The 57671-nt window shown below is 43.9% G+C and carries 47 protein-coding genes and 1 riboswitch (1 of these 48 running past the window's edge); of the genes, 25 read left to right on the forward strand and 22 right to left on the reverse strand.

All coding sequences use genetic code 11. From position 1 onward, the window contains the following. Nucleotides 1–425, forward strand: a 425-nt coding sequence (locus AWH66_RS25985) for a hypothetical protein (protein ID WP_167360969.1), incomplete at its 5' end; no start/stop codon positions are given. A 65-nt stretch (nt 426–490) separates the two neighbouring features. Here the strand turns inward: AWH66_RS25985 and AWH66_RS18490 are convergent. From AWH66_RS18490 to AWH66_RS18500, 3 genes are read right to left on the reverse strand one after another with little or no spacing between them, the layout of a single operon-like run. Further along, complete coding sequence (locus tag AWH66_RS18490; protein WP_063606779.1) at nt 491–1786, reverse strand: HlyD family type I secretion periplasmic adaptor subunit; 1296 nt, start codon at nt 1784–1786, stop codon at nt 491–493. Beyond that, entirely contained in the window at nt 1779–3845 is a 2067-nt protein-coding gene (locus AWH66_RS18495) for an ABC transporter transmembrane domain-containing protein (RefSeq protein ID WP_063606778.1), read from the reverse strand. The genes AWH66_RS18490 and AWH66_RS18495 overlap by 8 nt, the downstream gene beginning before the upstream one ends. Then, complete coding sequence (locus AWH66_RS18500; protein WP_063606777.1) at nt 3838–5460, reverse strand: ABC transporter transmembrane domain-containing protein; 1623 nt, start codon at nt 5458–5460, stop codon at nt 3838–3840. Before AWH66_RS18500 ends, AWH66_RS18495 begins: the two co-directional genes overlap by 8 nt. 410 nt (nt 5461–5870) lie before the next feature. Here AWH66_RS18500 and AWH66_RS18505 point away from each other — a divergent pair, with 410 nt between their 5' ends. After that, nucleotides 5871–7691, forward strand: coding sequence for a PhoX family protein (locus tag AWH66_RS18505; RefSeq protein WP_206360061.1), 1821 nt, complete (start codon nt 5871–5873; stop codon nt 7689–7691). Nucleotides 7692–7737: 46 nt separating this feature from the next. On the opposite strand, the gene AWH66_RS18510 is transcribed toward AWH66_RS18505, so the two are convergent. Together AWH66_RS18510 and AWH66_RS18515 are read right to left on the reverse strand one after the other, a co-directional pair. After that, entirely contained in the window at nt 7738–8100 is a 363-nt protein-coding gene (locus AWH66_RS18510) for a DUF805 domain-containing protein (RefSeq protein ID WP_083400070.1), read from the reverse strand. 14 nt (nt 8101–8114) lie between these two features. Then, on the reverse strand, nt 8115–10538 hold the full coding sequence (locus AWH66_RS18515) for a hybrid sensor histidine kinase/response regulator (protein WP_063606775.1): 2424 nt from the start codon (nt 10536–10538) through the stop codon (nt 8115–8117). Between the two features lie 404 nt (nt 10539–10942). Between AWH66_RS18515 and AWH66_RS18520 the strand changes: the two genes are divergently transcribed. From AWH66_RS18520 to AWH66_RS18550, 7 genes are all read left to right on the forward strand, one after another. Then, nucleotides 10943–14158: a S41 family peptidase gene (locus tag AWH66_RS18520; protein WP_063606774.1), complete on the forward strand. Its 3216-nt coding sequence runs from the start codon at nt 10943–10945 to the stop codon at nt 14156–14158. Between the two features lie 709 nt (nt 14159–14867). Continuing rightward, nucleotides 14868–15608 (forward strand): SDR family oxidoreductase, encoded by a 741-nt coding sequence (locus AWH66_RS18525; RefSeq protein ID WP_063606773.1) that lies wholly within the window; start codon nt 14868–14870, stop codon nt 15606–15608. Nucleotides 15609–15623: 15 nt separating this feature from the next. Next, nucleotides 15624–16835: an acetyl-CoA C-acetyltransferase gene (locus AWH66_RS18530; RefSeq protein WP_063606772.1), complete on the forward strand. Its 1212-nt coding sequence runs from the start codon at nt 15624–15626 to the stop codon at nt 16833–16835. 100 nt (nt 16836–16935) lie between these two features. Next, nucleotides 16936–17283 carry a phasin family protein gene (locus tag AWH66_RS18535; RefSeq protein WP_063606771.1) on the forward strand — a complete coding sequence of 116 codons (348 nt, stop codon included), beginning with the start codon at nt 16936–16938 and terminating at the stop codon, nt 17281–17283. 79 nt (nt 17284–17362) lie between these two features. Continuing rightward, nucleotides 17363–19159, forward strand: a complete 1797-nt coding sequence (gene phaC / locus AWH66_RS18540) for a class I poly(R)-hydroxyalkanoic acid synthase (protein WP_063606770.1) — start codon at nt 17363–17365, stop codon at nt 19157–19159. A 139-nt stretch (nt 19160–19298) separates the two neighbouring features. Continuing rightward, nucleotides 19299–19907 carry an FKBP-type peptidyl-prolyl cis-trans isomerase N-terminal domain-containing protein gene (locus AWH66_RS18545; protein ID WP_063606769.1) on the forward strand — a complete coding sequence of 203 codons (609 nt, stop codon included), beginning with the start codon at nt 19299–19301 and terminating at the stop codon, nt 19905–19907. A 354-nt stretch (nt 19908–20261) separates the two neighbouring features. Then, nucleotides 20262–21563, forward strand: coding sequence for a dicarboxylate/amino acid:cation symporter (locus AWH66_RS18550; RefSeq protein ID WP_063606768.1), 1302 nt, complete (start codon nt 20262–20264; stop codon nt 21561–21563). Nucleotides 21564–21629: 66 nt separating this feature from the next. Here AWH66_RS18550 and AWH66_RS18555 read toward each other — a convergent pair whose 3' ends face one another. From AWH66_RS18555 to AWH66_RS26165, 5 genes are all read right to left on the reverse strand, one after another. Further along, nucleotides 21630–22769 carry an ABC transporter permease gene (locus tag AWH66_RS18555; protein ID WP_063606767.1) on the reverse strand — a complete coding sequence of 380 codons (1140 nt, stop codon included), beginning with the start codon at nt 22767–22769 and terminating at the stop codon, nt 21630–21632. After that, on the reverse strand, nt 22766–23950 hold the full coding sequence (locus tag AWH66_RS18560) for an ABC transporter permease (RefSeq protein ID WP_063606766.1): 1185 nt from the start codon (nt 23948–23950) through the stop codon (nt 22766–22768). Before AWH66_RS18560 ends, AWH66_RS18555 begins: the two co-directional genes overlap by 4 nt. Nucleotides 23951–23959: 9 nt before the next feature. Continuing rightward, a complete protein-coding gene (locus AWH66_RS18565; protein ID WP_063606765.1) occupies nt 23960–24934 on the reverse strand; it encodes an HlyD family secretion protein in 975 nt (324 codons plus the stop codon). Further along, nucleotides 24931–26352, reverse strand: a complete 1422-nt coding sequence (locus AWH66_RS18570; protein WP_051647288.1) for a TolC family protein — start codon at nt 26350–26352, stop codon at nt 24931–24933. Before AWH66_RS18570 ends, AWH66_RS18565 begins: the two co-directional genes overlap by 4 nt. A gap of 204 nt (nt 26353–26556) precedes the next feature. Continuing rightward, nucleotides 26557–26796: a hypothetical protein gene (locus AWH66_RS26165; protein WP_063606764.1), complete on the reverse strand. Its 240-nt coding sequence runs from the start codon at nt 26794–26796 to the stop codon at nt 26557–26559. A gap of 399 nt (nt 26797–27195) precedes the next feature. On the opposite strand from AWH66_RS26165, the gene AWH66_RS18580 reads away from it, so the two are divergent. The 3 genes from AWH66_RS18580 to AWH66_RS26245 all read left to right on the forward strand — a co-directional run bounded on the left by AWH66_RS18580 (nt 27196) and on the right by AWH66_RS26245 (nt 30111). Further along, complete coding sequence (locus AWH66_RS18580) at nt 27196–28815, forward strand: ATP-binding protein (RefSeq protein ID WP_063606763.1); 1620 nt, start codon at nt 27196–27198, stop codon at nt 28813–28815. Further along, nucleotides 28812–29498 carry a response regulator gene (locus AWH66_RS18585; RefSeq protein ID WP_063606762.1) on the forward strand — a complete coding sequence of 229 codons (687 nt, stop codon included), beginning with the start codon at nt 28812–28814 and terminating at the stop codon, nt 29496–29498. The genes AWH66_RS18580 and AWH66_RS18585 overlap by 4 nt, the downstream gene beginning before the upstream one ends. A 133-nt stretch (nt 29499–29631) precedes the next feature. Further along, nucleotides 29632–30111, forward strand: coding sequence for a type II secretion system protein (locus tag AWH66_RS26245; protein ID WP_083400071.1), 480 nt, complete (start codon nt 29632–29634; stop codon nt 30109–30111). 54 nt (nt 30112–30165) lie between these two features. Here AWH66_RS26245 and AWH66_RS18595 read toward each other — a convergent pair whose 3' ends face one another. The 3 genes from AWH66_RS18595 to AWH66_RS18605 form a co-directional block, all read right to left on the reverse strand. After that, entirely contained in the window at nt 30166–31692 is a 1527-nt protein-coding gene (locus AWH66_RS18595) for a tripartite tricarboxylate transporter permease (RefSeq protein WP_063606761.1), read from the reverse strand. A gap of 9 nt (nt 31693–31701) precedes the next feature. Next, entirely contained in the window at nt 31702–32199 is a 498-nt protein-coding gene (locus AWH66_RS18600) for a tripartite tricarboxylate transporter TctB family protein (RefSeq protein ID WP_063606760.1), read from the reverse strand. Nucleotides 32200–32414: 215 nt separating this feature from the next. Next, nucleotides 32415–33389, reverse strand: coding sequence for a tripartite tricarboxylate transporter substrate binding protein (locus tag AWH66_RS18605; protein ID WP_063606759.1), 975 nt, complete (start codon nt 33387–33389; stop codon nt 32415–32417). Nucleotides 33390–33682: 293 nt separating this feature from the next. Between AWH66_RS18605 and AWH66_RS18610 the strand changes: the two genes are divergently transcribed. From AWH66_RS18610 to AWH66_RS18635, 6 genes are all read left to right on the forward strand, one after another. Next, entirely contained in the window at nt 33683–34369 is a 687-nt protein-coding gene (locus tag AWH66_RS18610) for a GntR family transcriptional regulator (RefSeq protein WP_063606758.1), read from the forward strand. Nucleotides 34370–34441: 72 nt separating this feature from the next. After that, nucleotides 34442–35341 carry a methylisocitrate lyase gene (gene prpB / locus AWH66_RS18615; protein ID WP_063606757.1) on the forward strand — a complete coding sequence of 300 codons (900 nt, stop codon included), beginning with the start codon at nt 34442–34444 and terminating at the stop codon, nt 35339–35341. Between the two features lie 104 nt (nt 35342–35445). Continuing rightward, nucleotides 35446–36576 carry a bifunctional 2-methylcitrate synthase/citrate synthase gene (gene prpC / locus AWH66_RS18620; protein ID WP_063606756.1) on the forward strand — a complete coding sequence of 377 codons (1131 nt, stop codon included), beginning with the start codon at nt 35446–35448 and terminating at the stop codon, nt 36574–36576. A 49-nt stretch (nt 36577–36625) separates the two neighbouring features. Then, nucleotides 36626–39220, forward strand: coding sequence for a Fe/S-dependent 2-methylisocitrate dehydratase AcnD (gene acnD / locus AWH66_RS18625; RefSeq protein ID WP_063606755.1), 2595 nt, complete (start codon nt 36626–36628; stop codon nt 39218–39220). Nucleotides 39221–39230: 10 nt separating this feature from the next. Continuing rightward, the gene (gene prpF / locus AWH66_RS18630; protein ID WP_063606754.1) at nt 39231–40406 is read left to right on the forward strand and encodes a 2-methylaconitate cis-trans isomerase PrpF; all 1176 of its coding nucleotides are present in this window, start codon (nt 39231–39233) and stop codon (nt 40404–40406) included. Between the two features lie 19 nt (nt 40407–40425). After that, on the forward strand, nt 40426–42306 hold the full coding sequence (locus AWH66_RS18635; RefSeq protein ID WP_063606753.1) for a propionyl-CoA synthetase: 1881 nt from the start codon (nt 40426–40428) through the stop codon (nt 42304–42306). 1 nt (nt 42307) lies between these two features. Here the strand turns inward: AWH66_RS18635 and AWH66_RS18640 are convergent, their stop codons facing one another. Then, nucleotides 42308–42643 (reverse strand): hypothetical protein, encoded by a 336-nt coding sequence (locus AWH66_RS18640; RefSeq protein WP_063606752.1) that lies wholly within the window; start codon nt 42641–42643, stop codon nt 42308–42310. 176 nt (nt 42644–42819) lie between these two features. Between AWH66_RS18640 and AWH66_RS18645 the strand changes: the two genes are divergently transcribed. Together AWH66_RS18645 and AWH66_RS18650 are read left to right on the forward strand one after the other, a co-directional pair. Beyond that, nucleotides 42820–43314, forward strand: a complete 495-nt coding sequence (locus AWH66_RS18645) for a GNAT family N-acetyltransferase (RefSeq protein ID WP_063606751.1) — start codon at nt 42820–42822, stop codon at nt 43312–43314. A gap of 13 nt (nt 43315–43327) precedes the next feature. Then, the gene (locus tag AWH66_RS18650) at nt 43328–44860 is read left to right on the forward strand and encodes a bifunctional NUDIX hydrolase/phosphatase PAP2 family protein (RefSeq protein ID WP_063606750.1); all 1533 of its coding nucleotides are present in this window, start codon (nt 43328–43330) and stop codon (nt 44858–44860) included. Nucleotides 44861–45126: 266 nt separating this feature from the next. Here the strand turns inward: AWH66_RS18650 and AWH66_RS18655 are convergent, their stop codons facing one another. Beyond that, the gene (locus AWH66_RS18655; protein WP_063606749.1) at nt 45127–46494 is read right to left on the reverse strand and encodes an alanine/glycine:cation symporter family protein; all 1368 of its coding nucleotides are present in this window, start codon (nt 46492–46494) and stop codon (nt 45127–45129) included. A gap of 145 nt (nt 46495–46639) precedes the next feature. Then, nucleotides 46640–46739, reverse strand: a riboswitch (glycine riboswitch). A gap of 389 nt (nt 46740–47128) precedes the next feature. On the opposite strand from AWH66_RS18655, the gene AWH66_RS25990 reads away from it, so the two are divergent. The 4 genes from AWH66_RS25990 to AWH66_RS18670 all read left to right on the forward strand — a co-directional run bounded on the left by AWH66_RS25990 (nt 47129) and on the right by AWH66_RS18670 (nt 49640). Further along, the gene (locus AWH66_RS25990; protein WP_167360970.1) at nt 47129–47287 is read left to right on the forward strand and encodes a hypothetical protein; all 159 of its coding nucleotides are present in this window, start codon (nt 47129–47131) and stop codon (nt 47285–47287) included. Nucleotides 47288–47317: 30 nt separating this feature from the next. After that, complete coding sequence (locus AWH66_RS18660) at nt 47318–48061, forward strand: hypothetical protein (protein ID WP_063606748.1); 744 nt, start codon at nt 47318–47320, stop codon at nt 48059–48061. Between the two features lie 162 nt (nt 48062–48223). Further along, nucleotides 48224–48607: a DUF4156 domain-containing protein gene (locus AWH66_RS18665; RefSeq protein WP_063606747.1), complete on the forward strand. Its 384-nt coding sequence runs from the start codon at nt 48224–48226 to the stop codon at nt 48605–48607. A 172-nt stretch (nt 48608–48779) separates the two neighbouring features. Further along, nucleotides 48780–49640 carry a DNA ligase gene (locus AWH66_RS18670; protein ID WP_063606746.1) on the forward strand — a complete coding sequence of 287 codons (861 nt, stop codon included), beginning with the start codon at nt 48780–48782 and terminating at the stop codon, nt 49638–49640. 3 nt (nt 49641–49643) lie between these two features. Here the strand turns inward: AWH66_RS18670 and AWH66_RS18675 are convergent, their stop codons facing one another. Both AWH66_RS18675 and AWH66_RS18680 read right to left on the reverse strand, forming a co-directional pair. After that, a complete protein-coding gene (locus AWH66_RS18675) occupies nt 49644–50711 on the reverse strand; it encodes a DUF3080 family protein (protein ID WP_083400073.1) in 1068 nt (355 codons plus the stop codon). 90 nt (nt 50712–50801) lie between these two features. Beyond that, on the reverse strand, nt 50802–52172 hold the full coding sequence (locus AWH66_RS18680; protein ID WP_063606745.1) for an MATE family efflux transporter: 1371 nt from the start codon (nt 52170–52172) through the stop codon (nt 50802–50804). A gap of 178 nt (nt 52173–52350) precedes the next feature. Between AWH66_RS18680 and AWH66_RS18685 the strand changes: the two genes are divergently transcribed. Further along, nucleotides 52351–52707 carry a VOC family protein gene (locus AWH66_RS18685; protein WP_063606744.1) on the forward strand — a complete coding sequence of 119 codons (357 nt, stop codon included), beginning with the start codon at nt 52351–52353 and terminating at the stop codon, nt 52705–52707. 65 nt (nt 52708–52772) lie between these two features. Here the strand turns inward: AWH66_RS18685 and purT are convergent, their stop codons facing one another. The 5 genes from purT to sbcB form a co-directional block, all read right to left on the reverse strand. After that, nucleotides 52773–53948, reverse strand: a complete 1176-nt coding sequence (gene purT / locus AWH66_RS18690) for a formate-dependent phosphoribosylglycinamide formyltransferase (protein ID WP_063606743.1) — start codon at nt 53946–53948, stop codon at nt 52773–52775. 157 nt (nt 53949–54105) lie between these two features. Then, nucleotides 54106–54993 carry a cytidine deaminase gene (gene cdd / locus AWH66_RS18695; RefSeq protein WP_063606742.1) on the reverse strand — a complete coding sequence of 296 codons (888 nt, stop codon included), beginning with the start codon at nt 54991–54993 and terminating at the stop codon, nt 54106–54108. Nucleotides 54994–55169: 176 nt separating this feature from the next. Then, nucleotides 55170–55856, reverse strand: coding sequence for a CidB/LrgB family autolysis modulator (locus AWH66_RS18700; RefSeq protein ID WP_006072457.1), 687 nt, complete (start codon nt 55854–55856; stop codon nt 55170–55172). A gap of 1 nt (nt 55857) precedes the next feature. Beyond that, nucleotides 55858–56223, reverse strand: a complete 366-nt coding sequence (locus AWH66_RS18705) for a CidA/LrgA family protein (RefSeq protein ID WP_038228552.1) — start codon at nt 56221–56223, stop codon at nt 55858–55860. A 98-nt stretch (nt 56224–56321) separates the two neighbouring features. Then, a protein-coding gene (sbcB, locus tag AWH66_RS18710) for an exodeoxyribonuclease I (RefSeq protein ID WP_063606741.1) crosses the window boundary here: on the reverse strand, nt 56322–57671 show its 3' portion. 72 nt of this gene lie beyond the right edge of the window; 1350 of the gene's 1422 nt are visible here — the last part of the coding sequence; the start codon falls outside the window, past its right edge; its stop codon occupies nt 56322–56324.

Below are 57671 nucleotides of genomic sequence, written 5' to 3' on the forward strand. Positions count from 1 at the left end.
AAAACCCACCGCCGCCACCTCCACCGCCGCTTGCTGCTCAAACATCGGCCGATGAACCAATGATGAGTCAAGATGATGTCTCGTTCGATTCTGTCACGATTATGTCGGAGCTTGGGATTACCAAACATATGGTAGATGATTCCCAGCACCATACGAGATCCCCTTCCGTAAATAGTTATATGGATAAGTTGGGAATTCACGATGCCCAAGAGCATAGTGATACTTCAGAGCAACATGCACTTCCTGACGATATCGATGTGGTTTTAAATGATGCAGAACATATTTCAGAACCGCTGAAACCACATGTTGATGAACATAATGCGGAACTTCATCAAAATGATGAATCTGATTCTATTCATCATCGAGAGGATATTGAACATCATCATAATGATGACCCAACATTGCCGGATGACTTATCTAACTAACTTGAAAGGTCGTTGATTTGTGGAGTTGAAAGAGGAGCCCCTAGCAACTAGGGGCTTTTTGTCAGCTATCGTTCACCAAAGGCGCGACTGATATTTGTAAATATCGGCTTCCAAAGATATTGGAACACCGTTTTTTCGCCAGTGGTTATGTCAACTTCTCCGGTCATACCCGGTAACAGCGCGAATTTCTCTGGATCGTCTCTAAAGTAAGGCTTCTCAACCGCAATGGTGACCTCGTAGAAGATATTGCCTTTCTCATCCTTGCTGGTGGTAGGGGAGATGGACTCTACGACACCCTCAAGAGCGCCGAATCGACTGTAGTCGTAGGCGTCAATTTTGACTCTTGCGCTTTGCCCCTCGCTTACAAACCCTATGTCTCTTGGCGATAGTTGAGCTTTAAAGTCGGCGATGCCTCCTATTGGAACAATTTCGACCACGGTTCCACCAGGCTGAATCACGGTACCTACTCTTGTACTCGGTATACTTTGAACTAAACCTTGCAGTGGTGATGTCAAAATTGTATTAGTCAGTTTCGCCTCTCCGGAGCGAACACGGGCTTCTAGTGCAGAGAGCTCAGATGCGGCTTTGGAGCGCTGATCTGCTACCTCTACTTTGGCTTCTGCGAGCAACTGGGAGATCTTCTCATCGTTAGAATCCGCCTGTTTGATTAGCAGTGCTTTTTTGCCTCTCGCTTCTTCGATTTGCTGTTCTATGGAAGCCACTTTTTGCTGCATTTCAAGAACACGAAGTCGGGAAATATTACCGCTTTTTTGTCCTTTTTGGAGTATGACAAGCTCTTGTTTTGAAGCGCTCAATTGTCGTTCGTAGGCTGGAATTGCCCTTTCTGTACTGCGTAATTGTTCAGCGATTTGCTCAGCCTCTTTTTCTAGCACTATCCGTTTTTGATAGTAAAGAGCAACTTGAGCGCTGCGCTGAGCTCTTTGCTCTGCAACGAGTTCTGGATATTGGTTTTGGTAAGCGTTGAAATCTGGCTCGCGCTCGTCAATAAGTGAAGATAATCTTTCTATAGTTAAATTGAGAGAAGCTTGTTGAGCTTTCAACTCTTCCAAGGCTGTGGTTTGGAATGTCGCATCAAACTCAACCAATACTTGACCAGCTTCGACCATATCTCCTTCTGCGACAGAAATGGTTTTCAACTTGCCCCCAATATCACTTTGAATGATCTGACGCTCACCTTCAGGGACGACCGTGCCCTTCGCCTTCGCAATCTCATCAACTTGAGTGACCGCCGACCAGGTGCCAAATGCGATAACACACAAGGCGATTGAATAAGTGATTACGGACAATAGTTTTTTGGTCTGTTGCGATTCAATTGCTTCAGCATATTGAGATTTATTCATTGGCAGCGACCTCCATTGTGCTGTCACTATCATTCTCTTCATTCAAGGCGCCAAAGTAGGCGACAGCGCCTTGGTTTAAGACGAGAACTTTGTCTGCTAGCTTAATTAACTCGGGATCTTGTGAACTGTATAAAATCGTAGAGTGACCTCTTTTTGTATTAAGAAAGGTCTTAAACAGTTCAACTGACTTGGGCGACAAGTCATGAAGGGGGTTATCGAGCAAATAGAGTGGATAATGAATAGCGAGAGCTTTTGCTGCAATTAACATTCGAGCTTCAAAACGTGACAATAAATCATAGATACTGGCAGGCCAAAATTCGGTGAGTTTGGTATCAAGTCCCGCTGGCAACGAGTTAAGCCAATCTTTACCACCTGCTTGCTCAATAGCATGGATAATTTCTGCATCTTGGATCTCTTGTTTATCCGAGAACCATTCACGGATGTTAGTCAGGAGCACTTGAGGATGGGCAGCTTTGTAGAACATCCAATGACGATAGAGCAATGGTGCGTATTGGCTTAGGTTAATACCGTTGATATTAACGACGCCGTTTTGCACGGGCTGGAAACTTGCGATAGTGTCGATAAGGCTAGTTTTACCGCTGTTAGAGGGCCCGGTTATGGCAACGATTTCGCCTGGCTCTATGACGGCACTTACCCCACTAAGAGCAGGTTTCGCCTGTTTGGCATAGCGGAGAGTAATTTGGTCGAGTTCTATCCTTGGAGGTGAACTTGGCAAAGTATGATGTTGATAACGATATGCTTCTTCCGAGTTTAGAGTTAACGTTCGATTGATTGTCATTTGTGTTTGCTTAAGCTGCTGAAGCCTAAATGCGCTGTTAGCGAGGGTCTGGGCCGGCCCTGTAACTCGCGAAATCAACATCATGGTTGCGATCAGTCCACCTGCGGACATCACTTGGTTAAAAATTAAGTCGACGCCCAAGCCAACGACGGCAAGCGTCGAGATCACGCCTATGGCGTAGTAAATCGAGGTGTATTTCGCTTGGTGTACGGTCTGTTTGAAGCCATTCTGAGCGGCTAAGTGGTTTGCTTTATCGAACCGAGACAACCAACCTTCTAGATGCTGGCCACTGCGCATAAAGCCGAGGTGGGTAGATAGCTCGGCGATGAGCATTTGGCGATTGGTTCCTGCAATGGTGGATTGATTCGCTTTTAGAGCTGAATGTTTGATACTACTGCGAGCGACTATGTAGTACAAAGCAAGAGCGGTGATTGGAACAATGACTAACCAACCTCCCAATACAGCGATCGCTATGATGAAAAGCAGGACAAATGGGATATCAAATAGAGCATTTCCTAAAGGGCCAGCGAGAACCCCAGCGACTCTGTCTGCAAAACTCAATTGGTTCACTTGGCTTTGTTGAGGGGTTGCCTTACATACGTTGTAACTTCCGGTCAGTAGTTTTTTAATGAGCGCATCGGAAATTTCGCGGCTTATCCGATTGGCGACAGTCGTTAGAGTCTGACTTCGTACTACTCTGAGCAACCAGAGCATGAAAAATAGAATGCCTGCACCTATTGCAATACCCTGTAGTTCGTGGGCGGCATCACCACCAATGACATGATCGTAGATAGACATTGTGATAAAAGGAATCGCCAGTGCGAATAAGTTTGAAAACAAACTCGCTAATGCAACTTTTGGGACCACCGCTTTATAAGCGTCCAACCTTGTTCCCATCCAGTTAGGATCAGGTTTATCAGGAGGTGAATTCTCCAGTAAGATGGCTATGCTGAATTGTTTTAAATCTTGTGATGAAAAAGGTGTGTCATTGGTTACTTCGAACAAGACTTGGCTTTTGGGTTGAGCGATTACTAGTTGTTGGTCGGAGACCAATACTGCCACTTTGTAAGGTTTTGTCTGAAGTTGTTGCTGTGCATTGACGATTCGATAGGGCACATTGAGACGATCGAGCATACTCAAATAGTCTTCTAAATTATTGAGGCCATTTTCTTCTACCCATTGGTGAGCGAATACATCCACGTTGCTGTTTACTTCAAGTGCTCGGAGTGACAACAATGAGGCTGTTTCAATATTATTCATTGTTCTCTCCTTTCTCAAAGTTCGCATCTAGCTGCAATAAGATTGTGTTATTACAGATAGAGGTAAACGTGTGATTGAAACTGACTAGAAATATGGTTCGGCCGTTGTTCGCTTCTTGTTGGATGATTTCTGCTAACTTGGGCCAGGTATCAATGTCTAAGTCCAGCTCAGGTAAATCAATACAAATAATGGAAGTAGGGCGAGCGAGCTGAAAACAAATGTTGATCAAGCGGATACTGCTGTGACTTAACGGTATAGTCGGAAGATCCCCTAGCTTTGTTTCGAAACCATCAGGTAGCTGAGTGAGCACGTCATATAAGCCTAATGACTTGCTGTATGCCAAGGCACGCTCAGAAAGCTCGGGCTTGAACCCACATAGGTTATCTAAAATAGAACCTTGAAGAATAGATGATCTCGAACCTATATAAGAACTCGAATATTGACGCGACAGAGTAGAAGCTGCTTCACTATCAAACAAGACTTGACCGGCATGCTCATGACTAGCACCACCTATAGTCGTCAGAAAATGACTGGCGGCTTCCTTGTCTGAACAGGTAACTTGGCTGATTGAACCTGAAGAAATAGTGGCATCAACAACATAGGTTTTTGAGAAGCGTTCTATTGCTAGGTCATTCATATGTAGTGATGAAAAAGTTTGTAAAGCAGCCATCTTGCTGTGGTCTTGGGGGGAGAGTTTTAGTAATGCGTTTACACTTTGAATGGCGGTTTGCATATTGGCATATCGAATATTCAAACTAGTCAGTGCGCTAAGCGGTGCCACTGCTCGACCAGCTAAGATGGAACAAGCGGCAAGCCCACCGGTTGTTAGTTCGCCAGAAAGAACATGCGAGGCACCGGCTATGACTAAAATGACGGAGGTTCCTAGGGAGGCTAGATAGATACACTCTTGAGCGAAGGCGTTCTTTCGTTCGTCTTCCGAGTGAGTAAGTCGATGTTCCTGATTAATACCCTTATAAGCCGCATACGTCTTATACTCATTTGCTTGACGTTTGATACCAAGGATGTTTCGGTTGAGATTGAGTACAAAACCCGCTCTTGCATCCTCGGTAATGGCGTGCTCCAAGCTTCGTTGCTTTGCTCTTCTACCTGATAGCCAGACGAAGCTGAATGTAATAGCCCAAACGACAATAGGCACCGCCACTAAGCTCCCACCAACGTAGTAAACTAAAAATAGGAACAGCAGTGCAAAAGGTATATCTATCAGGCCTGATAGGAGGCCTCCCGAATAGAGGTCTTTGATTTTTGCGATAGCTTCTAATCCGTTCTGAACGCCTCCCACTTTTAACTGCTTAATTTCTTTGGTGGGTGACGTTGCTAACGCTCGAACTGTTTCCGCGTAACGTTGCTGTTCGAGCATGGAAGACTCTGCGGCCAGTACCCTAGAGCGGACGTATCGAAGTAAAGCGTCAAGTAAGACCGCTATTGTGGCGCCTGCTAGTAGCAACGTTGCCGTGCCGTAGCTTTGGTTTGGAATAATGCGGTCATAAATCTGTAGTACCGTTAAAGGAACGGCAAGAGAAAGAATATTAATAAGCACTGATGGTAGCAGCACTTTTTTTATGCCTTGAATACCTGAGGAGAATGTTGTGTCCATACCTAGCTCATTTCTTTTCCATATCTTCTAAGACTCGGACAAAAGCAGCGATATTTCAAATAGTAAGGAAGGAAAAATTCACAATACATAGAGGTTTAGTGTTCTGCAGTTATTACTGGGATTAGCGTGCTTGAAAGCGATATCTAGTTTAAAACAGTGTTTGCGTAGGGAGGTTAAGTTATACAGGTGCGAAATTGTCTATAAAGAAACTTCTAATAATATAAGTGTTAATTATTTGTAACTGAGATGTCATAATTTGAATGCATCATAGCGGCCACAATAGTAATAACGGCCAATTTAATGGCCTTTTCTTTAGTATAAAGGAAGTCAAAGTGAAGCATTTTAATCGAACTCAAGATCAAAGATCACTCGGCCAAGAACCAGAATTCAATCGATTTGTTGAAGCCGCTATGTCGCGTCGTCGTTTTCTAAAAGCAACCGGTGCAGCTGGAACGGCTGGCTTTTTTGCTGCAAACCCTATTGGTCAAGCTGTTGCTAAGACGATGCCAAGCAAATCGCAGTTAATTGGCTTTGATGCTATACCTATTTCAACATCCGATACGGTTGAAGTACCAGAAGGTTATCAAGCAGATGTATTGATCTCTTGGGGTGATGCTATCAAAAAAGGTGCACCAGCGTTTAGTCAGTCGAACAATGCACAGGCACAAGAACTCCAATTTGGTGACAACAATGACGGCATGACGTTTTTCTTAATTTCCAGCGATAGAGCTGTTCTTGTTGTGAATAACGAGTACACCAATAACGAGTACCTTTATGAACATCAAGGTAACAATATTTCTGAAGATGATGCTCGAAAAGCACAAGCAGCGCATGGGGTGTCGGTTGTTGAGTTAGAAAAGAGCAATGGCAAGTGGCAAGTGAATGTAGATGGTCGTCTGAATCGCCGAATCACTGCGTACACAGAAATGGAAATGACGGGTATTGCTGCCGGACATGAACTGCTTCAAACCAATGCTGATAAGTCAGGTAAGAAGATACTTGGTACGTTTAACAACTGTGCTAATGGACAGACGCCGTGGGGAACCTACCTGACGTGTGAAGAGAACTTTAATGGTTACTTCGCCAATACTTCAGGTAGTGAATTAGGTGACAGCTATAAGCGTTATGGTCTGGGTAATAAAGACAGAGGGTATGATTGGTATAAATATGATACTCGCTTTGACATGGCTAAAGACCCCAATGAACCGCATCGCCATGGCTGGGTTGTAGAAGTTGATCCGATGAATCCTAATGCAACTCCCAAAAAGCGCAGCGCACTCGGCCGCTTCAAGCACGAAAATGCGGCGTTGACTATCAATGACGATGGCTATGTAGTGGTTTATTTAGGTGATGATGAACGTGGTGAGCACTTGTATAAGTTCATATCCAAGAACAAATACGTAGCGGGTGCAGATTCTAATCGTGATCTCCTTGAGGAAGGAACGTTATACGTCGCTAAATTCACTGGGACAGAAGGTGAATTGAGCGGAACCGGTGAGTGGTTGGAACTAACATGGGGCAAGAATGGCCTAACACCTGAAAACGGCTTCCCTGATGCGGCTTCAGTGATGATTTTCGCTCGCGAGGCTGCTACACAAGTTGGTGCGACGACAATGGACCGCCCAGAATGGGTAGCTGTACATCCGGACAATCAGTCAGTGTTCTGTACTCTGACCAACAATAAACATCGTGGGGTTAAAGAATCGCAGCCACTGAATGCGGTTAACCCAAGAGAAAAGAATCCATATGGCCACATCGTTCGTTGGAAGCCGACGAAAGGTGATCACTCAGCAGGAACGTTTAACTGGGATATTTATGTACTTGCGGGCAATCCTGAAGTACACGAAGCTGGTTTAATGGCTGGCAGTGACAACATCAATAAAGACAACATGTTCAATAGCCCTGATGGAATTGGCTTTGACCTTGCTGGAAGGTTATGGATTCAAACCGATGGTAAATACTCAAACAAGGGTGATTTTGCGGGTATGGGCAACAACCAAATGCTTTGTAGTGACCCACAAACGGGTGAAATCCGCCGTTTCCTGACTGGCCCAATTGCTTGTGAGATTACTGGGTTAACCTTCTCTCCAGACCATAAGGCAATGTTTGTTGGAGTGCAGCATCCTGGCGAAGACCTTGCGCCATCACATTTCCCTGAAGGTGGTAAGTCGATACCACGTTCATCTGTAATGATGATTACGCGTACAGATGGCGGTATCATCGGGGCCTAATGACGACCTAAAAAAGAGACTCTGTGTGAGTCTCTTTTTCTGTTCATTAGAGAGAAGAGGGAGCTGCTCCGTACTCATTGTCATAGCCACTCTTGAAAACGAAAAAGATGACTAAAATGAGAGCACCTAGCAAAGGAATCAAATAAAGGAACAACCACCAACCACTTCGACCTGTATCATGCAGTCGTCGGCACCCCACGGCCAAAGTCGGTACTAGTACGGCTAAAGAATAAAACGTACCAAATAACCCGAATTGCTCACTACCAGCACCAATAATTCTATCGATGATGTTGAACAGTAAGGCAATGACAAAGCTGACTAACACGTAACTCCAGTACTGCCTCCGCGTCGCTCGTCCGTTGAAGTTCGCATAGTTGTTCTTTAAGACATCAATGTAGTTATTCAGCATAAACACTCCGTGGTTTATAGGGATGCTTGGAATTTAGAGTCTAGTTTCTCCATTAACACTTCGCGCTTGAAAGGTTTTGGTAAATAGTCATCCATACCACTTTGATAGCATTTTTGAATGTCGTCATCGAGCACTGAGGCGGTTAGGGCAATAATATGAGTTTGCTTAAGATCATTCTCAGCTTCGAACTCGCGAATCGCTTTGGTCGCTTCAAAACCATCAAGCACAGGCATCATACAATCCATAAGTATAAGTCCAATACTCGAATAGTCACGTTGATAAACCTCAACTGCTTCTTGGCCGTTATTGGCGATAACAAAGTCGATGGATAGCTTCTTTAAATTTAAACTCACGATCTGTTGGTTTACTTTATTATCTTCAACAACCAGAATTCTAAAGGTTCTCTTAGGTTTTAGGTTGGTATCATTGCTGCTAGTCAATTCTGAAGGTGTTTTTGTCGTCTTAAGGTTGCGCAGGCTGTTAATCAATCTGTTACCAAATAGTGGCGATGTTAAAAACGCAGAGACCTTTAAGTTATTGGTATCAGCAGCTTCTTTGTTATCGCGCAATAGGACGATATCATGCTCTTTGAATTGTGATTGAACTGAGGAAAAGTCTACGTTGCTATCAAGAATAATGATCGTATCAGTGGTGAGTTGCAACGTGTTGATGTCTGATACAGCGGCTTGTGCGTACTTCACACCGTAACGCTTTAGTTCCGAAATCAACAATGGATTTGGAGAGTCTGAGAAGTATTGAACACGTAGCGATGGCTCATCACTGACACTATGACTATCGCGGCTGAATTCGAGGTCAAAGTAGAAGTGACAGCCTTTCCCTTTGATTGAATCAAGATGAATGCTTCCGCCCATCATTTCCACCATCTTTGCGCAGATGGCCAAGCCTAAACCCGTTCCTCCATAGTCTTTCGAGGTATCGGCGTCTTCTTGTTTAAACTCTTCAAACACGTGTTTCTGCTTCTCTTCATCAATGCCTATCCCTGTGTCCTGTATGGAAAAACCAATGGTGACACTATTTTCTTTCTGCGCTCTCAACTGCAGAGAGAATGCAATGCTGCCTTTTTCAGTAAACTTGATTGCATTGGAAGCTAAGTTCATTAATGTCTGGCGAACTTTTTGTTCGTCGGCTTTCACATAGTCGGGGATGTCTGCATCGATATCGATGAAAATATCGAGTTGCTTTTGTTGTGCTTTGGGGGCAATCAGTGCTGCGGTATCAAAGATCGTCTCTTTTATTGCTGTCGTGTGAGGACAAATCTCTAAATGACCAGATTCAATTTTTGAAAGATCGAGTATATCGTTAATTAGCATGAGCAGGGTCTGAGATGATGCGTTGATGGTCGTCAGATAATCTCTTTGGATTGCACTCAGCTTGGAGTCTCCGAGTATCTCAGTCATACCTAAAATACCATTAAGTGGTGTTCGAATCTCATGAGACATATTCGCTAAAAATGCGCTCTTAGCTCGATTGGCTTGTTTCTCGTGCTCTCGGGCATCAATCAGCTGTTTCTCTAATGAAGACGTTTGTCTTACAACATAGAGAAGGATGAGAATAATGGCAGTGATGAGCAAAATAGTGGCAAGGGATTGATGATTCTCATGCTTAACGATTTCGTTGTTTATCTGTTTTGGTAAGACATTAAATAAGGTGTTCAGTTTGCCTTCCAGCTTATGAATGGTGGCTCTGAGTTCACCAAGTTGTCCTTCTTGATAGGAGTAACCAAAATTCTCGTAGGCACTTTGCAGCGTATAAAACGCCAGTCGGAACTCTTGAAATTTAGACAGCAATTCGTACGAGGTGTACTGAGCACTTATTTCTGATTGCATTTGAACTAAGGTTCGTTCAATTCTTGGTAGGACAGTAGGCTCGAACTCTGCAAAGAACTGGTACATCAGGTCTTTGGTTGTAAGGGCAATATAATCAAGAGGTGTCGAATTAGCTTGAGTCAAGGCATATTCGAATGCGAGCGCCTTCTGCTTTAAATTATCAATAAGGCCAGTTTCATCCTCTGAACCATGAATAAGCAACACAATGTCAGCCATTAAGTAGAAGCGTTGAACATAGTCATCGACATAGGATAGGGCCTGCTGTCCATTGTAATCTGTGTTTAGTCCGGAATTAATAATGGTTGCATTGATCGACCCTAGCTGCTCCAAAATGTTTTGATAATCCGCTTCCATCTTCTCAAGATATATAGGGTCGACTCTATCAATAAAATCTTTTTCGTGGCGACGCATCATTAACATGTCGTTCGATGCGGTAAGAATACTCTTTTGCAGCGAAATCAATTGGCTTTTAGTGCTATCAACGGAATGCTGGGTATAGAAAAATAAGGCTAAGAAACTAAGAATGGCGCATGCGCCTAAAATGAGGGTATTTCGAATAGCCTGAGTGGGAGATAAGTTAGTGTTGCTCATCAATCCATATCCTTATGGTGCGACGTTTTTGCACGAAGCAGTGTAACTCAAAACGAGTAGTAACAAAAATGAAACAAAAGATGGAGTTAGTTCTCACTCGCTTAAATTTGGTCGATCAGAGTAAATGCTTTGTAGCAACATGTATTTTTGTGTATGCATGAGGCGATGGTATCGGGTTGAGGAATAAGATTTCATTAGTGCAAAGATGGTTGAATATATTATATAGCAGTGTTTTAGTTTTGTATGAAATAAAATAGACAGGAGATTATTCTGTTTATTTTATTGATGAGTGATTGCTCGATAAAATGACGATTACTTGTCTGTATTGACAATGATTTCGTGATGAAAATTTCCCACCCAAATCTGTGGCATGATGGGGAAAACCGCAACACTTAAGGGAATCCATGAAATTTTCACATTTAGCCCGAGTGGGCTTTATTCTTTTCTCGGCTAGCCATGCTTCTTTGCTTCTTGCACAAACATCAGATGGTTCATCATGGTATCGAGATATTGCTATTTCTCCGAACGGTGAGCAGATTGCATTTACTTACAGTGGCCAAGTCTGGGTAGCTAACGCAAAAGGTGGCGATGCGATTCCGCTTACAAGTGAGACGGTTTATAGCTCAAATCCTGTATGGTCTCCTGATGGACAGTCGTTAGCATACCAATCTAACCAGTATGGTCGGGGAGATGTGTTTGTCTTGAACATGAACACTCATAAATCTCAACGGTTAACTTTCCACGGTAGCGAGGATATCCCATATTCCTTTAGCGCCGATGGAAGCCAGGTCTTGTTTCAATCTTTTAGGATTGGTAATGGTGATAGCGAATTAAATAACGGATTTTTTGGCCGTTCATACAGACTCTACACGGTTCCTGCAAAGGGTGGTAGAGAACAGGTCTTGTTAGAAAACTCAGTGAGCAGTTATTCGGTCTCTCATGATGGTAGTCAGGCTTTGTATACCGATTTGCCTTCGTATACCGAACAACAATGGCGCAAAGGCGCTCAATCAGATGCAGCAAGAGATATCTGGAAATATGACGCTAAAACTCACCAACACACACAACTAACAACGTTTAGAGGTGAAGACCGAAACGCAGTTTGGTCTGAGGACGACCAGTCCATGTATTTCTTATCTGAACGGTCTGGTAGTTTTAACGTTTGGAAGCAATCTTTGACTGAGCCTGAAGGTGATGCTGTTGCCGTAACTCATCATCAAAAATTGCCCGTTAGGTTTTTATCGATTAGCACCCAAGGTGATTTAGCTTACGGGTTTGACGGCGGTGTTTGGCTGAAGAAGAAAGGCGATAAGGCAGCGCATGAAGTTGACATTAAGATACGTAAAGCGCGCAGTGATAGCAGTACTAGCAATGTGAACTTGGCTTATGAGATTACTGAACTAGCGGTATCACCAATAGCTCCAGAAGTCGCCGTTGTGGCTCGAGGGGAGGTGTTTGTTATTTCTACGTTGACCGGTGAGGCACGTCGATTGACGAATACCCCACAAGCGGAAAGAGACATTTCGTTCTCTAGTGACGGAATGACGTTACTTTATGGCTCTGAGCGAGCAGGGAATTGGGATTTATTTGCAAGTCATATAGGCGATCAAGATAAGAGCTTTCTTACGGCAAGTCAGATAACAGAACAGCAACTCACGGATACGCCGGTCGATGAGACCCAACCTGTGTTGTCTCATGATGACACACGCATTGCATACAGAGAATCAAGAAATACGTTAAAAGTAATGACTATTGAAGATGGCGCCAAAACGACACTTCTTAATAGCCAATCCATGTACTCCTATGAAGACTCTGATTGGCGTTATCAGTGGTCGCCGGATGATCAGTATATTGTATCTCGTGATGGTAGTACGTTAAGTGCCAATAATATTGTTCTGCTTGATAGCAAAGGCGAGAACAAACCCATCACATTGAGCTACAGCGGATTTGTTCAATCTGCGCCAAAGTTCTCTGATGATGGTCAGGTTGTTTACTGGACATCAGACAAAGACGGGCTGACAGAACTGGATGGCAGTACCGTAAATGGTGACGTATATGCGGTCACTCTAAATAAAAAGACAGAAGCGAATTTGGGCCTATCTCAAGACCAAGCGTGGTTAGCTGAGCAAGAAGAACACGCTGCTGCTCCAAACCATAAAACTCTGATTGATGTCAACGGCCTTCAAGATAGAATCCAACGCTTAACGCCTTATTCTATGTCAGTTTTGGCGAGTTACCTTTCTCCCGACAACACTGAAATGGTTGTTGCCAATCAACGAGGCGATGATATCGAATTTGTGCACCTGAACCTTTTAACAGGGGATCATGAAGTGATGTTCACACGCTCCGCGGACGACATCCAAGCCATGACGGTAACGCCCGATAGAACGATGCTGATGCTGATTGGTCATGGACAACTAGAGAAAATTGATTTGGCTAATGGTGATAGTGATGACATTCATTTTAGCTTGAATGCAGAATATGACTTTGCGAAAGAAACACAGTATATCTTTGACCATGTATGGCGCTTGACCAAAACCAAATTCTACGACAAGAATTTACATGGAGTCGACTGGGATTGGTATAGACAAGCGTATGCAAAACATTTAGGAAGCATACATAATTATACTGACTTTGCTCAATTGTTAAGTGAGTTGGCAGGTGAGTTGAATGCCTCACACACTGGTTCTACGTATAGAATGCATCCTGGTAGTTGGGAGTCGCCAGCATCACTTGGCATTATTTACGATGATAAATATCAAGGGAAAGGAGCAAGAGTTCGTAGCGTGTTACTAGGAGGGCCAGCAGATCTACCGAATAACCCGATTAAAGCAGGTAGCGTTATTTACTCGGTCAACGGCGCAGATGTTCAACCCGGTCAGGATATTTATCCATTGCTTAATAACCTGGAAGGTAAAGTAACTCGACTATCTGTTCTTACTCCTGGGAATAAGAAAACGATATCCGTAGCCGTTAAGCCGGTCTCGTTGTCTGACGAAGCGAAACTCTCGTATAAACGTTGGGTAACGGAGCGTGAAGTACTTACCAATAAGCTATCAAATGGGCGTCTGGGTTATATTCATATCCCTGAAATGGGTAACGACTCATACCGTCAACTGGTCAACAAATTGTTCGGTCGATATCGAGATAAAGAAGCGGTAGTTATTGACGTCCGATACAATGTCGGAGGGAACTTACACGATCAAATAATGAATCTATTATCTGGTGTAAGACACAGTTCTGCGGTTTCGAGAGATGGCTATTCAGCAGGCTCTTTTCCACTTCGACGTTGGGCAAAACCTAGTATTATGTTAGCGAATGCATCGAGTTACTCAGATGGTTCAGTTGTACCTTACTTTTATCAGAAAGAGGGAATTGGAAAACTAGTGGGTGAACGCGTACCAGGAACAGGAACTTACGTGCTTTGGGAAACTCAACAAGAACCATTGTTAGAATATGGAGTGCCTCAACTCGGTTTCAAAAATGATCAGGGTAAGTGGTTCGAGAACAATGAGGTGAAGCCTAATATCTTGGTTTATAACTCACCTGACGACGTCGCTTCTGACAGAGACCGCCAACTAAGCGTTGCTATTAAGGAGTTGCTGGCGAAGCTGAACTAAGATAGGCAGTTACGTATAAGTGCGTAGTTTGAAGGCCCTTGGACTTTGAGTTCAGGGGCCTTTTCACTGGAAGGAGGAAAAACACGCTCTCGTATAAGGCATTGATGTTAAAGCGCTGTGAGACTTTGTGAAAAAGATCACGTCTTTCATGAAAAGCACCAAAATAATGTGTATTGCATCAGTATGGTGCTGTGAGTATATATAACTATATCCGGCGATTTGCATTGGATGATATTTAAGCTTTAGCTCTAAATAAATATCTCATATCTTTCAGTGATCTATATTATTCAATCTAAGAATAATGTGCTAGGAACGATGAATTGTAATTGAATGTTATATATAGATACTAATCATTAATTTGGTGCATGGCTGGTGTCTATTAATACGACCATAAATTAAAAGTTACTGTTATTTAAGGGTTTGATGGGAGAGTGGATATGGATTTTACTTTAAGGGTAAGTAGGGAATAAAATGTAATTTAGTGATTTCATGATTGTGATCAGTATCTAAGTACTACGCCGTATAAAAATTAAAGGGTGATTAAATATTAAGATTTCATTAATTTAATATCCATAAGTCAAAGCGTAATAAAAGCTCATTAATATAAATAATCAAGTTAGCCATCATAATAAATGCGCAAATTAGGACGTCAGAATTTAGTTTGTTTACATCAATAGCTAAATGCTAGTTGCTAGGAATGGAGTCATTAATGAAGAAGCTCGCAATAATCACCGGTTCAAAAGGCGGAATTGGTTCCGCAATATCATCTGCAATTGTCGATAAAGGATATCGTCTGATTGCTACCTATAATACAGGTAACTACTCATGCGCAAAGGAATGGTTCGACAGCAAAGGTTTCACAGAAGACCAAGTAAGGTTGTTTGAACTGGATGTTACGAATACTGAGGAGTGTAAAGAAAAGCTAAATCAACTGCAGCAAGAAGAAGGGACATTTGATCTGGTCGTAAACAACGCCGGTATCACCAGAGACGGCCAGTTTAAGAAAATGAAAGCTGAAGCATGGTTTGATGTCATCAACACTAATTTGAATAGTGTTTATAACGTGACGCAGCCTCTTTTCGCGGCTATGTGTGAAAAAGGTAATGGCCGTGTCATCAATATCTCATCGGTAAATGGTCAAAAAGGCCAGTTTGGCCAAGCGAATTACGCTGCAGCTAAAGCTGGGATGATCGGCTTTACCAAAGCGCTTGCTTCAGAAGGTGCTAGATCTGGAGTTACAGCAAATGTTGTTGCCCCTGGTTATACAGGCACGCCTATGGTTGAGGCGATGCGTGAAGACGTTCTCGATTCCATTAAAAGCACCATTCCACTGAAACGCTTAGCGAAACCAGAAGAAATCGCCGCCACGGTAGCATTTTTGGCAAGCGAAGATGCCGCTTACATCACAGGTGAAACGGTTGCCATCAATGGTGGCCTATACATGGCGTAATCAAGGGAATACATAATGGAAAAAGTTTTTATTGTTGCAGCAAAGCGTTCAGCAATTGGTAGTTTTGGTGGCAGCTTACAAAACCTTACTGCTGGAAAACTTGCATCGGAAGTGATTACTGGTGCGGTCGACGCCTGCGGTATAAGCGTTAACGACATTGATGAAGTAATTGTCGGTAACGTTGTAAGTGCAAATCAAGGTATGGGAGTAGGACGACAAGCTTCTATCTATGCAGGTATTCCAGCGGAAGTTCCCGCTTATACGCTAAACATGGTATGTGGCAGCGGAATGAAAACGCTAATGGACGCCGCATCACATATCAAATCAGGCGAGGCAGAAGTTGTTGTTGCTGCTGGTGTTGAGATTATGTCGCAAATCCCTTTTGCTATGCCAGCATCGGCACGCTCCGGCCACAAAATGGGTGATATTACTGCAAAGGACCTTCTCGTTTCAGATGGACTTACCGATATCTTTAATGCTTACCACATGGGGGTGACAGCAGAGAATATTGCTAAGGAAGTCGATATTTCTCGCGACGACCAAGATGCGTATGCCCTACTAAGTCAGCAAAAAGCGGCAGCAGCCATTGAAGCAGGGAAGTTTAAACAAGAAATTCAACCTATTGAGGTGAAAATTAGACGTCAAAGCGTCGAGTTTTCGACCGATGAATACCCCAAAATAGATGCGACTATGCAAGGCTTATCTAAGTTAAGGCCTGCGTTTGATAGAGAAGGTACAGTGACGGCGGGTAATGCGTCAGGCATTAACGATGGCGCTAGCGCTTTGGTTGTTGCTTCCGAGTCGGCGGTTGAACGCCTAGGATTGACGCCACTTTGCGAAGTCGTTACCTGCGCTCAAACCGGCATTGACCCCAAAGTAATGGGACTTGGACCAGTTCAAGCGGTGACTAAAGTGCTTAGTAACGCTGAGTTAACCGTAGAAGATGTTGATGTGTTTGAGCTTAACGAAGCGTTTGCAGCACAAGCATTAGGCGTTATACGCAACCTAGCGTCGCAGCATGGTGTGTCTGCGGAGTCCATTTTGCAAAGAGCCAATCCAAATGGCGGTGCTATTGCACTAGGGCATCCATTAGGAGCATCTGGTAATAGAATCATTGTCACTCTTATTCATGAAATGTTGCGTGAACAAAAAAATATCGGCGTTGCATCTTTATGTGTGGGTGGTGGTATGGGGACGGCAGTACTTTTGAAAAACTGCCAGTCTTAAAAGTTTTAATTGTTAATAGCTCAATACAGTGTTGTCGGATTCCCAAATATTAATGGGATAGTTATATAAAATTGGAATATATTTCCTAGGAGAAATAATCATGTACACGGATATCTTTAAAGTTTTCAATGAACAGTCTGAAAAAACGTTTGAACCATATGCAAAGTTCAACAAACTGATGACGAAAAATGTAGAGACTCTAACTGAATTACAACTTAATGCCATGCGTTCGTACAGTGAGCTGGGCTTAAGTCAAATAAAAGCGGCATCTGAAATTAAAGACGTATCATCATTAGCGATGTTTAATAGCCAACAACTTAATACACTGTCTCGTTTATCACAGCAAATGATGGATGACAGCAATAAGCTTCAACAAGTTGCGAAAGAATTCAAAGAAGATATTGAAGCTCTAACAACTGAGACAGTAAAAGCTAACACACCAGCTTAATGATTAAGCTTTGTTATTAGGGTTGCGGGGACACTCGTTCCCGCAACCTTTTTTGTTTTCCAAGAAAAGGGTTTTAACTATGTTTCAAAACTTCTTTTCGGACTACCTTGTGAAACTGCAGGAGAGCAACCAGCAATGGTGGAAAGACTTCGAGCAAGGCAAGGCAGCCGTTAATAGCCCTCTAAGTAAAGCAATGCAGGAACTCAATGCAGAGGATACTGCAGCTTTTATGGATAAGGCTTCACAGCAACCCGCTGCTATGTTGGACATGCAAACTAAATGGTGGACTCAACAACTAGAAATTTGGCAGCGAGTGGCACTGCAATCAAGTAAAGAAGAGGTCGTTTCTGTAGAAAAAGGCGACCGTCGATTTGAAGACGACGCGTGGAAAGAAGAAGCGTTTTATAACTTCATTAAGCAATCCTATGTTCTTTTCAGTAAGACTTATCTAGAGACCATCAACTCGGTGGAAGGTGTAGATGAGAAAATCAAAGAGCGATTGACGTTTTTCTCCCGACAAACGTTGAATGCACTCTCACCAACGAATTTCATTGCCACCAATCCTGAGCTACTTAAATTGACAGTTGAGCAAAATGGAGAAAACTTGCTTGCTGGACTACAGCAGTTCCAAGAGGACATCGAAGCAAGTGCAGATGTGCTGAAAATTCGTATGACGAATACTGAAGCATTCCAAATAGGAGAGCATGTTGCCAATACAGCTGGAGATGTCATCTATCAGAATGAACTGTTTGAGCTGATTCAATATCGTCCGGTTACAGAAGTGGTCAACTCTACACCATTGCTTATCGTTCCGCCTTTCATCAATAAATACTACATCCTTGACCTACGCGAGAAAAACTCGATGGTTAAGTGGCTGCTGGAGCAGGGTCATAGTGTATTTATGATGTCGTGGCGAAATCCTGGAGCTTCTCAAGCTAAGGTGGAGTTTGGTGATTACGTGACTAATGGTGTTGTTAAAGCAGTCTCTGCCATTGAATCCATCACCGGTAAAGATCAAATCAATGCTGCCGGATATTGTATTGGTGGTACTGTTCTCGCTTCCACTGTGGCGTACTATGCCGCCAAGCGCATGAAGAAACGGATTGTCTCAGCGTCGTTCTTTACCACGTTGCTTGATTATAGCCAACCTGGCGAAGTAGGAGCTTATATAAACGACACTATCATCAGAGCCATTGAGCTGCAAAATAACGCCATCGGGTATATGGATGGTCGCTCACTTAGTGTGACATTTAGCTTGCTTCGCGAAAACAGTCTGTATTGGAACTACTATGTCGACAATTACCTTAAGGGCAACAGCCCAGTGGATTTCGACTTGTTGTACTGGAATAGTGATAGTACTAATGTGACCGCAGCTACACATAATTTCCTACTAAGACAGCTATACCTTGAAAACAAGCTGATTCAGGATAAAGGCGTGAAAATTGGTGGCGTGTGGATAGACTTAGATAAGATACGAATCCCAAGTTACTTTATTTCCACCAAAGAGGATCATATTGCACTTTGGCAAGGAACTTATCGCGGTGCGTTGAAAATGGGTGGGAACAAAACTTTCGTATTGGGCGAGTCAGGGCATATTGCAGGCATCGTTAATCACCCCGCAAAAGAGAAGTATGGTTTCTGGACTAATTCTACTCTAGAAGAATCCGCTGAAGAGTGGATAGGGAATGCGGAACACCATAAGGGATCGTGGTGGCTACACTGGAACGAGTGGCTCAAGCAGTTTAGCGCAGAAGAGCAAGTTGAACCGTTTTCAACAGGCAATGAAGAATATCCTGTAGTGAGCAGCGCTCCTGGTCAATACGTGTTGCAAACTTTGCCAGTGGTTGATTCCCTGCCAGATAATGAACCGACCTAAAGTTCACATGATAATAAATGCAAAAGGACCGCTTGGTCCTTTTCTTCTTCCAGTATCACGCCTTTTTATCCGTAACATACTTTTTTTCTGTATAAGAAGTCTTAAGATTAGACCAAGAGTTAGTTGTTGAGAGGTTGGGATGGAAATAGAAACGTTAGAACAAAAAGTAAGCTATATCTACGGCCGAGAGATCGCGTTGGAGCTCGCCAAAAAATCATTTCCTAGAATGAATATCAAAATTGTCCAGGAAGCCATCATGGACACATTCATGCAAAAAGAATGGCCATTTGACCCCTCTGAAAATGAGCAATTAAAGCAACAGATGGAAGATCAGCGCAAAGAAACAGAGAAACAGCTAAAGCAGCAACAAACAGAATTTGAACAAGCTTTTTTCGAAAAAAATGGTCAGCGCGACGAAGTAACAACCCATAGCTCAGGTATTCAGTATGAAATACTAAAAGAGGGGAATGAGCTCGTTAGTGTTTCGTCAGGAACTCAGTGTAAGGTCAGACATAAGACTTGGCTTCTAAACGGACGTCAGGTTGATAGCTCTGTACATCTGCCTGAGCCGCTAACGATTTCTTTAAGTCACGCTCCTGTCTCTTGGTTAGTCGTGCTAAAACAGATGAGGCTAGGTTCTACGTGGCGCTTATATGTCCCAGCGCACTTAGCTTATAAAGAAGATGAACACCCTAGGATTCCAGAAGAAACTGCTGTTGTTTTCGAACTGAGTCTTGTGTCTATTTGATGGTTTAGATTATTCATCTTTAAATATAAAAATACCCAGTATTATGTGCTGGGTATTTTTATTTCATTAAGATGGTATATTGAGATGGCGATTAGGTATTAATATTTCTTATCTGAACTTTAAAAGAACATAATATTAGTTATATCTCAATGTGTTATATTGCATGCTGTTTTGTTGATTAAATGTAGCATCAAGGTTTTTGTTAACACGCCAATCGTAACAAAGTAAGTGATCCAAGTCACAGTGCAGAACCAGAAAACAAATTTGTAATTCTAATCGTCAGCGTCTAGCTGCTAATCTGCTCCGGCTTTTTGATGTCCCCATCTCTAAGCAATATAAAAATAAGGAGTAATTATGACTAATACCAAAAAACCAATGTCACTGACTACACGAGTGATTATCGGTATGGTTGCAGGTATTTTAACGGGCTTCGCGATTCGAAGCTTGTTTGCTGAGAACGGATTTGTAGACGCATACATCGTTAATGGTTTGTTCGAAGTTGGTGGTCAAATTTTCATCGCCAGCTTGAAGATGCTTGTTGTACCTTTGGTTTTTGTATCGCTAGTTTGCGGTACGAGTTCTTTGAAGGACGTAACCACTCTAGGCCGTTTAGGTGGTAAGACTGTTCTTTTCTATGTAGCTACGACAGCTGTTGCGATCACGTTAGCTCTGACAATGGGCACTGTATTCCAGCCAGGTGCAGGTGCAGACCTAACTGCCGCTAGTTCATTTGCCGCCGCGGAAGCCCCATCTTTAGGGCAGGTCATTATTGACATGTTCCCAACTAACCCTATTAGCGCAATGGCAGAAGGTAAAACACTACAGGTCATCGTGTTTGCTGTATTGTTCGGTATTGCGATTAGTGCCGCGGGCGAACCTGGAGAGCGAATCGCGGCTGTGTTCCGTGACCTTAACGAAGTGATCATGAAGTTGGTAGCCTTGTTAATGAACATCGCTCCTTACGGTGTGTTCTTCTTAATGGCTAAGTTATTTACTGGTCTAGGTTTAAGCGCGATCTTTAACCTTGCAGAGTACTTCTTCGTTCTAACGGCCACATTACTATTGCACGGCTTGGTGACGTACAGTGTCATGCTTAAGTCATTTACAGGTTTAAGTCCTGTTACGTTCTTGAAGAAGATGGAAGACGCCGTCATGTTCGCGTTTTCTACCGCATCATCCAACGCAACCATTCCTGTTACAATGGAAACAGCTCAAAATCGTCTTGGTGTCGATAACAAAGTATCGTCCTTTACTATTCCACTGGGCGCAACCATCAATATGGATGGTACTGCAATCATGCAGGGTGTTGCGACTGCGTTTATTGCTCAGGCGTTCAATATTGATTTAACTATGGGTGATTACCTGACGGTTATCCTGACAGCTACCCTTGCTTCAATTGGTACTGCGGGCGTTCCTGGTGTTGGTCTTATCATGTTGGCAATGGTACTAAACCAAGTAGGTCTACCTTTAGAAGGTATTGCATTAATCATGGGTGTTGACCGCTTATTAGATATGATTCGTACTGCCGTTAACATTACAGGTGACAGTGCAGTTACTTGTATTGTTGCCAAATCGGAAGGTGCATTGAATATTGATAAGTTCAACGATCCTGCTGCTGGTGAAAGCGAAGAAAAGGTTGAACTAGTTCGAAGCTAATTCAACGAAAGATAACAAAAAGGGGCTAATGATATTTCATTAGCCCCTTTCTTTTTTATCCTCTAGTTACCCAGCATTGCTAGCTCTATATCTCTTGAAGCTATATACAGCAAGACTTCCCCAAGCGAAAGCTTGAATCCAAAGTTGCGTCCATGCTCCACGTATTTGAGACCAATCGGCCCCCATTTGATTTAGCTTCAAAAAGCCATTAATCGCAGCTTGAGTCGGGAAGATTGCTGCAAACCATTTCATTGGCTCTGGGAGCATTTCAGTTGGCCATATAAAGCCAGCGGAAAAGATCAGAGGCATTGAGCTTAGCAGAACAACAACCGTCACTAGTTCTCTTCGCGGTGTTATGGCACCCAAGAATATGCCAATAAAACACGAGGTAAGTAAAAACGGCAACATTAGAGTCAGCAATTCGACGGGTTGAGCAAGTTTGCTGATGCCATACATCTCAAAGCTAGCACCGAAATAATACATACCAAGTAGGTAGTAGATAAGCGTAAGTACAATGCTGCGAACAGCCACAACAGATAACACTGATTGCGAACGCCAGTAACCTTTACCCTGACGTTGCGTGCCACCAACCAAACCGGACGCCATTGCGAGAGTTTGTTGAAGGATTAATACAAAGACTGCTGGCACAACATAGTCTACATATCCCATTCGAGGGTTAAAGGTGGGCTTGGTGTTAAGCTGAGTCGCGGCATACTGTTTGCTTGCCAGTTCCAGAGGTACACCATCGATGAGCAATTTGGTTACTTTGGCTTTTGCTGCCAATGTTCCGCCAGCTTGCGCTAGACCCTCAACCACGGTTCCATAAACCAAAAACAAAGCGGCATCGCCGGCGTAGGCAAGTACTGGACTTTTTCCTAGCATAAGGTTTTTGTAGAAATGCTCAGGAATCACCAAAATACCTGACACTTCCCCATTCAAAAAAGCTTCCTTCGCAGCAGCAATAGTGTGGTCTCGCTGTACCACTTTCACATTTGGTGTAGCGTCGACCATCCGTTCCAATTGAAAACTGGTTTGACTGAGATCTAAGTTGACTACGGAGATTGGTTGTTCTCTTGGCGTTTGCTGAGTGTAGGGAAGAGGGTATAAGAACGAATAGAAAATCACACCACCAAATACTGTCAGTACTACTACCGGATTGGTGAGAATGGCTTTGAGTTCGAGTTTTACATGTTCTAACAGCGTCATGCTACTAACTCCTTACTCATATGTTTTTTAATTAATACAGACGTTACTACCAATGGGATGATGTAGCCTAACATTGGTACTAGGTGAGAAAGCGACTGAAGTGGAGTGACGCCGTAACTTGCTTGACTTACTTGAACTTCAATGTAATGACTGATTGGTAATAACTCACGCCAGAACAACGCGAGGGGATTCATGTCTGTCGCCGGAAAAGTAATTCCCATAAATGCAAAACTTGGTGCGGTAAATGCGCCAGCAAAACTCATTGCACGTGCAGCATCGCAAGTTAAGAAAAAAAACAGCGCCGCCATTATCATGCAGGTGACCGTTGTAACGATCTGCGCAAAGAAGAGCACCAGCCAACTGCCTTCCATAGGCCATCCAATTAAGTCGTAAAACCAAACTAAAAAGAAAGTACCTTGCAACAAGAACCAGAGGAAATAGGGGAACAAGGTTTGTACTAATCGGGAGATTGGTTTCTCTTGCCCTAACCAAGGAGCGAGTCCGGAGATTCGATAGTTTGCACTCAACACTAGTACAGTGAACGACACAATAGCGATTTGCCAAATTGCTGGAACGATAGCACTCACTAGGAACTGAGCATAGTTAGTGCCTTTATTGAATAGTGGTGTTATCTGGGTTCTTACGTTGACCGCTTTACCCATTGCAGCAGCGCCTGTTGTGTCGCCTTTTGCTAGAGCTTTGACGACTTCAACTTGAGCATTAAAGGTACCTTGCGCTTGTAGAGCCGCAGAATTGATCAAACGTCCAACGAGTATGTACTGACTGTTATAGAACAAGGTCACTTCTGGACGTAGTGATTTCACGACGGCTTTATCAAAACCATGCGGAATCGTCAGAATCGCGTAGATGTCACCTTCAATAAGAGCGTCCCGAGCTTGGCCAATATCATCGTACTGATGATCTACACTCATCATTGAAGTGGCATCGTAGTTTCGAATTAGCTTTTGCGACAACTGACTTTTACTCAGGTCTACAACACCAATCGGTAAGTTGCTGGCGATCCCTTGAGAGAAAATCCAATAAATCAAAAGGCATAGAATCATCGGTACCCAAGTTAGGCAAGATAATAGCCATTTATCGTGACGTAGAATTTGCCATTGACTGTGAAACTGACTTTTCGCGAGCTTTCGTTTAGCTAACGTTGGAAAAGAGTGAGGCATAATGGCTTCCTACATTTCTACCACTAAGCTCATACCCATACGAAGCGGTACATCTTTATCTACTGGACGAGCTTCAACTTCAAAAGTCCGAAGATCGAAACCTTGGGTTGCATCAGTTGAGCGCCATGTAGCAAAGTCACCCATTACAGCAACGTGGAACACTTTAAAGGTAATGGTTTCATCAAGTGCAGGTAAGTAAGCGTTAAATTCTTTACCTTTCTCGAACTGGCTTAAAAGATCTTCACGTACATTCAGTACGGCCCATGTGTCTTTGGTATCAATAACCGTAACAACAGGGAAGCCTTGAGGCGCTAGTTCACCGCTGTGCAGCAATACTTGCGAAACTTCACCATCAAACCAAGAATGGATTTTAGTGTCAGCTGCATAAGCTTCAACTTCGGCTACCGCACCTTCCGCCATTCGAGCTTTTTCTGCCGCCGCTAATTTTGTTTCAGAACGCGCCCCTTCTTTGGTCATCTGGTACATCTGAAATGCTGCGCTTTCAGTGTATTTGGCCGCTTGCCATTGAGTCATGGCTTCATCACGTTTCTGCTCAGCTACCACACCATCTTTATATAGGTTGTTAACTCTTAGATACGTTTTCTCAAGTAATGCAGCAGCGGCTTTTGCTTTGCGCCATTGGTCTTCTGCAGCTTGAATCTGTTGTTTACGAGCGCCTGTTTCTGCCTCTTTGGCAAGCGCTCCCGCCGCTTTTTGTCCGGCTACGGCTTGCTCAAGTTTGGCTTCGATTTCTGGGCTGTGGATGGTGAAAATGAGTTGGCCTTCGGCTACTTCGTCACCTTTTCGCACCAATACTTCGTCAATACGGCCTGGTACTTTTGATGAAATGCTATATTGCTGAGACTCGATTTGCCCTTGAAGACGAAATGGAGGTGTTTGATAGGCATCATAGAACTTGTATCCAACCCAACCAATAATCGCAATCGTACTTAATGTCAGTAAAGTAGGTTTTACCTTGTTCATGATGCATCCTTCGTTCTTAGTTGAGCTGGGGTAATAGCGTTGTATTTATACGTAGAAAAGTTGTTCATCTCGCTAGAAAGAGCGAGTAATTTATTTAGTGACAGTAAGTACTGGAAGCTTGCGGCGTCTTGCTGGGTCTTAACGCTGGCAAGATAAAGTTCAGCATCGACCACATCGAGAGAGCGACCTAATCCTTGAGAAAAGGCCTTTTGGCGCAGCTTGAGGTTCTCCTCTGCAAGTTGAATACTGGTATTCAACCCTTGCACTTCATCGAGTGCTTGCTGCGCTTCCAAGTAAGTTTTCTCAACTAAGACACTTAAGTCTTGTTTCGCTTGTTTCTTTAAAAATTGTACTTGAGATACCGCACTGTTAGCCGCTTTCATTTGCTCACTGCGACCTGTGTTCTCAAGGAGTGGAACACTTACACCAATACCAACTAACCAATCTGGCTTCAGCTGTCCGGCCAATGAATCGCCGTGATACAGGCTATAGTCACCGTAGGCGTATACTTCTGGGAAATATTTACCTTTCTCTGCCTTCATCAAGCTACTTGCTTGTTTCTCTTTCGCATCAAGAATGGAAAGACCAGGGTAGGTGTCTAGGGTTTGATCGACGAAAGCATCCAGAGGTGGCAGGTTTTCGTTGATAAAAAGCTGGTCACGAGGCTCAACGGTTTCAGATTGCCCTAAAACTTGGGTAAGGGCAGCTTCTGCGATATCCAGACCGTGCTGTGCTTTTTTACGCTCCACCACCGCTTTCGCTAATGATGCTTCTGCTTGAAGGCGCTCAACTCGAGCAATTTGTCCTTGTTCTTCAAGTTTAATAGCGAAGTCTCGGTGCTTGGTTAGCCCTTTTTCTGCCGCCATTCTGGTATCAACGACATTGCGTGCAAGCACCACACTAAAATAGTACTTACTTAGATCTTCGTATCTAGCTTGAACTTCCATTGCAAGCTGGCTTTGAGCTTCTTCTTTTTTACCCTCAGCAGCTGTTTGAGCCGCCGTGATTCGACCGCCCGTAAAAATCGGCCAAACCGCTCGGATTGAAGAGGTGAAAATGTCTTGGTTTTCAATAGTGGAAGTAACACCTCCTAAGATTTGGTTGAGAGCCTGTCCAAGAGCAGGAGGAAGTGCAGGACCACCACTGAGGCTATCAGCAAACTGAGACCCATTTAGAGTGACATCTTGATCCAATCTAGTGTAGTTAGCACCAACCGTGACCTTAGGTAGGTTTAAGCTACTGCTTGCGTCTTGTAAGTGCCCATATCGTTCTACGTTAGCTCGTTGTGCGGCTAGAGAATTATTGTTTTGTTGAAGCAATTGCCAGGCTTCATCAAAGGAGACTTCGGCAGAGTAACCGCCGAAAGAAAGCGTTCCTAGCAATGCGCCCACAACCAGCGGTAGGGACCTTATCTTCATGTTTGCTCCAAAACAGATGTTAATAAATTGATTAGAGTATATGCTCTAATAAAATGGTGTGCAATAACCTAACTATAGATGTTTTTTCGTGTGCTATGCGGTTAAGTATCTGTTATTTAGAAGCTAAACGATATATTTTCATGACTGATAATAAAAAAAGCAACTTCACATTACGTGCTGTTGCTTTTTTAAAATCAAACGACCTTAATCATTTGATGGACAAACGTAGCCTGCCCTCCACATTAAGTCTTTTGCTTGAAGCAGTTCTTTTAAGACTTCACTGCCTGACATTTGTGGTGAAGCGAACGAAACTAGAATCTCATGTTCTAGTTCAGATTCTTGTGAGTTTGTTGCTTGATATGCCCTGACGTGAGTAAATGTAGCGCGTCGATTTTTCGACAGCAGCGCCCGATTAAGGCAAATTCCAAAACAGTCCCGTTCCATAACGACGTTCCTTCTTACGTTGTATATTGCGCTCTGCACAAGGGTTACTGCGTTTTCATTTTATTATTTTCTAGTTATAAGTGACCTATAAAGTTACGTTTGAGTCGACAAGTAGTAAGTAGACTCAGGTACTTTCTAGATTACAATTTTACTATACGGAATTAAGGCTGAATTGTTCTAAAAATAAGCTAAAAGTGATGTGATCATAATCAGAAATTCGGTTGCATATGCATGTAACTGACATGAATATTTACACTCTTACTGAAGGAATCATGGAGCGCTTTTATCGTCTATTTGACTGATTCCAAGTAAATTAATTATGTGCTTCACAGTTCGATACCCAATTGAGTGCTCGTATGTTACAACGCTGTTACAGTGTGGGTGTTAGGGAGAGTTATCATGAAATGGAACCAGATAAGTTTTCGACACCGAATGCTCATAATTATGACGGTTTCGGGGTTGTTGCAGTTGCTTGTCTTATCATTAGCTGGATTTAGCTACATCAAGCAGTCTCAAGAACAGGAAATGGGGCTAAAAGCCAAAGGTGTCGCGACATTCTTGGCACAGTCTAGCGCTGTCATCAATATGATTGAACAGAAAACGTCTGCTCGAATGCAAAACCGATTTCGTGGGCTTACTGAGATGATAGGGGCAGCCTTCATTGTGATTGGTGATGAGAAAGGCATTCGTTTAGTCCACCCTATTGATGAACGAATTGGGCTACCAATGAAAGGGGGCGATAATGATCAAGCTCTGGTTCATGGGCAAACTTACGTATCATTTGCAGAAGGATCTCTTGGAAAGTCGGTTCGAGGCAAAGCGGCGGTATTTGATAAAGATGGCAATATCATAGGTGTTGTTTCCGTCGGCTACTTATTGGATAGACTTCAAGACCGTATTGAGCCTTATTTAGCGTTCCTACTTGGCATGGCAATACTGGTGCTCATTGTGAACGCGATTGTTTCTTACTTTATCTCACGTCGTTTTCAAAAAGCACTATTAGGTTTCGAACCAGAAGAGATTGGTCGTCTTTATGGCGAGCTGGATGTCACAATGAGCACTATTAAAGAAGGTGTTATTAGCATTGACTCCGACGGGGTGTTACGTTCGATTAATACCAGTGCGTGTGAGATATTAGGATTAACTAAATCGGGTGTTATGAACAAACCTCTTTACCAAGTATTACCTAACTCCGATCTGCAAAGTTTAATTGAAAGCCAAGAGTCAGATAACGATATTGAGCTGTATATCAACCAACAACGCATCGTTGCTAATCGCAGTCCCATTGTTGTTGATGGTAAAGTCGTTGGTGCGGTGTCGAGTTTTCGTTTACGCGATGAAATCTCGGAATTGACCGAACAGCTATCGCAAACCAAAGCTTATGCAGAGCTGTTACGTTCGCAGACTCATGAACATCGAAACAAGCTGAACACTATAAGTGGATTAGTACAAATGAGGGAATTGGATGCAGTGCAGCATCTCATCGGGCAAGAAACTGAGCACTATCAGAGCTTGATTGAGTTCCTTCGAGAAACCGTTAAAGACCCGTTGATTGCCGGTATGCTTCTCGGAAAAACAGAGCGCGCACGTGAGTTGGGTTTAGGATTAAAAGTAGAAGATGAGTCGCGACTTGAACCATTGCCCAAAGAGATAAATGCTGATGACTTAGTGACCATTTTGGGTAATTTAATTGATAACGCGTTTGAAGCAACATTATCGGCTATTGCGCACTCTCCTCATGAGCGCTTAGAACGGTCAGAAGTTGAAGTGTCGGTGAGTGACTTTGGTAATGAAATCATTTTAGAAGTCATTGATAAGGGGTGTGGTTTACCTAAGCATCTCGATGTGGAATCGCTGACTCAACGCGGCGTGTCGAGTAAATCAGTTACTAATCGTGGTGTGGGATTATTTTTAGTCAAGCAATTGACTGAAAGATACCAGGGACAATTGGAAATAGTAGAAAACAAGGATATCGGCGCACGTGTGACGGTATATATTCCTAAGGATGGATTAGCATGAGTGACTTAACACGAGTCATGATAATAGAAGACGATTTAAAAATCGCAGAACTGCATCGTCGATACCTAGAGCAAATTGGCGGTTTTGAAGTAGTCGGAATGGCTACATCAAAAGCCGAGGCTGAAATACAGCTTGAAATTTTAGAACCCGAACTAGTGTTGCTCGATGTCTATTTGCCAGATGGCACTGGCATAGAAATATTGGCTTGGCTGCGCAGTTTGAATCAAGAGTGTGATGTCATTTTGATTACTGCTGCACGCGATGTTGAAACTCTGCAACAGGCGATGCGTGGCGGTGTGATTGATTACTTATTAAAGCCAGTCATGTTTCCTCGGCTAGAGGCCGCATTGAAAAAGTACCAGAAACGTACCGAGCAACTGCATCACGTGGAAGGTCTGGATCAATCATTAGTAGACGAAATGATGCAATCTAGTAGTGCAGAGAAAAATGTTGAGCTTCGGCTACCCAAGGGAATTGATGGCGTGACCCTTGAGAAAATTCGTGCATTGTTTAAAGAAGATAAGCCATTTACCGCCGATGAAGCGGGGGAAATGATTGGCGCGAGCAGAACGACAGCAAGACGATACTTGGAGTTTCTTATTAGTAATGGCGAGCTGGAAGCTGACGTGAATTACGGTACCGTCGGACGCCCTGAGCGCTGTTATCGTAAAGTTATACGTTAATCATCTCTTTATCTGATTTTCAAAGGATTTCTAAAGCCCTTTTGTTGTTTTACAAAAGGGCTTTTTTCGTACTATTCGGCCGAATCGTGATCTTGATTCAATAAACTCAGCCCAATAGAAAGGAAAAATCCTCATGAAACGTAACGGCTTTACGCTTATCGAACTTGTTGTAGTTATCGTTATTCTTGGCATTTTAGCGGTCAGTGCCGCACCAAGGTTCTTAAATCTTACTACTGATGCTCGAGTAAGCGTGTTGAAAGGCGCTCAAGCTGCGGTTAAAGGTATGGATTCATTGGTTTATAGCAAGGCCGTAATCAATGGCGTTGAACGCAATGGTGATAAAGCAGTGAAAATTGATGGTAAAAGAGTGAACTTAATCAATGGACATTTGAAACTTGATACCAAAAACAACATCGCTCAATTCCTTGAGACAGACATGAACTATCATGTTAAACAGAATGGTGCTACTGACGGCGGCGAGTTGGTCATCTATGGTGGTAAAGAAATACGCAATGTTGAAACTGTGAAAGAGGGCGGCTGCTTTCTTCTTGTTACTCAACCAGACTCTGAAAAAGGCGAGTACCGTTACGCTATCATCGACCAGAATTGTTAAATAAATAAGAGCCACTCAATAGAGTGGCTCTGTTAGTATCAATTCATACTGAACCTAAGATTCAACTTTCTTAGGTTGGTAAAACCATTTCTTAACCAACGAAAGCAACGCGGGTCCAACAAGTACTAGCACAGCCAACACAGTAAACGTCAATGTAATAGGGCGCTCCCACAAGAAACTTAGCTCACCATCACTGATCATCAATGCTCGTCTTAAGTTCTCCTCCATTAATCCGCCAAGAATAAAACCAAGTAGTAACGGAGCTAATGGGAAATTGGCTAGCCTTAACGCGATTGCTGCCATTGCTACGAGCAACATGATAAACACGTCCATGGTATTGAACGACACCAAATACACACCCGTAATAGAGAAAAATAGGATCATGGGCAACAATACGGTTCTTGGTACCGCTAGGAGTTTAGAAATATATGGAATCAACGGTAAGTTTAAGATAACTAGAACTATGTTGCCGAAGTACATTGAGATGATGACAGACCAGAACACGTCTGGATGTTCAACGAATAGGCGAGGACCCGGTTGAATACCATAAGCGATCAGTGCACCTAACATAATAGCAGTTGTACCGGAACCAGGGATACCAAGAGTTAATAGCGGAACAAACGAACCACTTGATGCCGCATTGTTAGCTGACTCTGGTGCGACCAAACCACGAATGCTGCCTTTACCAAATTCTTCTTTCTTGTCTTTAGGCGCAAGGTTACGCTCCATACCATAAGAAAGGAACGCAGCAATGGTGGCACCCGCGCCCGGTAGGACTCCGGTAAAGAAGCCCAAGATAGAAGAACGAATAGAAACCGGCGCAACTTCCTTAACTTCTTCTTTGGTGATTTTCATGCTGCCAATATCACTCATTTTGCGTTGTTCATCTTGGCGGGTATCTTGTTCCGGCTTAAGGATACCCATCAAAGTTTCGCCCAATGCAAAGGTTGCCATAGCAAGTAATAGGAAACTAAACCCGTCCATTAAATCAGTTAAGCCAAACGTAAAGCGCTCAACACCAACACCTTTATCTATGCCGACTGTTGATAGCATGAGTCCCAGTACAACCATCATCCACGCTTTAATAACCTGACCTTTGCCAGCGAATGCAGCAACCGCAGATAAACCAAGTAACATCAACGCAAAGTAGTCTGATGACTGGAAACTTAATGAGACTTTAGCAAGAGCGGGGGCCGCGAACAGTAACATGATGGCAGAGAGTGTACCGCCAGTAAAAGAAGAGTAGGCCGCGAGTGCTAACGCTTTACCTGCTTGGCCTTTCTGTGCCATTGGGTAACCATCAAATGCGGTAACAACGGTAGACGAGCAGCCCGGAGCATTAATAAGAATGGATGAGGTTGAACCTCCGAATACAGCGCCATAGTAAACGCCGGCCATAAGGATTAAGCCAGAAGAAGGATCAAGTCCATAAGTAATAGGGATCATCAATGCGATTGCAGAAATAGGCCCCAGACCCGGAAGCATCCCGATAAAAGTACCGACAAAACAACCGACAATCACCATCATGATGTTCATCGGCATAACTGCCGTTGATAATCCTTGTAAAATTCCGTCTAACATAATGGTGTCCTACCAAAGAGTGAAGATGAGTCCAGGCTCTAGATAGATATCTAGTCCTTGCGTAAGCATGAGATAAAAAGCGATGACAAAAGGAAAAGAAGCACCAAATAGAATGCTCTTACGACGTTCGCCAAGTAAATAGAACCCAATCATTAAGAAGAAACCTGTAGCAAGTACAAATCCTAGATAGGTTAATCCCAAGCCATACGCAGCCATTAACACCAAAAATCCAATCAGTAGTTTCCAATTGAAATCAGTGACGGCGCCGCTTTTAACATTAGGTTGTCCGGTGATAAGAAGAATTACCGACAGCACAATACCAACAACGGTCAATATACTTGGTAACGTTCTCGCGGTGAACGGTTCGTACTCATCCCCAGGAAACATTGGGATTAGCGATGTCTGGTATCCATAGCATAAGCAAAGGATCATAAATATCATCGCACCTACACGATCACGAGAAAGTAGATTTTCTTTCGTGAACAGCTTAGAGGTGAAATTTGACATAACTCACTCCAGGTAAAGAAAAGAGAAAAGGCCGTATACAAGGGATCGATGAGCGTCGACCAAGTGGGTAAGAGAACTCAGGACACAGTCTTTTTACCCAATAAACAAAGGAGTACTGCTAGAGCAATTACAAACTGAAGGATTCGTAGCTGCGTCTCATATACGGCAAAATATTGGCAAGAGGAGGGAACAGCAAAGCCCTCCTATGTTTCTGCTTACTGTTTCAAGAAACCAAGCTCAGTCATGAGAGCACCCATCTGCTTTTCTTGGTCTTCAAGGAATTTGTAAAACTCTTGATCAGGTTTGTAGTTGTCAATCCAACCATTGCGGTCACGAACTACGGCCCATTCATCGGTGGAGTACATTTTCGACAGCGCTTCTGTCCACTCTTTGACTTTCTCTTCGCTTGCTCCAGGAGCTGCGAAGAAACCGCGCCAGTTGGCAAAGACAGTTTCGTTTCCATACTCGGTTAGTGTTGGAATATTCGGCGCTGCTTCGAGACGCTTAGGTGCAGTAACGGCAAGGACTTTTACTTGACCTGACTTCGACATTTCTAGTACTTCACCAAGACCTGTTGATAGAAGTTGGGTTTCGCCCGATAGAAGAGCGGCCATCGCTTTACCACCAGCATCGTAGGCAATGTATCGTACCTTTTTCGCATCAAAGCCTTCGCCTTTGAACGCTGCCGCAACGACTAGGTGATCCATGCTTCCTCGAGCTGAGCCTCCTGCAATTTTGACTTTACGAGGGTTCTCTTTGAAGTCAGCAACTACGTCTTCCCAAGTGTTGTATGGAGAATCTGCTGGAGCAACAATGGCGCCATAGTCAGCAATCGTTGCTGCAACGGGTGTTAGGTCTCTAAATGATTGTGGGAATACACCGGTCAATGAACGCACAACGATAGGAGTAGAGTTAACCATTAAAGTGTCTTCTTGGCGTTCAGCGGTTTCAATTAGGTGAGCAATTGCTTTACCGCCGCCACCACCTGACAGGTTTTGAAAAGAGACATTGTCGACAATATCTGCTTTTACCAATACGTCGCCTGTTCCGCGTGCTGTCATATCCCAACCGCCGCCAGCACCCCCAGGAATTAAGAAATGAATCTTCTCTAGATCTGCAGCATAACTACCAAAAGAAAGAGTAGTTGCCACAATCGATGCCGCTAGGGTCGGTTTTAGTGCCTTAAACATGTTCACGTTCCTTATGTTGACTTTATTGTCTGCCAGCAGAGGGATGCTGACTTGACCTCTATGGGTTAGCTAAAGGTTACGTACATGTTACAAATGCATCAATAAAGTGCAGATATTGAGGATAAAGAACATAGGGTGAATTTTGTTCATAAAGTTCACGCGCTGGTTTTTGAGTTAGACATTAGTCTATATTGTCGACAATTTCGTTGATCTGATGGTGTTAAGCTGCTTAAATAATGTTCATGCAATAAAAACTGTCAACAATGTGAGTAAATTTGAAGGTGAGCGTTGATATGAGTGCAGAACCAGTAATGAATGACGACGCGCCGTTAAAAGAAGCGACCAAGTCAGAAAATTTAACAGAGCAGCTCATTGAAGAGATTGTTGAAGGCAGAATTGAATCAGGCAGCAAGATTTCTGAACCAGAGCTAGCAAAACGTTTTGAAGTGAGCCGTGGACCTCTTCGCGAGGCTATTATGCGTTTAGAAGGGTTAGGGTTAATTGAGCGCATTCCTCATGTAGGGGCGCGCGTGATTACCTTATCTCAAGATAAGTTGGTGGAGCTGTACTCTGTTCGTGAAGCCCTTGAAGGAATGGCGGCGAGACTGGCAGCACAAAACATCAGTGATAAAGAAGTTGGTGAGTTGGAAGCGCTATTAAACAGACACTCAGAGCATATAGACGAAGTGGATGGTGCTTCCTATTTCCATCAGCATGGTGATTTTGACTTTCATTACCGCATCATCAAAGCCAGTCAAAACAGTCAGTTAGTAAACTTGCTATGCAATGAGCTTTATCACTTATTAAGGATGTATCGATATCAGTCACCTCGGACACAATCCCGTCCTGAGGCAGCGTTAAAGGAACATCTATTTATTTTAGACGCGATTAAAAATCGTGATCCTGAATTGGCAGAGTTGCTGATGAGAAGGCACATTTCACGAAGCAAAGCGTTAATCGAAAAGAACCTAGACAGCTAATTCAATCTATAGATGACGCAGTAAATATGCCCAACACTGCGTTACATAAGGGAAAGTAACAAGGAGACAATCATGTCAGTATCCCCGGGACAACTATTCCGTGACGCCGTCACTAACGGTAACCCACTGCAAGTCGTAGGTACGGTAAATCCGTACTGCGCCATGATGGCAAAAAACGTTGGTCATCAAGCTATTTACTTGTCAGGTGGTGGCATTGCTAATGCATCGTATGGACTTCCTGACCTAGGTATTACCACCTTAAATGACGTCTTGGTTGATGTAGAACGCATAACAAATGCGTGTGACTTGCCTTTGCTGGTGGACATCGATACTGGCTTCGGCGGCGCTTTTAACATTGCTCGTACGATTAAGGCGATGGAGAAAGCAGGGGCTGCAGCGGTGCATATAGAAGATCAGGTGGCTCAAAAGCGTTGTGGACATCGCCCCAACAAGGCAATTGTTAGTCAACAAGAAATGGTAGATAGAGTCAAAGCTGCGGTAGACGCTAAAACTGACGCTAGCTTTGTCATTATGGCGCGTACCGATGCACTGGCTGTAGAAGGGATGGACAAAGCTATCGAGCGTGCGATTGCGTGTGTTCGTGCGGGTGCAGACATGATATTCCCCGAAGCGATGACCTCACTTGAGCACTATCAGCAATTCAAAACGGCGTTGAATCAGGCCACAAGTAAAGATGTTCCGATTCTTGCCAATATTACCGAATTTGGGCAAACACCGCTATTTGGTTGTGACGAGTTGGCAAAAGTCGGAGTCGATATGGTCCTTTACCCGCTATCTGCGTTTCGAGCGATGAACAAAGCAGCAGAAAATGTCTACCAGCATCTGCTAAGTGCAGGCAATCAAGAAGCGCTTACCGAGCAAATGCAAACACGTGCAGAACTCTATGAGCATCTCAATTATCACAGCTACGAAGATAAACTGGATCAACTATTTGCCGAAAGCAAATCCTAGAAACACAACGGAAGCTCAAGAAAACTAATTATTAACTTTATCCAATAACATGATGCCGCGTTAAAAGATCCCAAAAGGGACAAAAGCGGGAAAAGGAGTTCAAAATGCCTAATTCAGCCATAGGTGGAGCAGGTCTACGAGGCCAAAGTGCAGGTACGACAGCGTTATGTACAGTAGGTAAGTCCGGGACAGGTCTGACTTACCGAGGTTATGACATCACCGATCTTGCCAACAATGCACAATTTGAGGAGGTCGCGCATTTGCTATTGCGTGGCCATTTACCTAACCAGAAAGAGCTCGATGAATATAAGACGATACTTGTTGGCTTACGCGGATTGCCTGATTCTCTGAAACAAGCGCTAGAGCTGATTCCGGCTGATGCTCATCCAATGGATGTGATGAGAACGGGTTGCTCTATGTTAGGTAACTTGGAGCAAGAACTAGACTTCTCACAACAAGAAGCGGCGACAGAGAGAATGCTTGCTTTATTCCCTGCGATTATCTGTTACTGGTATCGCTATAGTCATGATGGGGTGCGTATTGATACTACGGATCAGTCAGAGGATTGTATCGGTGGTTATTTTCTGAAAATGCTCACTGACAAGTCGCCATCTGATCTTCACAAAAAGGTGATGCATTGTTCGTTAATTCTTTATGCCGAGCATGAGTTTAATGCCTCGACCTTTGCTGCTCGTGTTTGCGCCTCAACCTTGTCCGATATTCACTCCTGTGTCACGGCAGCTATTGGTACTTTACGTGGTCCGCTGCACGGCGGTGCAAACGAAGCCGCCATGGATATGATTCAAGATTGGCGCACCGCCGACGAGGCAGAAGCCAACATCATGCAGATGCTAGCCAACAAAGACAAGATCATGGGTTTTGGACATGCTATTTACCGCGAGAGCGATCCGCGTAATGCACTCATTAAGCGTTGGTCAGAAGAGCTATCTACACAAGTTGGCGATACCTATCTTTACGATGTTTCGGTAAGGGTAGAAGCTGTAATGAAACGCGAAAAAGGTTTGTTCTGTAACGCTGACTTTTTCCATGCATCGGCCTATCACTTTATGGATATTCCAACCAAATTATTCACGCCTATCTTTGTAATGAGTCGCCTCACTGGTTGGGCTGCCCATGTCTATGAGCAGCGCGCGAATAACCGCATTATTAGACCAAGCGCGGACTATGAAGGTCCAGAAGCAAGAGAGTGGGTGGCAATCAATGAACGTGACTAACTGGGAAAACTAAACAGTGAAAACAGAAGCGTTCAGAAAGGATGTGAACATGTCTAATCAAACTATTAATTATCAATATCGCAAAGCGCTCCCAAATTCGCAGTTGGATTATTATGATGCCAAAGCTGCGGTTGATGACATAGAGCCAGGAGCCTATCAGCACTTGCCGTACACGTCTCGAGTCTTGGCTGAGAATTTAGTACGTCGTTGTGACCCGTCGGAGCTAGAGGAATGTTTGTCTCAGCTTATTTATCGCCGTCGAGATAAAGACTTCCCTTGGTATCCAGCCCGCGTTGTCTGTCATGACATTCTTGGTCAAACCGCTTTAGTGGACTTAGCTGGATTGAGAGACGCCATAGCTACTCAAGGAGGCGATCCAGCCAGCGTCAACCCTGTCGTTGAAACTCAGCTGATTGTTGATCATTCATTGGCGGTTGAACACGCTGGCTTTGACGCCGATGCATTTGAAAAGAATCGAGCAGTAGAAGAGCGTCGAAACGAAGACCGATTCCACTTTATCGAGTGGTGTAAAACCGCCTTTGAAAACGTCAGTGTCGTGCCCGCCGGTAACGGAATTATGCACCAAATCAACTTAGAGAAGTTGTCTCCAGTCGTCCAAGCGAAGCAAGGTGTGGCATTCCCCGATACTTGCGTGGGCACAGATAGTCATACGCCTCACGTTGATGCACTTGGTGTTATCGCTATTGGCGTTGGTGGTTTAGAGGCGGAAACGGTGATGTTAGGTCGACCATCCATGATGCGCTTACCAGATATTGTCGGCGTGCGTCTTGTCGGACAGCGTCAACCCGGTATTACCGCCACTGATATTGTGTTGGCGTTAACTGAGTTCTTGCGTGCTCAACGCGTGGTATCGAGCTATTTGGAATTCTTTGGTGAAGGTACTAAACATCTGACCATCGGTGATCGTGCAACCATCTCAAATATGACGCCAGAATACGGCGCGTCAGCCGGTATGTTCTACATTGACGAGCAGACAATTAACTACCTGAAGCTTACTGGTCGCGAAGATGAGCAAATTAAATTGGTTGAAAACTATGCCAAGCAAACAGGACTTTGGGCGAGTGCTTTAGAAAGCGCACAATACGAACGAGTACTTGAATTTGACCTATCTAAAGTTGAAAGAACGTTAGCAGGACCCTCCAACCCACACCGCCGATTGCCAACCGCTGAATTGAACCAGCAGGGTATTGCTGCTCCTTGGGAGCAGAAGCAAGACAAGATGCCAGATGGCGCCGTTATCATTGCGGCTATTACCTCATGCACCAATACCAGTAATCCAAGAAATGTCGTGGCGGCAGGGTTGATCGCTAAAAAAGCCAACGAGCTAGGACTATTGCGCAAACCGTGGGTGAAATCATCATTCGCTCCAGGCTCTAAGGTCGCCAAACTGTACTTGGAAGAAGCTGGGTTGTTACCTGAACTTGAAAAATTAGGGTTTGGCATCGTCGCCTATGCCTGTACGACGTGTAACGGTATGAGTGGTGCGCTGGATCCGCAAATACAACAAGAGATCATTGAAAACGATCTCTATACCACCGCCGTGTTGTCGGGCAACCGGAACTTTGATGGGCGAATTCACCCATACGCTAAACAAGCGTTTCTTGCCTCGCCGCCATTAGTGGTGGCGTATGCGATAGCAGGTACCATTCGTTTTGATATTGAACGCGATGTCCTTGGTACTGATGCTTCCGGTAATCCTATTTATCTCAACGATATTTGGCCTAGTGATGAAGAGATTGATGCTGTAGTTAGCCAACATGTGAAACCTGAGCAGTTTAACCAAGTGTATATTCAAATGTTCAAGTTGGATGAGACCGAGCGAGCGAAAAGCCCTCTCTATGACTGGCGTGAACGCAGCACTTATATTCGTAGACCGCCATATTGGGAGGGGGCGTTGACAGGTAAACGCACCTTGCGAAGTATGCGACCCCTAGCTGTATTAGGTGACAACATTACTACTGACCACTTGTCTCCATCGAACGCGATTCTAGCCACGAGTGCGGCGGGCGAATATCTGACAAGTATGGGCGTACCAGAAGAAGACTACAACTCGTATGCGACCCACCGTGGTGACCATTTGACCGCGCAAAGAGCCACATTTGCTAATCCAAAATTGTTCAACGAGATGGTGAAAGAGGACGAAAAAATCGTGCAAGGCTCTCTCGCTCGTATTGAGCCTGAAGGTAAAGTCACAAGAATGTGGGAAGCCATAGAAACCTATATGGCACGTAAACAACCTTTGATCATTGTTGCGGGTGCTGATTATGGGCAGGGCTCTTCGCGAGATTGGGCGGCAAAAGGTGTGCGCCTAGCTGGGGTTGAAGCTATTGCGGCGGAGGGGTTTGAACGAATTCACCGCACCAATTTGGTGGGCATGGGAGTACTACCCCTTGAGTTCAAAAAAGGCACCAACCGCAAAACGCTAGCGCTTGATGGCACGGAACAGTACGACGTCGTAGGCGATATCAAAGCGGGCTGTGATCTTGCCTTAGTGATTACCCGAACCAATGGAGAAAAACTCGATGTGCCAGTGACTTGTCGTCTGGATACTGAGGACGAAGTTAAAGTCTACTCTGCTGGTGGTGTGTTGCAGCGATTTGCTCAGGACTTCTTAGCACAGTGAGGAGAAAGGAATGACGAAACAAATTAAAATTCCAGCGACTTATCTGCGTGGAGGTACTAGCAAAGGGGTATTTTTCAGCTTGTTGGATCTCCCTCTTGAAGCTCAGCAACCAGGATCAGCACGAGATAAATTATTGATGCGCGTAATAGGAAGTCCAGATCCTTATGCAAAACAGATTGATGGCATGGGAGGCGCGACGTCGAGCACCAGTAAAACGGTGGTAGTGTCTAAAAGCACCCGTGATGATCACGATATCGACTATTTATTTGGGCAAGTTTCAATCGACAAGGCCTTTGTAGATTGGAGTGGTAATTGCGGCAACCTATCGGCTGCGGTGGGACCTTTCGCTATTCATAGTGGGTTGGTTGATAGAAAGCGGATACCCGAAAACGGTATCGCGAAAATTCGAATCTGGCAGGCAAACATTCAAAAAACCATTATCGCTAACGTTCCTATTATCGACGGCGAAGTGCAAGAGCTGGGTGATTTTGAGCTCGACGGAGTGACATTTCCGGCTGCCGAGATCGCGGTTGAGTTTGTTGACCCTAGTGACAACAACGGCTCGATGTTTCCAACGGGCAACTTGATTGATGATCTAGAAGTGCCAAATGTAGGTGTCTTTAATGCGACCATGATCAGCGCGGGTATCCCAACGATTTTTATCGATGCCAATGAACTAGGGTTGTCAGGTGCTGAACTTCAAGATGACATCAACAGTGATGAGGCGTGGCTCGAAAAATTTGAGTTAATTCGAGCGCATGGTGCGGTAAAAATGGGCTTGATTGATTCGATTGATGAAGCCGCGACTAGGCAACACACACCGAAAGTGGCTTTTGTGTCGTCTGCAAAAGACTACGTTTCATCGAGTGGTAAGCCCATTGAGGCCAACAGCGTTGATCTATTGGCTCGTGCCCTGTCGATGGGGAAATTACACCATGCCATGATGGGCACAGCGGCCGTTGCTATCGCCTGCGCTGCAAGTGTAGACGGCACCGTGGTGAATTTGGCTGCTGGTGGAGGCAACCGAGAGTCAGTGACATTTGGTCACCCTTCTGGAACATTGAAGGTGGGGGCGGTCGCTTCACAATCACCAAATGGCTGGACAGTAGATAAAGCAATAATGAGTCGAAGTGCTCGAATCCTTATGGAAGGTTGGGTTCGTGTGCCATCGGATACTATGAAATAGACATATTGGAGGACGCATTATGTCTGCATATCAACAAGAATATCAGTGGGCTGAAAAGCAACCAGAGTCTTTTTGGGAACACCAAGCAAAAGCCATCGACTGGTTTGAAGCACCAAAAACCATACTTGAGAAAGATGAAAATGGCATCGAGCGTTGGTTTCCTGACGGTGTTATGAATACTGCTTGGTTAGCACTTGATTATCACTGCGAACAAGGGCGAGGGGAGAAAACCGCTCTCATATACGATTCACCGGTCACAGGAACAAAGCAAAAGTATAGCTATTGTGAGCTTCGAGATAAGGTTGCAAAAATTTCGGGAATGCTTGCCAAACAAGGCGTGGTTAAAGGCGACCGAGTTGTTATTTATATGCCAATGATCCCGGAAGCGGCGATGGCGATGCTGGCTTGTGCACGATTAGGAGCAATTCATTCAGTAGTATTCGGCGGCTTTGCACCAAACGAGCTGGCTGTCAGAATCGAGGATGCTGAACCTAAAGTCATTATGACCTCGTCTTGCGGTATTGAAATCAATAAGGTTTTACCTTACAAGCCACTGGTCGACAAGGCGATCATGGATAGTCGTTGGAAGCCGAACAATGTATTTGTTTTGCAACGTCCGCAGTGCGTGGCGGAACTGAATCAAGAACGAGATTTGGACTGGCAAACAGAATATGAATCCGCGTTGCCCCATGAATGTGTGCCTGTGCTTGCTACTGACCCTTTATATATTTTGTATACGTCGGGAACGACTGGGAAACCAAAAGGTGTGGTACGGGATAATGGTGGGCATGCTGTCGCCATGAAGTACTCAATGTCTGCAGTCTACAACATGCCAACTGATGGCGTGTATTGGGCCGCGTCGGATGTAGGTTGGGTAGTAGGGCATTCTTACATTGTTTATGCACCGCTTATTCACGGTTGCACTTCAATTCTTTATGAAGGCAAACCAGTAAGAACGCCCGACCCAGGTGCATTTTGGCGTGTGTGTGAAGAATATAATGTTCAAGTGCTGTTTTCTGCACCTACAGCGTTTCGAGCAATCAAGAAGGAAGACCCTGATGGCTTGGAGTTGTCTAAGTATGATATCAGCGGGTTAAAGAGCATTTTTATGGCGGGGGAGCGTCTCGACCCACCGACGTTAGAGTGGGTAGAAACACATACCAAAAAGCCAGTGATCGACCATTGGTGGCAAACGGAAACGGGTTGGGCTATCTCTTCTAACCCGTTAGGTATCGAGGTAATGGGTGTCAAAGCGGGCTCATCAACGAAACCAAGTCCAGGTTTTACCGTTGAGATTCTCAATGAAATCGGTGAGCCAGTTGGCGCTAATCAACAAGGTTTTGTCTCACTTAAACGTCCATTGCCACCAAGTTGCCTTACTACCGTGTGGCGCAATCATGACCGATTTGAATCGGGCTATTTAAGTCAGTTTGAAGGCTATTATGTCTCTGGAGATGGCGGTTATCTGGATGAGGATGGCTACTTATTCATTATGGGACGAGTGGATGATGTCATAAACGTAGCAGGACACCGCTTATCTACTGGTGAGATGGAAGAAATTGTTGGTGGACATCCAGCGATTGCAGAGTGCGCAGTTGTTGGTGTGCATGATGACCTCAAAGGTCAGTTGCCATTGGGCTTAGTGGTATTAAAAGATGGTGTCAAAGTTGATAGTGGGGAGCTGGAACATGAATTGGTCGGTAAAGTTCGTCAGGAAATCGGTGCTGTTGCATGTTTCAAACACGCCCTCGTAGTGGAACGATTACCAAAAACGCGTTCTGGTAAGATTCTGCGTCGAGTCATACGCCAAATCGCTGACGGTGAAACGTACACAGTCCCTTCGACGATTGATGACCCAAGCAGCCTTTCAGAAATTGAACGAGCGTTGCATACAGACTGATTTAATTGTCATAAGGAACCGAGCTCATCTGCCACATTTTGAGGATATGGCTCGGTTCCTCGCAACTACCAAACAACATTTGATACTTAGGAATAAAAGGTTCGCCGATATAGGTGGTACGGCTGAACTTTCCCGTTTTTAAGTCGACCTGTGTAACGACCCTGCCTTTAAAGTTCTGAAAAATAACGAACTGTTCACTTTGGAATACTAATTGTTCTTGATAGAACCAAAAATGGTCGGTGGTAGCGGTTAACGTACATTTCATCGGCAAAGATGCCAATGAATAGGGGGCCCATAATGAGAGGCTGAGCAGAGTGCAAATCAGTGTACGTGACATATCATGCTCCTTATCGTTTTGGGTAAGTATAGTCACTGAGCAGTATGATTTTCATCCAAGAGGCTCCAACATCATATTTCATTATGTTTTTTTATTTGCACATGCCTGACAAAACCCTCACACTAGGCGCACATTTGTAAACGACTTTCTCTTTTTGCAACATTTACCACGCGTCTATGACTGATTTAGCCTATAGAATTCGCTCTGCTAATACCCAAGATTTGGAAACGCTAAATGATCTTATGTATGAGTTGCATGAGTATCACCACCAAGCCGTTCCCGAAGACTTCAAACCTGCATTAGAGGTGCAGGAAGAAAAAAGCATTGCGCGCTACCTCGATTCACCTGACTGCTTAGTACTTGTTTTAACCATTGATGGTGGCAAGCGCGCTCCTAAGATCGTCGGTTTTGTGACGGCACAGTTTTGTGAACTGCTGTCACCGGTTAGTAAGCCTTGTTTAATGGGAAACATCGATGAATTGTTTATTAAACCTGACTATCGGCATCATGGGTTTGCTCAAAAATTACTGAAAGAAAGTGAACGTCGTTTAATTGAATTAGGGGCTAGTCAGATTATGGTTGAGGTTTGGGACTTTAATCAGGCCGCTCTGAATTTATACAACAAAGAGGGATTTATCCCTCATATACATTGTCTTAGAAAAAAAATCTAATTTAGGTACGTTTGTGACTCAACTTTTGAGCCATATTGCTTTTACGCTGTTGCTTGCGCTATTAACAATACATCAGAGCTTTGCTGCTTCGGACGTGTCATCGAACGTGACGTCTAAGGTGCCAAACACCTCGTTTAATGAGTTATCGGATAGTCTCCGACAGCCTTTTGTGCATAACGATCCACCATTGGCTCCTACCATAAGGGGGGCATTGTGTTTAGTTCGCGCTGACGATCGCATTCTGCTGGTCGATGAAATCGTAACGGGAAAGCTATCTTTGCCGGGAGGAACGATTGATAACAACGAAGACCCGCGACTTACTGCCCAACGTGAAACATGGGAAGAGGCAGGGTTGGTGGTTGTCGTTGGTCAAGAGTTAGGCCGAACTAACCGCGCAGTGTTTTATGAGTGTCAGGTCGAGTCTGACATCATTGCTTATAGTGAGACTAATTATGGTCGAGGCGTAGAACTTCCTATTTACTTTGCACCGCATTTTGGTGTTGAGGTACGTAGCGCCAACCTGCTGAGTCCAAAGTCGGTATCACCAACAGAGTATCGATACCCTAGTCAGTGGCCAATGGTTGAATCTATGTTTGCTGCGATCCCGAATCAGCCTATCAGTTACATCGACAACCTAATCAGCTCTGCGCCAAAAGTTCACCAGCTCGAATTGTCTTGGTTATCTAGTACACAAGAAGCACTTGTTGCTGCGCCGAAGCAACTACAAGAGTTAGTTGTATTAGGCGGCAATGTTCTTTACATCGTGTTGCAGCCGTTACTACTTATTTCGTTTCTGCCTCTGTTCATGTGGCTATGGGGACGGTACTTTACCGCCCAACTAATGTTTGCAGTCACGGCGACCTCCTTGTTTATTTTGGTCGCAAAGCAAGGGTTTAGTTTTCCTGTCCCTCATGCTTATTTACCCACGCTTAACTACAACGAGCGAAGTGGGTTCAGCTTTCCCGATTTAATCATGGCAAATTGGATTTGTATTTCCAGTATCGTGGTGAGTCAAATACAGCCTCGTCATTTGAGTAAGTTCGCCATTGCGGCCTTTTTGGTCACCATCATCATCGCGTTCTACCAGTTTATTAGTGGCGGTGCATTCTTGTCGGATATGTTCGCCGGTGCCATTATTGGTGCGCTTGTTGGTTGGCATTTCATTAGGCATCATTTTAGCCTTGCGGTAAGTGAAGATTATACCTTTACAAGGGTTAGAGTGTGGTTGGTACTGACGATGATTGCGGCCATCTGTGCTTATATCTGGCAATATCCATCATTTTTGAGCTGGTTAGCGCTGTGTATCGGAATGTTATTGTTCGCTGTCGCAAATGGCTATTGTCCGCCTCGTTCGAAGATGTGTCTGAAAGAGCTCCTCTGTTCTTTGATACTTATTCTACTGTTGTTAGTCGGCTATTTTCATTTGGAAACCATGTTTGCGCACAGTGGTATTGGGTCATTGCTGTTACAAACTTTGGTGATACCGGTAACTATTATGATTCCGGCTATTGTGATGATCGTGTTTCGTAAGAGAGACTGCCATTAAGACGTTTTAGTAAACGGCTTAGCATTTGGCGCAGAAAGGTAACGCATAGTTTATGGATGACGTTAATCTATGACTTCATTCATTCGGTAGGACATTCCTATGATCATCGCAATTATAGTGGCTTGTTCGTCGTTTATGGCGACATTGGCCACTCAATTAAACGGCGCAACCGATGCGGCACTAGATAGCGTTGCTGACATCATGTTTATGTAAAAATAAAGGTCTGATTAAAAATCAGACCTTTATTAATTTAAGAGCCGATGTCTCTATGCAATAACGGCGTCGTGCTTGTCTTTCGATGTCGCAGCGAAGTAGAGCTTAGTCTCTTCAATAACGACATTTCTGAGCAACACCAATCCAATTAGGTTAGGCACCGCCATTAAACCATTCACGATATCGGCAATAATCCAAATCATATCTAGGTGTAAGAACGCACCAGACGCGACCAAACCAACGAAGATGATCTTATAAGGTAATACCGCTTTGGTACCCATGAGGAATACAACGCAACGTTCGCCATAGTAATTCCAACCAAGAATGGTGGTAAACGCGAAGAATATCAGTCCGATCGAAACCAGTAGAGGACCGAGAGTATCCGAATTTAGACCGACAGCAAAAGCATGTGTGGTCATCGCCGCGCCAGCAAAATCACTTTGCCACGCGCCAGTCAAAATCAATGCAAGGCCAGTCATGGTACAGATAATGATGGTGTCGATGAACGTACCGGTCATTGAGATAAGTCCTTGACGAACACAGCTATCCGTTTTAGCCGCTGCCGCTGCCATCGGCGCACTGCCTAGGCCACTTTCGTTAGAGAATACACCGCGAGCAATACCAGACTGAATTGCTAACATAATACTGGCTCCAACAAAGCCCCCCGTTGCCGCTGTGCTAGTAAATGCAGACACTACGACAAGTTGAATTGCGGCACCTAGTTGATCAGCGTTCATAATAATAACGCTCAAGCAGGCTAGCACATAAAACACCGCCATGGTCGGTACTACTTTACCTGCTACTTTAGCAATAGACTTGATACCGCCCAAGGTTACAAAGGCAACTAAAAGGGTAAGAACAGAAGCGGAGATCTCGCGAGAGATGCCGAAAGAAATGTGGCTTGCATCTAGAATGGCGTTGACTTGCGGAAAGGTACCAATACCAAAACAAGCTACACCAAGAGCAAAGACAGCGAACATCGTGGCTAGGAACTTAGAACCGACACCATCGCGCAGATAGTACATAGGTCCGCCAAGCATCTGTCCTTTATCGTCTACTTTGCGATATTTAACGGCGAGCAAGCATTCGGCATACTTAGTAGCCATACCAAACAGCGCCGCTAACCACATCCAGAATAAAGCACCAGGGCCGCCTAGCTTAATTGCAGTTGCAACGCCTACGATGTTACCAGTCCCTATTGTCGCTGATAAAGCGGTACACAATGCAGCGAAGCTCGAAACATCACCATTACTGGATTTGTCTTTGCTGAAGACGAGCTTGAGCGCAGTTGGAAGATGCCTAAATTGAAGTAAGCCAAGTTTAAACGTGAAGTATACGCCAGTACCAACAAGCAAAATGAGTAATGGTGGTCCCCATACAAAAGAGTCGATGGCTTGTAGTAAAGATTGAAGGTTGTTCATGCTTTCCCCTTAATAAAACAAAATTTAAGGAGAAGAGAGAAGGGCAGTAATCCACAGATCGAAGATGATCTGAGCTCATTACCACTCAGTATTGACCGTAAACGGTTGTTCGTTACAGTAGAAATATGAGTTGTTCAATGGTGCTATTCTCTCCTCTGTCCTTTTGCCTGAGAGTTTCACTCATTACATGAAATGAGCTTGCTCCTTCGGCGACCGATTTAACGGTTCTCTCCAGAGGTTCCTCCAACTACAGTCCTCACTTTATCCTTATCTAAGATAAGCTCTGATTTCTCAGAATAAAGCACCTGAAAGATTTACTTCTTCGGCGGGTCATACTAACCAAATGTTAATGTAAGGTTAATAAACCACTCTCCTGCAGTCTTCAACGGAACAAATATCTAGTGACTAGATAATCTGTGACGGCAATCCTATCGTAAATAAAAAACGATGTCATGAATAATTTTACAATTTATTTGAGCCAAAATAGGGCGTTGATCGTTCCATTTGGTATATTTGAACATGTTTCTGACTTTAGAATTGAAGTTGTACGCTAAAGTGATGAGTAGTACAGTTAACTCTCTGGAAATTCACTACTTTTGCTTAAAATGTAGCCGTTAGTGCAAAGGAGATGTTTATGACTCGATTGATTGCAATTGTGTTTCTAGTGGCTCTGGCCTTTTTGTTATTTCGATATAGAGCGAATGAGAAGGTACAGAAGGGTGTCGTGATCACCCTCATATCTGCATTCGTTATTTACACAGCGACGTTGGTCATCTCAGAGTTAATTCGATAAACCAACAAACAACTTTTAAAAGGGGTTAGAGTGGATAAACAACCTGAAAATCAGCCGGTTGAAAGAGATGATGTCGTAGTCATCGAACAGAGAGATACCCGTGCGAGGTTGTATATTGGCATCGCCGTGGTGCTGGGTTTGGCAGCTGGTGGTCTTATAGGTTCGGCAGTTACGCAAAATGACTGGCAGCAGCGATATAAACAACTCGATACCCAATACCAACAAGCGTTAGTCAAAACTCAAACTCAGAAATCTAACTTGGATGAACAACTTGCTTTAGCTGAGTCAGAGTCACAACTAAAGTTGCGCAAGGTGGTTGAAGAGAAAGTAGAACAACATCAGCAACAGGTAGATGCTTTGAATGAGCAAATTGCCAAACTCAAAGCCGATAATCAGCAACTCGAAAGCCAGTTAAATGCTCAAGGTAAGAAACTTGCGCAGCAGAAAAAACAGAATGTTCAACTGGAACGTAAAACGGATATCCAAAGCTCGATGTTCGAACAGTCTCAAGAGCTATTTAAGCGAGAAGCGGAACTGAAAGCTGAAGTGGCTAAGTTGGAACAAGAAAAATCGCAGCTGACTCCAAACTTGAAACGCTGGAAGAAGGATTGTGATCTATTCCTAGAAGGAACATCTTGGGATGCGAAGTCGGATTCATGTGACCGTTATGATTCTGCCACATCACGTATTAGCCAAATCGAGCAGATGTTGAAAGTGCATAATATGGATCTCAACCATATTGCGACGTTGAAAAGCGAACTCGGCATTCAATAACACTCAAGGATTGGCAAAGTAGAAATACCTAAAGATACTTTGCCAATTAATCTCTTCTCTGAATTATGAAGTGAATTTCATTCACACACTGATTCTATGATTTATCAATCTAATTGTAATATGCGGGCTTCATAAGAATCGTATTTTTAGATTGGTGAATCAATGAAAAACTCCACATTATTACTAGTCATTACTTTAATGGTTGGTTGCTCTGCGAAGCCCGTTAACCAAGATGCTAAATCGGTCAGAATTGTCGATTTCGCGCCTGCGAATTGCTTGTACTTAGGTGAAGTCGATGGAACGCAAGGTAATTGGTTTACCGCCGACTTTACAAGTGACAGAAACATTCTGGTTGGTGCTAGGAATCAGCTGAAAAACGAGGCGCATAAGCTAGGAGCGAATGTCGTTGTACTACAAAAGAGTGTAGATAACAGTAACGATGGTCTGTACGCTTATGCGGACAAAAATTCGTTTGGTATGTCTAGTAGTAAAGGAACCTACAGTAGTACGCTAATTGGCGAGGCTTATTTCTGCGCAGAACAATGATATTTTTCTTGATAAGAATATATTCTATCGAGTCACTTCAAACCCAATTGTAATTGATATATTTCTAGCTACTAAATCATTCAAATTAGCTCGACTTTGCATGGAAATAATCAAAATAAAATACTGTTGTTATCTAGAATAACGTTAATTTTAACATCTAAAGAACAGTAGAATGAACCAACCAAATTATTGGCCATATATTATATCAATATCGATGTTATCAACGGATGGCTTTGCGGAGGGAGTCGCCTACCTAGACACTAAACCTAGCGTCGTGAACGCCATCAACTACGACCAAAGCCTGAATATAAACGAGTACTATGTTAGTGAGAAACTGGACGGTATTCGTGCTATTTGGACAGGAGAACAGTTAGTGACGCGCTCGGGACGAGTAATTAACGCTCCAGATTGGTTTACACATTCGCTCCCCTCCATCATGGTCGAAGGAGAGTTATGGGCTGGAAGACAGCAGTTCTCTAAAGTCCAAAATACAGTACTTGATCTAATGCCTGACAATGAAGCTTGGCAAGAAATTCATTTTAAATTGTTTGACGCGCCTAGGCATTTAGGAACATTTGATCAACGATATGAGTTTCTTAAGCGTTACTGTCAAAGTCTTGCTATGAGACATATTCAATGTGTAGAGCAGTTTACGGTTTCAAGCCATAAAGAACTCGATGACTATTTAGAGCGGATAACGGCGGACAATGCTGAAGGGCTGATGCTTAAATTGAAACATGAGGTCTACCACCCGGGAAGAAACCATTCACTTATTAAAGTCAAAATCGTGCAAGATATGGAAGGCCTTGTAGTTGGCTACAAAGAGGGGAAAGGCAAGTATCAAGGAAAGATGGGCGCATTACTTATCGAACTCAGGGACGGCGCACGATTTTATGTCGGTAGCGGATTTAGCGATATAGAACGTACTAATCCTCCTAAAATCGGAACCACGATTACGTTTAAGCACAACGGTTGGACAGTTAATGGATTGCCACGCTTCGCACGATTTTTCCGAGTTCGTGAATCTGAGTAGCCATTACGGTTGTCTTATCTCGGTCAAGGTTTTACCACAGCGCTTAAACAACGATTTCCAATAGAATACATGCTGCTGATTGGCCGTTTTAAACTCATCATAAATGTGGTCGAGTCGATAAACCGACACCTTATCTTGTTGGACCTTATCCAAAACGTGCTTGATAAACACCACTTCGCGAGAAATGGCTTGATATTCACTGCTGAGAAACGAGAGGTAAGGCTGAATATCGGTGATGAACAGGTTGTTGAAGACATTAACTAAATAGTTAAAGCGGGTAGTATCTCTATTAGCCCCACATAGAATTTTATTATCGTACTGCTGTAATTGTTGAGTGACTACCGTCAGCCAATGTGTACTCGCTTGAAGAGAATAGGCGAGATTTCCGATGAGTTTCGTTTTCTCTAATGTTTCTTGGTACGGTGTAATAGGCTGAGGTAAGGTTAAGGTATGGCTTCCTTCGGTTTGTGTGAGAATGTAAGCGGCTATACTATTGAGTGTATTTAGCGCCGAATGTAATTGAGCTGCTTGACTACTTATCCCTTCATCTAACCACTGATTACCAGAGAGCTGAGCGCGCATCGCATGACTGGTAAAGATAAGATTTGAAAAGTAACTAGGAAGATAACGGTATTTAGTGGCCAGAATGTCTTCAAGCTGGGCTTTCACACTTTGCTCTATTTTATCTGATAACAAGCATCGCTCGATACCGTCGATTAATGTTATCTGATAGTCAAAATCACGAAACTGGTCTTGGACTTTACCTAAAACAGAATTACGTTCAGCTATCAGCTTAAAAAGATGGCATTTTCTAAGCTGATAGCTATCGACGATGCCCAGCGTAGTGCGTGGAATATCGATAGTAATATTGCGTTGGCTCGGAAGGGTGATTAAAGTGTTGTCAGGGTGAGGTAACGCGTCGCTGTCTTGAATCGAGGCAACTCTCGACAAATAGTCTTCAAAACGGCTCTCCGCTCCCTGCTGCTCAATACATCCAGACAAGAAGGCGCTTATGATAAAAACAAGCGCCAAGACTGCTTTTGCTGATGGAGGTGCTGTTAGTACTTTCAAAGTTTTCTGCGCGTTAAACTATGTATCTAGGTATTACGTAAGCCTAGTCCATCTTTGATCACCCTTAATAAACTTATCGACGTTCTAAAGCTAGCGGCTCGCGTATTCGAGTTGTAATTCATCGTTTTGACGGTGCATCCATAGCAGTCGGATAGTGAGCATGATAGCGGCACTTGATAGGCCAGCGATAAAGCCAATCCAGAAACCAACTATGCCCATTGGCTCGATAAGTAAATCTGTCATTCCGAGAACGTAGCCTAACGGTAATCCGATTAGCCAATAGGCGATAAATGTACGATTAAAAATGGCTTTCATGTCTTTATAGCCACGCAATGCGCCCGCAGCAACGACTTGGATTGCGTCAGTACATTGATAGATGGCTGCAAAAATCAATAGGTGCATTGCTAGCGTAACTACTTCTACGTTGTCAGTATAAAGATGAACGATTTGTTGTTTAAAGATCAACGTACAGATTGCGGTAAAAATAGCGGTCCCAAGACCCACTCCGAGGCCGACACGACATGCAATGACGGCTCCAGCCGTATCAGTCTCACCCAGTTTATGTCCAACGCGGATACTGACTGCTGCACCGATACTCATTGGGATCATGAAGACTAAAGATGAAAAGTTCATTGCCACTTGATGCGATGCCACGACAAGTGAGCCAAGTGGCGCGACAAGCAATGAAACCACGGCAAAGAGTGATACTTCAAAAAAGATTGCAGCAGCGATAGGAAAGCCAAGTTTAAACAAGCGAACCTGTGCTTTTCGCTCTGGTTTATGCCATGTTTTAAAAAGTTCAATGTGCTTGAGTCGGTCAGTAGTGATGGCATAAAACAGCATCATAAAGAACATGAGCCAATAGACGATTGTAGTCGCAACGCCACATCCAACACCGCCTAACGCTGGTGCACCGAATTTCCCGTAAACAAAGATCCAGTTAAGTGGGATATTGATCAGCAAGCCAATAAAACCAATAACCATCGCGGGCTTGGTCAGCGACATTCCGTCAGTGTAACTACGTAGTGCCTGGAATAACAGAAAAGCAGGCACCGCAAAAATAACTGCGTAAATGTAGCCTACGGTTTTTTCTGCCATGATGGTTTCGACACTCATTAGATCGAGTATGGTTTCTATTTGCAATAGGACCATAATAATTGGAACACTAATAAGCAGAGCCATGATGAATCCTTGATGGATCTCATAAGGGATCTGCTTTTGCTTTCCAGCCCCATTGAGTTGTGCAACAACAGGCACCAAGGCCATTAGCAAGCCGATACCAAAGAGTATAGAAGGAAGCCAAACACTGGCGGCAATGGAAACCGCGGCCATATCTACGGCACTCACACCACCTGCCATAATAGTGTCGACAAACCCCATTCCAGTTTGAGCAATTGAGGCAATAAGAACGGGAGAGGCAAGTTTAATGAGGTTTTTAGCTTCAGTCTGATAGCGTTGCACGTAGGATTCCATGTTTTATAAATAACCATGATGAATGATAAAGAAGTTTGCCATTTCGCACCATGATTTATTGTCTTTGTAGTCCGATAATAGTTTGTTTTAGAAACAAACGCTTACTCACAACTCTTATCTTGAACGTGCTTTATGATTGAATCATCACAGCGGCAAGGATGAATCGATGAGTACACATGATAAATTGGATTATGTTGAGTTTGCAGCGGCCGATATTCCAGCAACAAAAGCGTTTTTTGAAGCGGCATTTGGCTGGACGTTTGAGGATTATGGATCTGATTATACGGCTTTTTCAAACCAAGGACTTAACGGTGGATTTTATCGCGCAGAGTTAAGTTCAAGAGCTAATCAGGGTGGGGCGTTGTTGGTCTTCTACAGCGCAGCGCTTTCCGAAACCCTGGAACGGGTGAAGCAAAATGGTGGTTGCATAGAAAGGGATATTTTCGACTTTCCAGGTGGTTGCCGGTTTCATTTCAGCGAACCTAGTGGCAATGAATTTGCGGTTTGGTCTGAATCTAGATAATAAGCGCCAAATACGCCAATGGGCTCTAGCATTTTGCTGGAGCCCATTATGTAAAAGCGATTGAGTTAGTAGATAACTTTTACTTTTTGAGCACATTCGACGGCCTCGTCGATTGCCGTCTCGAGAGATTTACGTTTAGTAAGTACAACTCCCAAACGGCGACGGCCATCAATATCCGGTTTACCAAAGAGGCGAATTTGAGTTTGAGGAAGACATAAAGCTTCATCTAGGCCTTCGTAACGGATATTGTTAGAGGTGCCTTGGCCGAGAACAACAGCGGAGGCAGCGGGGCCATATTGGGTGATGCTGTTAATTGGCATGCCGGTAAAAGCACGAACGTGTAATGCAAACTCTGACATATCTTGAGAAATCAGGGTAACTAGACCCGTATCATGTGGGCGAGGTGATACTTCATTGAAAATAACTTTATCGCCTTTAACAAACAGTTCTACACCAAAAATACCATAGCCACCCAGCGCGTTAACTACTTGCTCCGCCGTATATTCTGCCGCTTTTATTGCATTAGCAGACATCGCCTGAGGCTGCCAAGACTCGCGGTAATCACCATCTTCTTGGCGGTGACCTACAGGAGCACAAAAGTGAACGCCATCTACAGCGCGTACGGTCAATAAAGTAATTTCATAATCGAAATCGATAAAACCTTCAACAATGACTCGACCTGCGCCAGTACGGCCACCTTCTTGAGCATAGGTCCAGGCTTTCTCAATGTCGGATTCTAACTTGATGACACTTTGACCTTTACCAGAAGAACTCATGACTGGTTTCACTACACATGGCACACCGACATTTTCTACAGCCGCTTTAAAGTCTTTGTAGTTGTCTGCAAATTGGTAAGGAGAGGTGTTTAGGCCAAGTTCTTCAGCCGCCAGTCTACGGATACCTTCACGATTCATGGTCAGCTTGGTTGCATTCGCGGTAGGAACAACGTATAAGCCTTTACTTTCTAACTCGACTAGCTTGTCCGTTGCAATGGCTTCGATTTCCGGTACTACGTAATCGGGTTGTTCTTTATTGATAATGGCTTCTAGTGCTTCGCCGTCCAACATATCGAGAACATAACTTCGGTGAGCAACTTGCATTGCAGGAGCGTCGGCATATCGGTCACAAGCGATGACTTCTAAACCTAGTCGTTGGCATTCAATGGCAACTTCTTTACCTAATTCACCAGAGCCTAAAAGTAAAACACGTGTAGCATTTTCACGAGTAGCAGTACCAAACATAGAGTGTCCTTGAGCATTCATGAGGAAGAATTTCGGAGGATCATACTGGATTATTGTAGGAAAGCAAACGTTTGCGCGAGATTTTATTATCAGTACAAATTTTGGCCTAAAAAAGCCCCGCATGAGCGAGGCTAAACGATATCAGGAAGTTGCAGCGCTAGATTGACACGTATTCTAATTGGATATCTGGGTCAATAGCCTCAAGCGTTGCTTGAGTGTCTGCAAGGTGACTGATTTTACCTTTGGAAACTTCGGCCAGTGCTACTAATTGAATGTCTTCAAAGTTTTGACCATCTAGAAGTAACTGAACAAACGCAACCTGTAATGGTGGTAGGCTAGGGTTAAATGCTGCGTTCTCAGCGTACGCGCCTTGATAGACAGAGCCATCTTTCATTGCGATAGCAACACCACTTAGATTTTGAGTATAAGGTGAATGACTGCGATTTAACGCTTCTACCGCAGATACGATGAGCGCATCAGTTTCGTCAGTAGTCAAATTGTGAGCTAATGGGGTCATTAACCCTTCGGTAATACCAAGATCTTTAGGTCCAAAGGACTCTGGTAAATATTCTTGTAGCGTCATTGCATCGCGCTGTGGCAATTGAATGACTAGCTTGTCCGCAGTAGTTAGCTCGTTCATAAATTGGCGGCAGTGACCACAAGGACTAAAGTTAATCGTGATATCTTTAAGTCCGGTTTCACCTTTCATCCAAGCGTGGCTGATGGCGGATTGCTCTGCGTGAACCGTTTGACCAAGTTGTGCACCAATAATCTCCATGTTTGCGCCGAAGTACAGTTTTCCTGATGTCCCACGTGCAATTGCGCCAACAAAAAACTCAGAGATAGGTGCGTATGAATAGGCTGCAGCTAAAGGCAGCAAGGCGACGCGAAGCTCATCATCTTGTAGGCCAGAAAGGACAAGCAATTGTTCAAACTGCTCTTGCGATAGCGTTGCATCGAATTCTGGTGTAGTAATGATAGGTTTTAGATAGTTAACGATCTGCTGTGGCATATCTGCAAGCGCTGACTCAAAACGATCTGTCATGCTGTGTCCTTTATTTTTTGCGGTTTACTGACATTCTATGCAAGTTAGTGAGAAATAAAGGTGACAATGATCACAAATAAAAATGCAATGAATGCAATTTACAAGCAATAAGAGTGATGTCACACAATTTGTAGCCAGTAAACGACGAGTTTTACTGGCTATACAGTTCTGAAGTGTTAGGCGATAACCGTCCCAAACCAGAGGGAGAATGCGAACATAGACGGAGCAAGAATGGAAGTGATAACACCACAAACAACGAGAGCAAGTGAGCTGAATGCTGCGTCTCTCGGATCTTTCTCTGCGCAAGTAGCTGTGCCAAGTGCGTGAGACACCGTACCCATGGTTAATCCTTTTGCAATGGGATGTGTGACACCGAGTAAGTTGTATATTGGGTACGCTAATATCGCACCAAATAATCCGACGAGTAACACAAGAATGGCGGCAATGGCTGGCTCCCCACCTAGATGGCTTGAAACTTCCATTGCGATAGGTGTAGTGACCGATTTACCCAACAAACTGGCGATGAGTTGCATGTCGGCGCCTAACCATACAGCGAGCATTGAAGCTGTGAACATGGAAGCAACACTACCAACGCCACATGCTAACGCGATTATTCTCCAGTTGGCACGTATTTGCGGGAGTTGCTCATAGAGCGGATAGGCAAGTGCAACCACGGCTGGTTGTAGCAGATAGCTGATCCATTCGTTGTCCGCGTAATAAGTATCAAAAGGCACTTTAAGGTACGTGAGTAAAGGAATCATAATCGCAATACTGAGGAGTAACGGATTAAACAGTGGATTCTTTACTTTCTGAGAAATAAAACGGGCAACAAAAAAAACGACAATTGTAACGAGCAGCCACATACTAGCTATCTCCCTTTTTTAAGAATCGATCAAGGAAGACGGAGAGCGCCGTCAGAACAATAAGTGTACCGCCAATAGCGCCGGCCAATATCGGCAGAGCATTAGCAATCAACATATCGAAATGGTTCATTAACCCAACACTAATGGGAACGAATAACAAAATCATATAACGAATGAACACGTGAGCACCCGGTTGAACGAGTTTAACCGGGATAACTCCGCTCGCCATCGCCGCAAATAACAGCAACATACCAAATATACTGCCAGGTACGGATACATCGAGTAAATGCTGGATAGTATTTCCAATAAATAAGGCAACGAAAATAATAGCGAACGATAATATATAGTGAAGCGCGGTTTTGAGCATGGCTTCCTCTTAGTATAAAAAGTAACGACTCTCCTTAAATGCAGCCAAAAGAATGAATCCTGAGGTTTAGCTGCATGGTCACTACATGGCTGGAGAAGTTAAGAAACGAGACGCTCCACGTAGCGGTAAACGGATTTTAGTATGGCGAGTTTCTTCTCGTCAGGCTCATGTTCGTGAACTAAGTTTTCCATATTCAGCATATAGCTTTCAATACGACTTTCGAAAAACTCACGACAATGGTTTGCCCAGCGAGCCTGTTCCGTTTCATCAAGGCTCCATGGGAAATTGCGCGCACGGTACCTAAATAACAGCGGCTCAATACGTGGATCACTAAAACTAATGTCTAATGCAGACAGATTGTTTGGGTCCGTTTCGCGAATAATGTCCATCGCGCTTTTGTCTGCTGGCGAGAAAAAGCCGCTGTAGAGCTGAGTATCGACGTTGTCGTCATTCTCAAACTCACGCTCAATACTATAAAGTCCGATCAGTTTTTCACGGATCTCTGGATGTTGTTTGATGAGAGCGAGGTTCTGCAAACACTGCTCTCTGTCAATGCCAATGGACTCTGCATTATCCGCTGTGAGCGTTTTCGCTGGCGCGAGAATAGGGCACTTGTTGAGATGAATAAGTTTAAGCGGGACAGGTTTCTCATCCGGTGCGAGTTCATCATGTCTGGTGTATAGGCGCTGATGTAGTTCGTCAACATCCAAATCTAATAGTGGTTGTGGATCTTTGGCCAGATCAGCAACTATAACTGCATTTTGATTGGTTGGGTGCCATGCGATAGGTACTACCCAACTGGTATATTGGCACTCTTTTCCTAACATTCCGGATACGTGCATTAACGGTGTCATGTTCACGATATCGACGAGTTCGTTTAGTTTTCGCTTTTGACGCATCGAATAAAAGTAATCAAACAGTTTTGGCTGTGCTGCCTTTACTTTTTTGGCTAGTTCTATCGTGGCAATAACGTCTGCCATGGCATCGTGAGCGTTTTCGTGTTCGATACCATTAGCAACAGAGAGGTGTTCAAGTTTAAAACTGGTAAACCCTTCGTCATTCTCCGGCCATTCAATTCCTTCAGGGCGCAGCGCGTGGCACGCACGCATCACATCTAATAAATCCCAACGTGAGTTACCGTTCTGCCAACTCCACGCGTAAGGATCGATGAAGTTACGATAACAGGTATAACGAGTCACCTCATCATCAAAGCGAATACTGTTGTAACCAAGGCTTGTTGTGTTTGGTGTAGCCAGTTCGTGATGAATCTTAGCAATGAACTCTGGCTCTGAGAGTCCTTTTTCCTGACAAAGTTGCGGTGTGATACCTGTGATTAATGCTGCTTCGGGAGAGGGTAAGTAGTCCGATGGTGGCTGGCAGTAAATAACCAATGGCTCACCAATGATATTAAAGTTCTCATCCGTCCGTACACCAGCAAACTGACAAGG

It is taken from the genome of Vibrio barjaei, assembly GCF_001639065.2.
Taxonomy (GTDB): Bacteria; Pseudomonadota; Gammaproteobacteria; order Enterobacterales; family Vibrionaceae; genus Vibrio; species Vibrio barjaei.

Coding starts and splice junctions, on each gene's coding strand:
- AWH66_RS18555 (WP_063606767.1), bottom strand. CDS start 22,769: ATGACGCTGTTAGAACATGTAAAACTCGAACTCAAAGCCATTCTCACC.
- AWH66_RS18685 (WP_063606744.1), top strand. CDS start 52,351: ATGAGTACACATGATAAATTGGATTATGTTGAGTTTGCAGCGGCCGAT.
- phaC (WP_063606770.1), top strand. CDS start 17,363: ATGTTTCAAAACTTCTTTTCGGACTACCTTGTGAAACTGCAGGAGAGC.
- AWH66_RS18560 (WP_063606766.1), bottom strand. CDS start 23,950: ATGCCTCACTCTTTTCCAACGTTAGCTAAACGAAAGCTCGCGAAAAGT.
- AWH66_RS26165 (WP_063606764.1), bottom strand. CDS start 26,796: ATGGAACGGGACTGTTTTGGAATTTGCCTTAATCGGGCGCTGCTGTCG.
- AWH66_RS18525 (WP_063606773.1), top strand. CDS start 14,868: ATGAAGAAGCTCGCAATAATCACCGGTTCAAAAGGCGGAATTGGTTCC.
- AWH66_RS18495 (WP_063606778.1), bottom strand. CDS start 3,845: ATGAATAATATTGAAACAGCCTCATTGTTGTCACTCCGAGCACTTGAA.
- AWH66_RS18610 (WP_063606758.1), top strand. CDS start 33,683: ATGAGTGCAGAACCAGTAATGAATGACGACGCGCCGTTAAAAGAAGCG.
- AWH66_RS18655 (WP_063606749.1), bottom strand. CDS start 46,494: ATGAACAACCTTCAATCTTTACTACAAGCCATCGACTCTTTTGTATGG.
- AWH66_RS18600 (WP_063606760.1), bottom strand. CDS start 32,199: ATGTCAAATTTCACCTCTAAGCTGTTCACGAAAGAAAATCTACTTTCT.
- AWH66_RS18565 (WP_063606765.1), bottom strand. CDS start 24,934: ATGAACAAGGTAAAACCTACTTTACTGACATTAAGTACGATTGCGATT.
- prpC (WP_063606756.1), top strand. CDS start 35,446: ATGCCTAATTCAGCCATAGGTGGAGCAGGTCTACGAGGCCAAAGTGCA.
- AWH66_RS18645 (WP_063606751.1), top strand. CDS start 42,820: ATGACTGATTTAGCCTATAGAATTCGCTCTGCTAATACCCAAGATTTG.
- prpB (WP_063606757.1), top strand. CDS start 34,442: ATGTCAGTATCCCCGGGACAACTATTCCGTGACGCCGTCACTAACGGT.
- AWH66_RS18605 (WP_063606759.1), bottom strand. CDS start 33,389: ATGTTTAAGGCACTAAAACCGACCCTAGCGGCATCGATTGTGGCAACT.
- AWH66_RS18500 (WP_063606777.1), bottom strand. CDS start 5,460: ATGGACACAACATTCTCCTCAGGTATTCAAGGCATAAAAAAAGTGCTG.
- AWH66_RS18505 (WP_206360061.1), top strand. CDS start 5,871: ATGTCGCGTCGTCGTTTTCTAAAAGCAACCGGTGCAGCTGGAACGGCT.
- AWH66_RS18520 (WP_063606774.1), top strand. CDS start 10,943: ATGAAATTTTCACATTTAGCCCGAGTGGGCTTTATTCTTTTCTCGGCT.
- AWH66_RS18640 (WP_063606752.1), bottom strand. CDS start 42,643: ATGTCACGTACACTGATTTGCACTCTGCTCAGCCTCTCATTATGGGCC.
- AWH66_RS18635 (WP_063606753.1), top strand. CDS start 40,426: ATGTCTGCATATCAACAAGAATATCAGTGGGCTGAAAAGCAACCAGAG.
- AWH66_RS18670 (WP_063606746.1), top strand. CDS start 48,780: ATGAACCAACCAAATTATTGGCCATATATTATATCAATATCGATGTTA.
- AWH66_RS18700 (WP_006072457.1), bottom strand. CDS start 55,856: ATGTGGCTGCTCGTTACAATTGTCGTTTTTTTTGTTGCCCGTTTTATT.
- AWH66_RS18585 (WP_063606762.1), top strand. CDS start 28,812: ATGAGTGACTTAACACGAGTCATGATAATAGAAGACGATTTAAAAATC.
- AWH66_RS18595 (WP_063606761.1), bottom strand. CDS start 31,692: ATGTTAGACGGAATTTTACAAGGATTATCAACGGCAGTTATGCCGATG.
- AWH66_RS18510 (WP_083400070.1), bottom strand. CDS start 8,100: ATGCTGAATAACTACATTGATGTCTTAAAGAACAACTATGCGAACTTC.
- AWH66_RS18490 (WP_063606779.1), bottom strand. CDS start 1,786: ATGAATAAATCTCAATATGCTGAAGCAATTGAATCGCAACAGACCAAA.
- purT (WP_063606743.1), bottom strand. CDS start 53,948: ATGTTTGGTACTGCTACTCGTGAAAATGCTACACGTGTTTTACTTTTA.
- AWH66_RS26245 (WP_083400071.1), top strand. CDS start 29,632: ATGAAACGTAACGGCTTTACGCTTATCGAACTTGTTGTAGTTATCGTT.
- cdd (WP_063606742.1), bottom strand. CDS start 54,993: ATGACAGATCGTTTTGAGTCAGCGCTTGCAGATATGCCACAGCAGATC.
- prpF (WP_063606754.1), top strand. CDS start 39,231: ATGACGAAACAAATTAAAATTCCAGCGACTTATCTGCGTGGAGGTACT.
- AWH66_RS18515 (WP_063606775.1), bottom strand. CDS start 10,538: ATGAGCAACACTAACTTATCTCCCACTCAGGCTATTCGAAATACCCTC.
- AWH66_RS25990 (WP_167360970.1), top strand. CDS start 47,129: ATGACTCGATTGATTGCAATTGTGTTTCTAGTGGCTCTGGCCTTTTTG.
- AWH66_RS18705 (WP_038228552.1), bottom strand. CDS start 56,223: ATGCTCAAAACCGCGCTTCACTATATATTATCGTTCGCTATTATTTTC.
- AWH66_RS18665 (WP_063606747.1), top strand. CDS start 48,224: ATGAAAAACTCCACATTATTACTAGTCATTACTTTAATGGTTGGTTGC.
- AWH66_RS18580 (WP_063606763.1), top strand. CDS start 27,196: ATGAAATGGAACCAGATAAGTTTTCGACACCGAATGCTCATAATTATG.
- AWH66_RS18530 (WP_063606772.1), top strand. CDS start 15,624: ATGGAAAAAGTTTTTATTGTTGCAGCAAAGCGTTCAGCAATTGGTAGT.
- AWH66_RS18570 (WP_051647288.1), bottom strand. CDS start 26,352: ATGAAGATAAGGTCCCTACCGCTGGTTGTGGGCGCATTGCTAGGAACG.
- AWH66_RS18545 (WP_063606769.1), top strand. CDS start 19,299: ATGGAAATAGAAACGTTAGAACAAAAAGTAAGCTATATCTACGGCCGA.
- acnD (WP_063606755.1), top strand. CDS start 36,626: ATGTCTAATCAAACTATTAATTATCAATATCGCAAAGCGCTCCCAAAT.
- AWH66_RS18550 (WP_063606768.1), top strand. CDS start 20,262: ATGACTAATACCAAAAAACCAATGTCACTGACTACACGAGTGATTATC.
- AWH66_RS18535 (WP_063606771.1), top strand. CDS start 16,936: ATGTACACGGATATCTTTAAAGTTTTCAATGAACAGTCTGAAAAAACG.